Raw genomic sequence first — 57,671 nt, 5'->3', positions numbered from 1 at the left:
GGCCGGGTCCGACCTGGCCCTGGAGACCGCGGACGCGGTCATCGTGCGTGACGAACTGGCCGCCATCCCCACCGCGATCACCCTGTCGCGCCACGCCCGCCGCCTGGTCGTGCAGAACCTCGCCATCGCCGCCACCTTCATCTCCGTTCTCGTCGTGTGGGACCTGGTCGGGCACCTGCCGCTGCCGTTGGGCGTCGCCGGGCACGAAGGCTCCACCGTCATCGTCGGCCTCAACGGCCTGCGCCTGCTGCGCGAGGCGGCCTGGCGCCGCGCCGGCGCGGACGCCGTCCGGTGAGCCGGGGTGGTGCCGGGGCACCGTCCGGTGAGCCGGCGCGTGCTGGGCCGCCGTCCGGTGAGCCGGGGTGGTGCCGGGCCGCCGTCCGATGAGTCGGCGCGCCGGGCGCGCCGACACGGCACACAGGCGATCGTTTGCCGTCCCTTGACGACCGCTCCAGCCGATCACTAAGGTCCGAAATGGTAATGATTATCAATTCATGGGGGTTGAGGGAGTGGCCGACCCGTACGAGCGGTCAGCGGAGTTCGTCGACGTGATGATCGCGCCACACTGGGCCGCTCTGGGCCCCCCGCTCGCGGACGCACTGAGCGGGAACCCCGGTCCGATCGTGGACGTGGGAGCCGGGGGCGGGCTCGGCACCCGCGTCATCGCCCGGTCGACGGCTGATGCGCGGATCGTGGCCGTCGAACCGTCGCCCGCGCTGCGGTCCGTGCTGCTCGCCAGGGTGAACGACGATCCGGGACTCCGTGACCGGGTGACCGTGCTCCCTGAGGGCATCCTCGACGCGGCCCTGCCAGAACGGCTGGGCGCGGTCGTCGCGATGAACGTCATCGGCCACTTCGGGCCGGACGAGCGGCACAGCATCTGGGCGCTCCTGGCGGACCGGCTGCTACCCGGCGGCCGGGCGGTGCTGAACCTGCAACCGCCCGGCGAGCCGGTGGCGGTGCCGGAGTCCCGGTTCGCCGATGTGCGGGTGGGACGGCGCAGATACGAGGGGTGGGGCCGGGCCGAACCGGCCGGTCGTGACCGGATCGCCTGGCACATGACCTACCGCACGTATCACGACGGGCGGCTCGTCGGCGAGCTGGAGGTCGGCTACGCCTGGTGGGTCCTCAGCGAGCAGCGGCTCAGGGAGGAGCTCGGCGCGCACGGTCTCGGCCTGGACCGCACCGGCCCCGCGGAGCTCGGCATGTATCTCATCGGCAGGGAGGACGTGTGATGTACGAGGTGATCGTGGTCGGTGGTGGGCCCGCCGGGCTCAGCGCCGCGCTGGTGCTGGGACGGCAGCGTCGCCGCGTCCTGGTGGTGGACGCGGGCCGGCCCCGCAACGCGCCGGCCGCCGAGATGCACATGTACCTCGGCCGGGACGGCGGCTCGCCCGCGCGCCTGCTGGCCGACGGCCGTGCCGAGCTGGCCGCCTACCCGACGGTCGAGTTCAGAAAGGGGCGCGTGGTCTCCGCGGAGGGCGCGTCCGGCGGCTTCGCGCTGACGCTGGACGGGGGCGATCGGGTGGAGGCGTCCCGGTTGCTGCTGGCGAGCGGGGTGGTGGACGTGCCCGCCGACGTTCCGGGGCTGGCGGAGCGTTGGGGCCGGAGCGTGTACCACTGCCCGTTCTGCCATGGTTACGAGACCAACGGGAAGGTGCTGGCCGTCATCGGCAACGGGACCGACGCGATGCTCGCCGCCTACGTCGCCGACCGCTACAGCGACGACGTGGTGCTGTGCTCGAACGGCCCCAGCACCATGCCGGAACCGGTGGCCGCCGTCTTGAAGGCCCGCGACATCCGGGTGATCGAGACGCCACTGGCCCGCGTCGAGGGTGAGCTGGACGCGCTGACCCTGCACTTCGCGGACGGCACCTCGCTGGCACGGGAGGCCGTCTACCACCGGGCGCCCACGCGGCCGAACACGGAGCCGGCCGTCCTGCTGGGCTGTGCGTTGCTGCCGGACGGCTGTGTCGAGGTCGACGAGTACGGCCGGACCAGCGTGGCCGGTGTGTACGCGGCAGGGGACGCGGCCCACCTGAAGGCGGTGCCGGAGCCGGTGACGCTGGTGGGGCCGAGCGCGGCCGACGGGGTGCGGGCCGCGGTCTGGCTGGAGCAGGAGCTGTTCCGCGCCGGACTGCCGGTGACGCTGGGCTGAACGACGCCTCGCCGACCGGCGTCCCCGTCGCGGGGGCCGCCGGTGGGCGAGGAGCGGTGACCGTGCGGCCCGGTCAGAGCCTGGCCGCGACCAACAGGTGCTGAGCCGGCGCGGCCAGCGGGGAGTCGCCCCGGGGCAGTTCCAGGATCGGCCGCAGGCCCGCCTCGCCGAGTTCAGCGGGGAGCTCCCTGCCGGTGAGGAACACTCGGCCTGTGCCGCCGCGGCGGTCGCCGGCGCCCAGATCCGGCTCACCGTCCCTGGGGGACATCAGGAACTGCATGGTGGCGAGCACCAGATAGTGCTCGCGGACGGCCTCTGTCACGACGACGAGGCCGCCGGGGGCCAGCAGCTCGCGGATCCAGCGCAGGGACCGTCCCGCGTGCCGCGCGCAGTGCAGCACGTTGGCGGCGATCACGAGATCCGCGCCGCCACGGACGGCTCCCTGCGCCACGAGGTCGGCGTTGATGTCGAGCAAGGCGTAGCGGAGCCGGTCCCCGAACCGCTCCTTGGCGGCCATCGTGAAGAACCTGGACACGTCGGTGAACAGGTAGTCCACTTCGGCGTCGCCGAGCCCTTCCAGGGCGGCGGCCGTGCTGCCCCCCGCGCCCCCGCCGAGCTCGACGACCCGCAGCGGCGCCGCGCGGGTGGCCGCCCCGCGGGCCAGGACGTGGCCCAGGGCGGCGTTCAGGTAGGTGTTGCTCACGTTGTTCTGGTCCTTGCTCAGCGAGGTGAGCAGATCTCCGTCGGGGAACAGGAGCGCCTGCGCCATGATCTCGTCCCGCAGCAGTTCGGGCAGGCGTGCGAGGGCCGTACGGAAGAAGACCGCCATGTCGTCCGGGTAGCCGAGTGCGGCACAGGCGTGGTCCAGTTCGGGTCCGGCGGCGAGGGCGTTCTCCGGCACCGCCTCGACGGCGGGCTCGAACCGTCCGCCGGGGTCCCGGCGGAGAAGACCTTCGCTGCGGAGCACCTCCAGCCAGCGCCGGACGATCCATCCGTGCCGCGGTGCCGCGCCGAGCACCTCGATGACCTGCTCGGCGGTCCGCGGCGTGCCTGGCGGTATCGCGCCGCCGACCAGTCCGGCCAGCGCCCGCAGGGCGATCTCGTCGAACCGCCGGATCGCGTCCGGCAGATGAGCGAGCGCCGAGTCGGGCACCACCGGCTCGCCGCCGCCACCACCGGACGCCTGCCTCCCGGCGTTCCCGCCGGACGGCTGCCTCCCGGTGTTCCCGCCGGGTGACGGCTGCCCGGTTCTGCCGGTGCGGGCGAGGGCGAGACGTCCGGCGCGGTCGGCGTCCGCGGCGTCCCGCGCCAGGCTGACGGCGTCACGGCCGGCTCCGTTCGGGACCTGAGCCGTCAGCCTCTCAGGTACGGGGAGCCCCGCACGTCTGAGCTCCCGGCGCGCCACCTCGACGAGCCGGGCCCGGGCGAACGCGCCCAGCGGCTCGTGCGGGCGGCCCGTCCCGGCGAGGGCGTCGGCGGGCCTGGCCGCGGCCGCGGCCGGAACCGCGACCTGCAGGCACATGGGGTCGTCGGGATCGAGGAGCACCACGCCTTCGGTCCCCTCCAGAGCCGCGTGGAGGCTCGCGCCCGACTGGCCCCCGGCGGCGGGCCGGAGGAGGACGTTCGGAATGCCGGCCACCCGGAAGGGACCACCCTGACGCGCCAGCCGGGTCAGGGCGGCCAGCGGGTCGGGGCCCAGCGTGTCCCACGCGCGCATGGCGGCGACCGCGCCGGCCGGAGGATCGACGTGCAACACGGCGTCGAACCGGTAGCGGGTCAGCTCCGTGTCGGCCGTGAGCGTCTTGGCGAACAGGCTGAGGGCGACCGGCCTTCCCGCGCTCGCGGCCACGGCGGCCAACGTCGCCGGGTCGAACAGCAGCTCGGTGTCGGCGGCGGCGCGCTGCTCGGCCCGGCGCACGAGCTCGGCGTCGATCGCGCGGTCGTCGCCGCCCCCGCCTCCGGGCTCGGTGAGGCCGGGATCGGCTGCGCGTTCGAGCCGGCGGCAGTGCTCGTCGTGGAGTCCCGAGTGGCGTACGTCACCGACGATCACCGTACCGCCGGCGGCGACCGCGTGGACGGCGTCGCGTACCACGGCCGCGAGGTACTCCACGCTGGGGAAGCACTGGGTGACGGAGTTGAGCAGCACGCAGTCGGGCCGTTCGCCGAGGCCGGCCAGCGCCTCCCGCACCGCGGCGCCGTTGATCTCGTGGGCGGCGGCCCGCACCACCCTGACACCGGGCAGCCCGAGCCCGTCCAGCCGGGCCACGACGTGCTCGGCGATGTCGGTTCCCACGTAGCCCTTGAGGTGGGGGCGCAGGCGGTGCAGCAGCATCCCGGTCCCGCAGCCCAGTTCGAGGACCCGGGTGGGACCGCAGCGCAGCACCAGTTCGGCGGTGCGGTCGGCCCACTCGGCCATGTGCTCGGGGGGCAGCGGCTGTCCGGTGTCGGTGGCGCGCCAGCCGGACAGGTCGAGGTCGGGCGGGTGCGCGCCCTGGCCGGAACGGTAGGTCCAGTCGTAGACCTCTCCCCAGTGCTCCAGGTGCTCCGCCACCAGATCGCCGAGTACGGGCGGGCGTCCCGGCTCGTGTCGTACGGCCAGCGCCGCCGGGTCGGCCGTGATGACGATCCCGCCGGTGTCGGCGGGATCGACGCGGGCGATCCATGGATGGGCGAGCAGAGCCTGGCGTACGGGTTCATGGGGCATCAACGGAACGCCTCCGTTCGTCGTCGCGGAAAGAGGTGGGGTGCGGCCGGCGGCCGGCGATGTGCAGCACGCGGTCGGCGCGAGCGGCCACGGCGGTGTCGTGGGTCACCATCAGGACGGCCAGACCGGTGTCCCGGCGCAGGCCGTCGATGAGGTCGAGGATCAGGTCGGCGGTCCGGGGGTCGAGGGCGGCGGTGATCTCGTCGGCCAGCAGCAGCGCCGGACCGCCCGCGAGAGCCCTGGCGAGCGCGACCCGCCGGCGCTGCCCGCCGGACAGCGCGCCCGGGTAGCGGCGCCCGAGGCCGGGCTCCAGCCCCACCGCGGCCAGCAGCCGGAGCGCCTCCGCGCGGGCCGCCGACCGGGTGAGCCCCCGCAACGTCCGCAGCGGGCGGGCCACTGCCGTCGCCACCCTGCGGGCCGGGTTCAGCGCGTCGAGCGGGTCCTGCCCGACCAGCGCGAGCGCCCGGAGCGCCGCCGGGTCCCGCTCGGCCACCGCCCAGGGCAGCGCCTCACCCAGCACGGTGACGTTCCCGGACTCGACGGGGTGCAGCCCGGCGAGGGCCCGCAGCAGGGTGCTCTTCCCGCAGCCGGACGGTCCGAGCACGGCGACGGACCCGCCCGGCGCCAGGTGCAGATCAACGCCCGCCAGCAGCGGCGCGCCACCGGGCGGCTGGGCGACGGCGAGCCCGCGCACCGCCAGCGCCGCCCCGCTCGGCCGGACGACGCCCGGCTCTTCCGGCGGTGGAGCGGAGTCGATGTTCGGGGGACGCCCGGCGTCTCGCGCTCGGGCCACCGGAACGGGCGCGCCCCCCGGCCTCCGGCCTGTCGCACCGTTGCGTCCGCGGTCCTGCCTGTCCCGGGGGCGGACGCCGAGCCGGACGACATGGTCGGCCAGTTCCGACACCACCCCCATGTCGTGCGAGACGAGGAGCGTCAGCGAGCGACCGTCACCGCGACGGCGGCGTACCAGCTCCAGCGCGAGATCGAGCGCGGCGCCGTCCAGGGCGCTGGTGGGCTCGTCCAGGACGAGCAGTTCCGGGTTCGCGGCCAGGGCGCGGGCCAGCGCGACACGTTGCGCCTGCCCGCCCGAAAGCTGGTGCGGCCGGCGCCGGCCGATGTCGGCCGGATCGAGGCCGACGCCGGCCAGTGCCCGCTCCGCGGCGCCGGCCCGGCGCGCGGCTCCGGGCAGCGCCTCCTCCACCGCGGCCCGCGCGTCCAGCAGGGGATGCAGTGCGGACGCCGGGTCCTGCCCGAGGAAGCCCACGTTCCGCCGCCGCCAGCGACGCGGTGCGCGCACCGGGCTGCCGTGCCACTCGACCCGGCCCGCGGTGCGGGAGAGCCCTTCCTGCAGGGCGCCGAGTACGGCTCGCAGCACCGTCGTCTTGCCGGCCCCGGAGGGACCCACCAGGGCCACCACCTCACCGGGGGCGATCCGCAGGTCCAGCCCGTCCACGATCGCCGTCCCCGTGCTGTCGGCCACGGTCAGCCCGCGAACCGTCAACCCGCGCTCTCCCGGGCTCACGAGCCGCCGCCCCGGGACGAGAGCGCGTGGGAGAGGGCGGCGACGGCGCCCGACAGGACCGTCAGGGCGAGGGCGGGAGCGATCGCCGCGGCGGGGTTGAGCCCGAGACCTTGCAGGTTCTCGCGGAGCATGGCCGCCCAGTCGGGAGCGGGGGGCGGCGGTCCGAAGCCGAGGACGTTGAGCGCGGCGGTGAGCTGCACGGCCAGCACGAGGCGCTGCCCGAAGTCCGCGCCGACGAGCGCGGCGTGCGCGGGCAGCACCTCGCGCAGCAGTACGGCAGGTGCGCGCTCGCCACGGGACAGCGCCGCCTCGACGTATCCCGTGCGCCCGGCCCCCGCCGTCGCGTCGGCCACCACGCGCAGCGTCAGCGGCGTCCCGCCGAGCACGGTGCCGACGATCACCGCAGCGGGGCCGGGCACCGCCACCACCGCCAGCAGTGCCACCAGCAGCAGGGGAAGGGCCAGCAGCAGGTCGGCCGACGCGGCGACGGCACGGGCTGACCGGCCGCGGCTCCACCCCGTCCACAGCCCGCCCGCCACGCCGAGAAGCGTGGCCGTCCCCGCGGCGGCCAGCGAGATCAGCGTCAGGTCGCGACCGCCGGCCAGGACCCTGGCGAGCACGTCCCGGCCCAGCCCGTCGGCCCCGAGCGGCAGCCCGGGCGCGGGTCCCGCCCATGAGGTGGTGGCGGTCCTGACCGGGTCGCCGCCGGTCAGCGCCTCACCGCCGAGGGCGGCCAGGAGGACGGCACCGGTCGCGGCGGCCAGGATCAGCACGCCGGAGCGCCTCACGACCGTCATGAACCGGCCGCCTTCAGGCCGGTACGCGGATCGGCCGACGGCGCCACCAGGTCGGCGGCGAGCATCCCGGCCACCACCACGGCCGCAGCGAGCAGCGCGACGGCCTGAACCACGGGGACGTCCCGCGTCGCGACGGCCGTGACGAGCAGTTCGCCCAGCCCCGCCACGCCGAACATGGTCTCGGCCACAGCCGTACCCGCGACCAGCCCGCCCAGGACCACGGCGAGCAGGCGCGTGGCGGGCGCCGCCACCACCGGCAGCACGTACCTCAGCAGGACCGTGACCGGTCGCAGTCCACGGAGCTCGGCGTCGCGCACGTACGGCCGGGCCACCACGTCCGCGACCGCCCCGCGCAGCAGGACGGTGCCGTAGGCGGCGGTCGGCAGCGCGAGCGAGAGCACGGGCAGCGCCAGCAGGTCCGGCCGCTGCCACGGGGGCACTCCGGCCGGCAGCATCGACACCGGCGGGAACAGCCGCCATGCGGCCGACAGCGAGGCGACCAGCGCCGCCACCACGACCGCCTGGGGCAGCGCCGCGCCGGCCACCACCACGGCGTTCACCACGGGCCGCAACCGCCGGGGACCGCGCACGGCCGCCCAGGCCAGGGCCGCCATGAGCGGAACGCTGACCGCCAGCGCGGCCATGGCCAGAAAGAGCGTCACCGGGGCGCGCTGCGCGATCAGCTCCGCGACCGGCCGCCCGGTGATGAGGGAGACGCCCGGCTCGCCGGTCAGCATCCCGGACAGCCAGTCGAGGTATCGGACGTGCGGGGCGCGGTCCAGCCCGTGCTCCGCACGTAGCCGCGCGACGTCCTCGGGCGCGGCCCGCCCGCCGAGGACGTCGGCGGCGTCCCCGGGCAACGCCGCCGTGCACAGGAAGATCACTGCGGAGGCTGCGGCCAGCAGCAGCCCGCTCCTCACCAGGGCACGGGCCGGACGAGGCACCGCCGTGGCGCGGCCGCGCGGGAGCCGGCGCACCTCAGCCGTCCAGCCTCACCTGGTCGATGAAGGCAGCGGCGAAGCCGATCCCCTCGGGGATGCCGCTGAGCCCGGCCCTGGCCAGGTCGAGCCGGTCGCTGAGGGCCCAGACCGCGTACCCGCCATGGTCGCGGAGCCGCGCCTGCAGCTCGCCGAGACGAGAGCGCCGCTCGGCCTCGTCCGGCTCCGCCAGGGCCCGGTCCAGGTCGGCGGACCAGGCCCGGTCCCGCCACGCGGTCTCGTTCGTGGGGGAACCGGCCGTGAGCGTCACCCTGACCACGTCCAGGAACGGGATGCCGCCCAGATAGCCGAGGTAGAAGGGCTTGCGCGCGTAGACGGCGGAGAAGTAGGTGTCCGGCGGCTCCAGCCGCACCTCGGCCCGGATCCCGATGTCGGCGAGCTGCTGCGAGATCAGCGTCGCGGCGGTGTCCATGCCCGGGTAGGCGGTGGTGCTGTGCAACGTGAGGTCGATGCCGCCCGCGAGCCCGGCCTCGGCCATCAGGGCCTTGGCGCGGGTGACGTCGCGCACCCGCTGGGGCAGGTCCGCCGGGCTCGACGGGTCCTTGGGGGTGATGAGGTCGTTGCCGAGCTCGCCGTAGCCGAGGAAGACGGTGTCGAGGAGTTGCTTGCGGTCCAGGGCCAGCCGTACGGCCTCCCGCACCCTCCGGTCGTCGAAGGGTTCGGCGTCCATCCGCATGACCAGCGGATACAGCGTCGCTCCCGGCCTGCGGACGACCCGGACCGCGCTGTTGTCCTCGTGCTGCCTCACCAGCGTGGCCGGGACCCCGCCGGCCAGGTCCACCTGGCCGGAGAGCAGCGCCTGGGCGCGGGCCTGCGGGTCGGGCACGGCGCGCACCTCGATGGCCTTGGCCGGCGGCTTGGGCCCCCACCAGTCGTCGTTCCGCTCGAACAGCACCGCTTGTGCACCGCCCTTGCCGGTCGGGCGGAACGGGCCCGACCCGGCGACCGGCTTGCCGAAGTCGTCGCTGCCCTCGGGGACGACGAAGGTGGCGCCTTCCAGGGCCTTGCCGACCTCCGCGTACGGCTTCCTGGTCACCAGCTCGAAGCCGGTGTCGTCGATCACCTTGGACCTGTCGAGGTCGAACATCGCCATGCGGCCGAAGTTCTCCGCCGCCTTCCTCCCCATCCGGCGCAGGGAGAAGAGCGCGTCGGCCGCCTTGACGGGGCGGCCGTCGGAGAACGTCGCGTCGTCGCGGATGGTGATCCGCCACCTGGTCAGGGACGCGTCGGGCTGCCAGGCGGTCGCGAGCCGCGGCCGGGTCGAGCCGTCGGCGCCCGGGAGCGTGAGGACGTCGTAGGTCAGGGCCATCCGCACCACGTCGCTCTCGCCCGGCAGCATGCCGTGCGGGTCCGTCACGGCGTTCGACGGGGATCCCGGCGCGGCGTAGCGGACGGTGCCGGACGCCGGGTCCGCGCCGGACGCCCGCGAGCCGGTCGTCACCGGCGCGGTGCCGGAGCAGCCCGCGAGAAGGGTGACCGCGAGGGTGACCGCCGCCGAGGGGCGGAACAGGAAGTGCATGGCAGCCTTTCTCAATGTCGCGCCAGCGCCCTGTCGAGCGCGGCGTTGATCAGCCGGGCCACGGCGGGCAGCACCGGGTGGTGGAGCATGCCGTAGTGGTGGGCGTCGACCCCGACGGCGTGGACAGGACCGGCCAGGTAGCGCCCCCAGCCGAGGTCGTCCCGGCCGGGCGGGGTGTCGTCGACGCCCATCCCGATGCCGGAGTTGCGCGGCGAAGGCCGGTCGGCGCGGATCAGCAACGTGGCCAGGTCCGGATCGGCCAGGGGCCGCGGGGTGTGGGCCGCGAGCGCCCGCAGGTGCCTGGCGAACACGGCCAGCCGCCCCGCCAGGTCCTCGCCCCGGCCCAGCAGCCGGTGCTCGCGCAGGCGGTCGGCGACCGCGGCCAGCCGCCGCTCCCCGGGGACGGCGGCCAGCGTGTCGCCGCTGTCCAGGTCGATGCCGAGATAGGCCTCCAGAGCGTGCAGGTGCCGTACCGCCACCTGCCACTCGACCTCGGCCGGGTCGTGGCCGGGCACCTCGCGGATCAGCGCCGGATCGTTGGAGTCGAGCATCACCAGCAGCTCGGCGGGCCGCCCCCCGGCGCGCAGCTGCCTGGCCATCTCCTGGGCCACGGCGCCGCCCATCGACCAGCCGCCGATCAGCCAGGGGCCCGGGCCGGGGCCGCCGGACGCGTCGATCGCCTTCAGGTACTGCTCGGCGATCCCCTCGACGGTCTCGGGGCCCGGCCCGGCCGCGCCCGACAGTTCCGGGTCGGCGAGTGCCACGACGTCCACGCGGGGGTCGATCAGCCTCGACAGCTCCGCGTAGCAGAGCACGTCGCCGCCTGACGGGTGGGCGAGGTACAGGGTGGGGCGGGTGGACGTGCCCGGCTCGGCGCGCAACGGCAGCACGATGTCGCGTGCCGGACCGTCCGGCGCGACTCCTCGGGAGGCCGGTACGGCCGGCGCCGCCCGGCCGGTGGAGCGGGCCGTGGAGCCGCGGGGGTCGGGCCGGGTCCAGGTGTCCGGTTCGGCGGCCAGCTGCCGGACCCGGGCCGCGTGCTCGGCGATCACGGCCTCCAGTTCGCCGGCCGGCAGGACGCCGTCCAGCGCGTCCCACTGCAGCCGCAGCTCGCCGTCATGTTCGAGGACCTGGTGGTCGAGCCAGGTCTGCGGCGTCTGCGACACCGCGTACACCTGCTCGCCGGCCCACTCCAGGTGGCCTCCCCCCTCCACCAGGTCGGCCAGCCCGAGCGCGCTGGTGAACACCACCGGTACCGGCCGCACCCGGCCCGTCCGGGCGGCCTGCTCGGCGAGCACGTCCAGGGCGGAGAACCCGCGGTGGTCCAGGTCGGCGAACATCCGAGCCTGGGTGGCGGCGGCCCGCCCGGCGAAGGTGGCCGCCTGCTCGGCGGGGACCTCGTGCAGCAGCAGGGAGGTGAAGTCGCCGACGACGCGGTTCACGTGCGGGTGGATGGGCGGGCGGTCGAAGAGGGTCAGCGTCACGCTGAACCCGGCCGACCCGGCCCAGCGGGCCAGCACGTCGGTGTAGACGGTGAGCAGCACCGCCGCCGGCGTGACCCGGTGTCGCGCGGCCGCCGCCCGCAGCGCGGCCCACTCGTCGCGGCCCAGCCGCACGGCCCGCCGGACGAACCGGGGCGGGGCTCCGGCGGGGTCGCCGACGGGCAGGTCGGGCGGGCCGGGGAGGGTGTCGAGCCGCTCCCGCCAGTAGTGCGCGGCGCGGTCGTCCTGCCGCCGCTCCAGCGCCGCCACGCAGCTCGCCGGGTGCAGGTCGAGCGGCGGCAGCACGGCGTCCGGGTCCCGGTAGAGGGCGCGCAGCTCCGACTCGATGATCCACCAGCTGGCCGCGTCGCAGATGAGCACGTCGACCCCGATGAACAGCCGCACCCCGCCTCCCGGCAGCCGGGCCGCCTGGATCTGCACCAGCGGCCACCGGTCGGGCGGCCCCGGCCTGGTCGACAGCCGCTCCCTCAGCAGCGCGAGCCGCTCCGCCCGGCGTTCCTCCGTCGTGGAGGTCAGGTCGTGCACCCGGACCCGGTAGCGCGGCAGGTTCGCCAGCACGCGGAACCGACCCTCGGGCGTGGCCACGGCGCGCAGCATGGAGTGCCGGGCGAGGACCTGGTTCCAGGCCCGCTCGTAGCGGTCGAGGTCGAGATCCGGGCAGTCGTACTCGAGGAAGAAGTGGCAGGGCAGGTCGCCCCAGCGATAGCCGCCGTCGCGCCCGATCCAGTAGGCGTGCTGCACCCGGGTCATCGCGAAGGTGCCGTCGGGGGCGACGGCGTCCTCGGGCGACGTGTTCTCGCCTGGTGTGTGCTCGCCCGGTGTGTTCTCGGACGGTTTGTTCTGGTCCGGTATGGATGCCCGGAGCCGCGCCGACTCGACCAGCTCGGCGACTCCCGCCACCGTGGGGGAACCCAGCAGGTCACGCATCCCCGGCTGGACACCGAACCGTTCGCGCAGCGCGGCCAGCATCCGCACGCCCAGCAGGGAATGGCCACCCAGTGCGAAGAAGTCGGCGCCGGGGTCGGTCACGGGGACGCCGAACAGGTCCGACCACAACCCGGCCACCGTCCGCTCGACAGGGTTCAGCCGTGCGGCCTCGCCGGCGGCCGTGACCTGCCGGGGCCGTCCGGCCGCGGCGATCCGCGGGTTGACGTCGGTCGCGGCGACCACGACAGCGGGAGGCAGGCCGCCTGAGGCGCGGGCGGCCAGCAGCCGGTCCAGCGCCCTGGTGCCGGTGGCGGCGTCCAGCGCGTCGGCGAGCACCACCGTCGCCTCGGTGTCGCCGGCGGCCACCCGCCATCCGTCCCAGATGGCACTGACCCAGCGGGTCGGGGAGGGGGCGGCGAGCGCCAGAGCGTCCATCGCGGCGTTGGCCGCCGCGTAGGGCCCCATGCCCACCCCGCCCAGGAGAGTCGTCACGGAGGACATGAGCAGCACCGTCGCGGGGCGGCGCTCCTCGGGCAGTCCTGCGATCGCCTCGCGGAGCGCCGTCGCGCCCGCGACCTTGGCGCGGGCGTGTTCGGCGACCTGTTCGGCGTCGAGCGCGCGCAGCGGGTCCAGCCGCGCGCCCGCGACCACGCCCGCCGCGTGCACGACGAGCTCGATCGGGCCGTCCGCGGCGAGCTCCTCAAGGAGAGCCGAGGTCGCTACGGCGTCGCCCGCGTCGCAGAGGCGGATCTCCACACCCGCCTCGGCGAGCGAGGTCACGCTGCGCGCCGCCGTGCGCGAGGTGACCACGACGCGGTGCCCGCGCCCCGCCAGGTGCCGCGCGAACAGCTGCCCCACCGCCCCCAGCCCACCGGTGATCAGTACCGTGCCGGTCCCCGGCGCCTGCGCTCCGCGGCCGGTCGGTGCCGTGCCGGGCGGCGCGGCGTGTCCGCCGGTGTCGCCCGGTTGCCACGGCGTCATCCGGCGCCGCCATCTGGTGGCGCCGCGCAGCGCCGTCTCGCTCCCGGCCTCCTCACCGGTGGCCAGCGCGCCGAGCTCGCGCAGCACGTCGCGCGCCTCGGCACGGGGGTCGCCCCGCGACCCCAGGTCCACCGTCGCCCAGCGCAGGCCCGGCTGTTCCTGACCGAGCACGCGGGGAAGCACCCGGACCGCCGCCATGACCGGGTCGGGCGGCGGGTCACCGCCCACCTGCTCGCCGTGTCGCGTCACCAGCATCAGGGCCGGCTGTCCTACCTGCCCGGCCGCCACGGCCGCGGCCTCGCCGAACCCGGTCACCGCGGCCGTGACGGCGTCGGCGACGCCCGCCGGGTCGCCGTCGCCCGTGACGTCGCGTGCCGATACGGCGTTCGCGTCCACCACGACGACCAACCCGGACAGGGGCTCCCCTGCCGGCGCGAGGTCATCCGCTCCCAGCGCGGCGCGGAGCGCGTCGGCCAAGCCGCCCGTCCCGATCACGGCCCAGCGGCCGTCCGGTGCGGCAACCGGCTCGGCGGGCAGGACCTGGTGCCAGCCGGGAAGCTGCAGGGGCTCGTCCGCGTCGACGTCCGCGCTCGCGCTCGGCTCGGACGACGCCGGAGGGTCGATCCACAGGCGTCGCCGCCGGAACGCGTACCCGGGCGCGTGCACCCGGCGCCTGCCTGCCGCCGACAGCGCGGCCAGGTCCACAGGCACGCCGTGCGCCCACAGCGCCCCGGCCGCCTCGAGGACGCCGGTGCGGCCGGGCTCGTCCGGTCCGAGCGTGGCCACGACGGACCGCAGGCCCGGCACGGCGTTCCTGCGGGCCAGGGCGGACAGGGTCGTCCCGGGGCCCACCTCGACGAGAACGGTCTCCCGCACGCCGGTGTCCTCCGGGGCGAGGGCTGTACGCAGGGCCTGGGCGAAGCGCACCGGGTCGCGAAGCTGGCGCCTCCAGTGCGCCGGTTGCGCCAGCTCCGCGCCGATCGAGGCTCCGGTGACCGTGCTGAACACCGGTACGGCGGGCGCGCCGCCGGTCAGGCCGGCCAGTGCCGCCTCCAGGCCGGGCAGCTCCGGCTCCATCAGAGGCGAATGCATCGCCGCGTCCACGCGCAAGGCCGTGCCCGCCACACGACGTTCGCGCAGCTCGTGCGCCAGGCGGTCGACGGCCGGCGCGGGGCCGGACACCACGCACGCGTCCGGCGCGTTCACCGCGGCGAGAGCGAGCTCCGGATGGCGCGACAGCAGCTCCCGCACCCGGTCCTCGCCGAGGGGCACGGCGAGCATCCCGCCGCCGCCGGCGGCGCGCGAGGCCGCCGCGCACCGGGCGGCGACCACCCTGGCGGCCTCCGGCAGGGGCAGCGCGCCGCTCACCACCGCGGCCGTGCACTCCCCAAGGCTGTGCCCGACCAGGGCGTCGGGCCGGACGCCCCATGACAGGAGCAGCCGCGCGACCCCGAGCGACACGGCGAAGAGCGCGGGCAGCCCGAACGCGACGTCGCGAAGCCGAGCCTCGGGGGTCGCCGGGTCCATGGCGTCGCGGATGTCCGCGCCGAGCAGCAGGCGCAGCAGGCCGGCGCACTCGTCGACGGCCGCGGCGAAGACCCGCTCGTCGCGGTAGAGGCCCGCCCCCATCCCCGGGTACGGGCTGCCCGCGCCCGGGAAGGCGAACACCACGCGTGGAGGTGCCGCGGCCGCTCTGACCGGTGTCGCCGAAGCCAGCCGCGCCGTGCCCACGCCCGCCATCCGAAAGGCCAGCTCGGAGCGCCCCACCGCCAGCGTGTAGGCCAGATCGGCCTCGTCCGGCGCCGGACCGTCCGGGTCGTCCGCCGCGTGGGGCCGTCCCGTGCCCGACGCGAGAGCGCGGGCCGTGGCGGTCGCCGCCTCCGGGGTGGCGGCCGAGACGACCAGCAGCTGGGGTCGCGGGTCGGGGAGGCTCGGCGACCGCCGGGGGGCCGGCCCGAGCACGGCGTGGCAGTTGGTCCCGCCGATGCCGAACGAGCTGACGCCGGCGAGCGGAGGCGTGTCCCAGTCCCGGGTCTTCGCGATCACCTCGAACGGTGAGCCGTCGAGGCCGAGCAGCGGGTTGAGCGGATGCGCGTGCAGCGTCGCAGGCAGCACCTGGTGGTGCAGGGCCAGCACGGCCTTGATGAACGAGGCGATCCCGGCGGCTGAGTTCGCGTGCCCGATGTTGCCCTTCACCGACCCCAGCCCGCACCACGCCGGGCCGGTGTCTCCGAACACGCGGCGCAGCGCGGACACCTCGATGGGGTCTCCCAGCGGCGTGGCCGTGCCGTGCGCCTCGACGAGGCCGATCTCGCGCGGCGACACACCGGCCACCGCCAGCGCCTCGGCCACCGCCCGGGCCTGGCCGCGGACGGACGGCGCGGTGAACCCCGCCTTGTCGGCGCCGTCGTTGTTCACCGCCGACCCGTGCAGGACGGCCAGCACGGGATCGCCGTCGGCCAGGGCGTCGGCCAGGCGGCGCAGCACGACCACGCCCACTCCCTGCGTGTAGACGATGCCGGTGCCGTCGGCACTGAACGGCCTCACCGTCCCGTCCGCGGAGTACACGCCGTCGGCGACGTGGACGTATCCCTGGCCCTGCGGGACGATCAGTGACACCCCGCCCGCCAGCGCGGTGTCGCACTCGCCGGACAGCAGCGACTGCGCGGCCAGGTGCACCGCGACCAGCGACGTCGAGCAGCTGGTCGCCACCGCGACGGCCGGGCCGTCGAGGTCGAGCCGGTAGGCGGTCTGCAGCGGAAGGTAGTCGGCCTGGGTGGCGATCGCGGTCTGCAGGCTGCCGAGCGGGTCCGGTCCGGCGCCTGTCGGATCCCATCGACCGGCGAGATTACCGGCCAGGTACGCGCTCTGCATCGCCCCGGCGAACACGCCCACCGAGCCCGCGCCCCGCCCGCCGCCGTGCCCGGCGTGCTCAAGCGCGTGCCAGGCGCATTCGAGGAACAACCGCTGCTGCGGGTCCAGGAGGGCGGCTTCCGCGTCGCCGAGCCCGAACGGTTCGGGGTCGAAGTCCGCCTGACCCTCGATGAGGCCGCCTGCCGGGACGAAACGCGGGTGCGCGCGCAGCCGCCTGGGCACCCCACGGGCGGCCAGTTCCCGGTCGGTGAACCTGGTCAGCCCTTCGCGGCCGTCACGAAGCAGCTCCCAGTAGGCGCCGGCGTCCGGCGCGCCGGGATACCGGCAGGCCAGGCCGACGACGGCGATCGTTCCCGGCTCGTCCGCCGGGACGGCCGGGAGCAAGGCGGCGGTGGCATCGGGCACGGCGCTCATCCGGCCAGCTCCGCGGCGCGCGCCCGGGCCGCTCGGCGCGCGGCGACGCGCCCGGCGGCGGGATCGGGTTCCGGTGCCTGGTGCCTGCCGGGCTCCGGTGGCGGACCGGACGGCGGCGAGGTCGCGGTGCCGGTCCCGTGGGCGGGGATGCCGGTGGACGCCTCCCTGCGGGAGGTGATGAAGGTCGCCAGTTCCCTGACGGTGGGCCGGGCGAACATGTCGACCACTGTCAGCCCTTCGTCGAGTTCGGCGCGCAGGGCGCGGTGCGCCAGCACGACGGTCAGCGACGACGCGCCCAGCTTGAAGAACGGCGTCGTGACGTCGACCGGTGTCTTGAGCAGTTCGCTGAACACCCTCGCCACGGCCCGCTCCACCTGCGGATCGGGTCCGGCCGCCGGCACGGCTCCCGCTGCGGGCACCGGGACGGCCGCCGGCACGGCTCCCGCTGCCGGGACCGGGGCGGCCGCCGTGCCGCGCACCGGTTCCTGGGCCGTGGGAGGGGACGACACGGGGGCATCGGTCACGAGCGACCCTGCGGCCGGCGGCGTCGGCGAGGGTGACGGTGTCTCCGTAGCGTCCGTTCCGCCCTCCACCACCAGCCGCATCACCCCGTCGGCTGACACGGTGAGGCTGAGACGCAGCCCGCGCGTCACCGCGGTGGTGAAGGTCTGCCCGCCCGGCGCGGCCTGGACGGTGCTGCGCTGCTCCGCCCCGGAGCCGTCGGTCACGGCCTCGGGCCTGTGGACGGCGCCCGTCACCCCCGCGGCGGGCGTGCCAGGAGCGACCGCCTGCGCGGGCCCGTCCGCCCGCTGGTACGGGTTGGCGAGCCGCCGATAGTCGATCTTGCCGTTGTCCGTGATCGGCAGGCTGTCCATGAGGACGAAGCGGTTGGGCACCATGAACGCCGGCAGGTGCGCCCGGAGCGCGTCGGCCAGCTCGTCGTCGGCCGGCGGGTCCGACGGCTCGGCGGGCACCACGTAGCAGACCAGCCTGGGCCGCTCATCGGGGCCGCGCACCGCGCGCGCCACCGCCTGCCGCACCGAGGGAAGCCGGTCCAGTGTGGCCTCGATCTCACCGAGCTCGATCCGGTGTCCACGGATCTTGACCTGCCGGTCCAGCCGGCCGAGGAACTCGATCGTCCCGTCGTACCGCCAGCGGCCCAGGTCACCGGTGCGGTAGAGGCGGCGGCGCAGGATCGGATGCGTGACGAAGCGCTCGGCCGTCTGCGCCGGGTCCCCGACGTAGCAGGTGGCCAGCCCGTCGCCGCCGATGTGCAGCTCGCCGGGCTCCCCGACCAGGCACGGCCTGCCGTCCTCGTCGAGGATGTGGAACGACTGGCCGCGCAGCGCCCTGCCGTACGGGATGCTCGCCCAGGAGGGGTCCACCTCGCCGACGGGGTGGCAGACGGACCAGATGGACGCCTCAGTCGCCCCGCCCAGGCTCACCACCTCGGCCTGCGGGGCCAGGGAGCGCAGCCGGTCGGGCAGGGTCACGGGGATCCAGTCCGCCGACAGGAACACCAGCCGCAGCGACGACAGCGCGCGGCGCACCGTGCCGGGCTCCAGCTCGGCGTACTCGACCAGCATCTCCAGCAGGGCGGGAGCGGTGTTCCACACGGTGACGCGGTGGCGGGCCATCAGCTCCAGCCAGTGACCCGGGTCGCGCTGGCGGCGGGCCTCGGGCAGCACCACCGCGCCGCCGGAACCGAGCACCGAGAAGATGTCGTAGACCGACAGGTCGAAGCTGAACGCCGACAGGGCGAGCACGCGGTCGTCGGAGCTGAGCGGGAACCGTTCGGCCAGGTCGTCCAAGGTGGTGCGGGCCGCGCGGTGCTCGATGGCCACGCCCTTGGGCTTCCCGGTCGAACCCGATGTGAAGATCACGTACGCGAGGTCGTCGGGGGCGGGACGCCGGAGCGCGGCTTCAGGCGGTGCGGGAAGGTCCGGCACCCCCGCGGCATCCAGCCGGTGGACGGTCACCTGCTCGGGCCACGGCCCGGCGTCCGCCTCCGCGGCCAGCAGCGCGTGGCGGATGGACGCCTGCGCGCACAGTGAGGCCACCCTGCTCGCGGGCCAGGACGGCTCGACGGGCACGTAGCCGGCGCCGCTCGCGAGCACTCCGAGCAGCGCCGTGACCTGCGCCGTGCCCTTGTCGGCGGCCACCGCCACCAGGTCGCCCGGCCCGAGGCCGAGCGCGGCGAGCGCCCGCCCGGTGCGCGCCACCCGATCGGCCAGCTCCGCCGCGGACACCTCGGAGGCCGGATCGAGCAGGGCGGGCGCGGCCGGATCGCGCTCGGCGGCGGCGCGCAACGGGTCGTCCAGCAGCGGCCCGGCCCCGTCGAACGCGCCGCCGGGCACGTCCTCGTCCCGTTGGAAGGACGGGTCCCAGCCGAGCGCGGGGTCGGTCCACAGCTCGGGTTCGGTGGCCAGCCGCCGGAGCAGGCGGACGTGCGCGGCCAGCATGCCGTCGACGAATCCGTCGGGGAGCGCGCCGTCCACCGCGTCCCAGGCGATGCGGAGCCTGCCGTCCTCGTCCCGGACGATGTGGTCGAGCAGCACCTGCGGCGTCTGGGAGACACCGAACACCTCGGTGCCGAGCCAGGCGGCGGGCGCCTCACCCGGACCGGCGAGCCCCACCCCGCTGGTGAACACCACGGTGTGGGTGGGCACGGGCAGCCCGGTGGCCTGGTCGGTCACCCGGGGGCGCTCTCCCGACTCGATCGCCGAGCGCAGCGCCTCCATGCCCGAGACCGCGCGGTGGTCGAGGTCGGCCCAGAACTGCCGGTTGACGGCCGCGGCGTACCCCGCGAAGCCGTACCAGCGTCCGGGGTCGGCGGCGGGAATCTCCACCAGGACGGTGCTCGTGAAGTCGCCGACGACGCTGTCCAACCCCGGGGTGTCGTCGCCGAGTGCGAGGTCATCGCGGTCGAACAGGGTGGTGTTCAGGCAGAAGGAGTCGCGGGCGCCCCACCGCTGGAGCACCAGGCCGAAGGCGGCCAGCAGCAGACCGGTCGGGCTCAATCCGTGCGCCGCGCCCTGCTTGCGGAGCCGGGTCCACTCCTCAGCGGACAGCTCGGCCGCGTGCCGGGTGAAGCGCGGTGTCCCCAGCTCGGCCGGGCCGCGGGTCCACGGCAGCGCGGGCCCGTCGGGCAGTCCGGGTGCGCGGCGCGCCCAGTAGGCGGCGTCCACCTCGCGCCGCCGCCGCTCGCCGGGGTCCTCCAGGCGGCGCCGTACGAGATCGGCGAAGCCCAGCGGCGGCGCCGGCAGCTGCAGTCCGGGGTCGGCCACGTACAGGCCCCACTCCCTCATCAGCCGCATCCAGCTCATGAGGTCGAGTGCCAGGACGTCCACGCCGACGAACAGCCGGATGCGGCCGTCGGGCAGCAACGCGGCACGCAGGTCGAACAGCGGCCAGCGGTCCGCCGGGCGCACCTGGTGCGAGCATGCGGCCCGCAGCGCGCGCAGGGCCTCCTCGACGGCTTCGGGCGTCAGGTCGCGCAGGTCGACGCGGGCGATGGCGTAGTCGGGCACGTCGTCCAGAACGCGCTGCCGGGCATCGGAGTCGACGATCATACGCATCATGGGGTGCCGCCGCACCAGCCGGTTCCAGGCACTCTCCAGCCGGTCGAGGTCGGCCTCGGCGGAGTCCTCGGGCACGCGGTCGTACTCGACGTAGTAGAAGGTGGCCACCCCGCCCAGGGGGAAGACCGGATCCCGGCCGACCAGGTAGGCGGCCTGGATGGGAGTGAGCGGGAAGGGCTCCTCCCCGGCGCCGCCCGGCTCCTCCGGCACGGCCCCGGCCGCGACCGTGCGCGCGGTGGCCGTTCCGAGGAAGGCGGTCAGCGGGAGGTCGAGGTCGGTCTCCTCGCGCAGCCGCCGCCGCAGGCGGACGGCGGTGAACGACTCCAGGCCGAGAGCGGTGAGCGGAACGTCGGGGTCCAGGTCCTGCGGCCGGAGTTCCAGCACGTCGGCCAGGCATGCGAGCACTTCTTCGACGGTGGCGGAACCCAAGGGAGACCCCTTCCACGGAACAGCTTCTTGGAAACGGTTTTCATTCCTACACGGCGCCGCAACCCTTGTCCAGATCTTGAAAATGATTACCGTTGTTTCGTAGCATCTCGCCTCATGTCGTCCCTGAACGAGCGAGCGGACCGCGCCGGGCACGCAGCGATCGCCGGAACCGGCGGCGCGGCCGAGGCCGTCGCCGACCTCGACCGCCTGGTCCTGCTCGGCATCGCGGACGACCTGCGCCGCCGTACCCGGTTGAACGGGGCCGGGGCGCACGAGCCGGGCGCGGTCGCGGACGACCTGGAAGCGGCGCGCCGGCACCGCTGGATCGCCGGGCACTGGCTCGCCGCCCTCCACGAGGCCGGCCTCGTGAGCCGGGACCCCGCAGGCCGCTACCACGACCTGCGCGCCCCGCGCCGGGCCGAGCTGGCCGCCGCCCGCGCCCGCATGGAGGCGGCCCGGACGGCGCTCGGCTACCCCCCGGAGCTGGCCGAGATGATGCTGCGCTCGCTGCGGCTCCTGCCCGGCCTGCTGCGCGACGAGATCGGCGTGCAGGCGCTGCTGTACCCCGACGGCGAGCCCGCCACCGCCGACGCCGTCTACCGCGACAACGTGATCAGCCGCTACCTCAACGCCGCCGCCGCGGAGGTGGTCAGGGAGGCGGCCGGGCGCGCGACCGCGCCGCTGCGCATCCTGGAACTGGGGGCGGGCATCGGCGCCACCACGGCGGACCTGCTGCCGGTGCTCGCCGCGCGGCCCGTCGCGTTCTACCTGTTCACCGATCTCTCGCCGTTCTTCCTCGACACCGCCCGGCGCCGGTTCGAGGCGGGCTTCCTCCGTTACGCGCTCCTCGACATCGCGCGCGACCTGCCGGACCAGCCAGGAGAGCTGGACCTGGTCGTCGCGGCGACCATGGCGCACAACGCCCCGCACGTCGGCCGCATGCTCGACCAGGTCGCGGCGCTGCTGGCCCCGGGCGGGCGGGTGCTCCTCGTCGAGACGGTCCGCGAACACCCCCAGTCGCTCACCTCGATGCCGTTCGCCCTGTCACCGCGCGAGGGCGACGGCCCGCCGGAGCGGCACGACGGCCGCGCGGGCACCACCCGCACCTACCTCCGTCGCGAGGAGTGGCTCGGCGCGCTCGAACGCAGCGGGCTGCGCGTCGAGGTGGACCTGCCCCGCCGCGAGGACCCGCTGACCGCGCTGTCGCAGCGCCTGTTCGTCGCCACCCGCTGATCACCTGACGATGGGAGTCCCATGAAAGAGCTGGCCGGCATCTGGTCGGAGCTGCTCGACCTGCCGCCCGACGAGATCCCGCATGATGTCGGTTTCCTGCGCCTGGGCGGCGACTCGGTTCTCGCGGTCCGCATGTCAGCGCTGGTGCGCAAGCGGCTCGGCGTCGCGCTCGCCCTGTCGGACGTGCGGGTGGAGACCACGCTGGGCGAGCTGGCGGAGCTCGTACGGCGGCGCGCGTCCGGCGAGCCGACGGCCCGGGCGCTGCCGATCAAGGTGACCCCGCGCCCCGACCCTCACGCGGAGTTCCCCCTGCTTCCCCTGCAGCAGGGCTATTTCGTCGGCCAGCAGGACGGCTGGGAGCTGTCGTACGACTCCGCCCACTACTACCTCGACTACGCGCTGACCGGCGTCGACGGCGACGAAGCCGCCGACGCCCTGGCGGACGCCGTCGAACGGCTGGCCGTCCACCAGCCCACCCTGCGCGCCCGCGTCACCTCCGACGGGCGCCAGCACGTGCTGCCCGTGGCCGCCCCCGGCGCGGTGCCCCAGGTGCGGGTGCACGACCTGCGCGAGGCGAGCGCCGAGGAGATCGCCGCCGCGCTGCGCGACGTGCGGCATGAGATGAGCACCAGGGGTCCCGACCCCACTCGCGGCCCCGGCCTGGACCTCCGCCTCACCCTGCTTCCCGGCGGCGAAGGGCGGCTCCACCTGGGCCTGAGCCTGCTGATCTTCGACGGTTGGTCGTCCAGCGTGCTCAGCCGCGACCTGCTCACCCACGTCGCCGACTGGAACGCCGCCCTGCCCCCGCTTGAGATCCACTTCGGCGACTACGTCACGTCGCTCGCCGAACTGCCCGCCACCGAGACGTGGCAGGCCGACCGGGACTGGTGGTGGTCCCGCCTCGACGCGCTGCCCGGGCCGCCCGCGCTCCCGCTCGCCGCCGACCCCCAGGAGGTTCGGCCGATCACGATGGGCAACCGCGAGCACCGCTGGAGCGCGGACCGCTGGGCGGCGCTCCGGCAGCAGTGCACCAGCAGGGGCGTCACGCCGTCGACCGCCATGCTGACCGCGTTCGGCGTGGTGCTGGCCCGCTGGGCCGGCCACCGCCGGATGTTGCTGAACTCGCTGCAGCTGAACCGCCTGCCCCTGCACCCTGACGTGCAGCGCGTCGTGGGCGCCTTCGCCGCCACCATGCTGCTTCCCCTGGACCTCGACCCCGCGGCCACGTTCGCCGAGCTCGCCACCGCCGTGCAGGCCACCTCGGGCGAGCACGCCGCCCACAACCTGGTCACGGGCGTGGAGGTCGGGCGCGAGCTGGCCCGCCGCCGCGGCAGCCGGCGGCCGGTCGGGCCCGTGGTGTTCCAGAGCGTGCTCGGCGTCGACGCCGCCATGGGCGGCCGGCCGCCCGAGGACGCCGGACCGCTCGGCCGGGTGGTCGCCACCGACTACTTCCACCAGCTCCGCACCCCGCAGGTCGCGATCGAGGTCCGCTGCTTCGAGCTGGGTCCGGAGATGGGCGCCGTCTTCTCGCTGGTCGACGAGCTCTTCGAAGCGGATCAGGTGACGGCGGCGTTCGCCGAGTTCACGGCGCTGGTCGACACCCTCGCCGACGGCTCCGGTTGGGACCGGGTGCCGGGGCTGGCCGAAGCCGCGGACCCCGGCCAGGAGGACGGCGGGTTGCGGCTCGGCCTGCTGCCCGAGCCGGCGGTCCGCCACCAGGAAGGGCCACCCGCCGACGAACTGGAGCAGGCCGTCGCCGACGTCTTCGAGGAGCTCCTGGAGGTGCCCGTGCTCGACCGCGGCGCCGACTTCTTCGGCCTCGGAGGGGACTCCCTGCTCGCGGTGCGGGCGGTCGTGCGGCTCGCCAAGGAGGTGGGCACGCCGGTGCCGGTGCGCGAGTTCCTGGCCGATCCGACGGTGGCCGGAGTGGCGCTCGCCGTCCGCTCCCGCCTGGGCGACCAGCGATGATCGGGCTGCTCGGCGGCACGGGCGCCGTCGGCCGCACGGCCGCCCACCGCATCGCGGCCTACGGACTCGGACCGCTGCGCGTCGGCGGCAGGGACCTCTCGCGTGCGACCGCGGTCGCCGCCGCGCTGCCCGGCCCGGCCCACGCGGTACGCGTGGACCTGAACGACCCGGCCGAACTGGCCGCCTTCTGCAGCGGGTGCCGCGTCGTGGTCAACTGCGCGGGCCCCACCTACCAGGTGCTGGACACCGTGGCGCGCGCCGCCTTCGCCGCCGGCGCCGACTACGTCGACATAGGCGGGGAACTGGCCGCCAAGGACGCGCTCAGCAGCCGGGACACGGACCGTGGCAGCCGGATCGCGGTGTTCTCCGCCGGGGTCATGCCCGGCCTGTCGGGGCTGCTGCCAAGGCTCCTGGCCGACGGCCGCCGGCTGCGTCGCCTCGACGTCTACGTGGGCGGCGCGGCCGTGTTCACCCCGCTGTCCGCGGTCGACGCGCTGCTCACCAGAGGACCGAAGTTCGGGGTGCCGATGGCGGCCTGGCGGGAGGGCCGGATCGTGCCCAACACTCTCGGGCCGCTGCACGGGGTCCGGCTGCCCGGGTTCCCCGTACCGGTGCACGCCTGGCCGTACCTCACCACCGAAGCGCAGACGCTCGCCGTGGACACCGGCGCGGACGAGGTGCGCTCCTACAACGTCTTCGTCTCCAACCGCCTTCCGGACGCCCTCGCCTCCGTCTGGGCGGAGGTGGCGGACACCGACCCCGCCGCGCTGGCCCACCGCGCTGACGCCGTGACGCGCGCCTCCCGGCTCGACCGCGCCGACTTCGGAGCCTTCTACGTCATGCTGTTCACCGCCCGGCCCCATCCGGGCGCCCCGCCCGGCCCCACGCGCGTGCTGCTCACGGCCGTGGACTCCTACGCGCTGAGCGGAGTGGTGACGGCCCTCGCCACCCGCGCGGTCCTGACCGGCTCGGTGCCGGAGGGCGTCCATCTGGCGGCCGAGGCGTTGGACCCGGACGCCACCGCGGCCGCGCTCCACGACGACCCGCTGGTCGACCAGCTCACCGTCCTGTGAGCGCTGGTCCCGGTCCCGGAGAACGCGGCCGGCCCTGGTCCCGGCGTCTCTCAGAGCAGGTGCTGGGGCAGCCTGAGCCACATGTCGGCCTGGCGGCTGATCGATCGGGGGGCGGTCGGCCGCAGACCCGCCCCGGCGAAGCAGTAGGCCACCGCTTCGTCGTGGTAGAGGTAGGTGGTGAGGATGTCCTCGGTCGGTTCGTCGGCGGAGACGATGCCGCCGCCGGGGTGGGTGTCCCACTCCTCGATGGTGCCGCCCCGGGCGACGGCTCCCTGGTCGCCGCTCTTCGGGTTGGCGTACAGCGCGTAACAGACGGCGCCCACGGACAGGCGCTCGATGACGCCGTTACGGGCGGCGTCGTATCCCCACGATTGGACGACCACGCATCCGCCGGGCACCTCGGTGACGCCGACGACAGCCATGCTCACGTCATCGTCCGCCCAAGGGTCCTCGATGAGTTCTTCGATGTCCACGTCATGGGCCGGTACGGCCTCCAGCCGCCGGGCCGCCTCGGCCGCGGTGACGCCGGCCACGCAGGCGACGCTGAAGCCGTCGTCGTCGAAGCGCTCCAGCGTGGCGATCAGGTGTCTGGCCTCCGCCACGGCCGCGGCCTCGGCAGGGGACAGGCCCGCCTCGCCGTCGGGAACGGCGAAGAGGTCAGGGTGGGGGTGGCCAGGCCGAGCCGTCCGGGCGACCACCCGTTCATCATCGGCCGCCACGGGTCCGCTCCGGCGGAGACCAGGGCGCGGGCATTGTCGGGGCGGTTGTTGTAGACGGCCTCCCAGAGGGCGGTGCGGCCTTCGTGCTCGGCGTCGACGTCGTCGACGCGCCGCACGAGTTCGGCGACCACCTCGGGCGAACCGATCGCGGCCGCCGCGTGGAGCGGCCGTCCGTGGACGAACAGTCCTGCGTTCGGATCGGCTCCCGCGTCGAGCCGGGCGCGGACCAGGCTGAGGTCCGTCCAGTCGTTCCAGCCGAAGCCGGCCCATCCGGATCCGTCGTTGACGACCATGGCGCTCCTTCGCGACACACGAACAGGGGAACGCCGATCATGGCGGACGAGTCCGACAGATCGGACCGCAGCCGATGCCGGAGAGGATGGCGCCCTCCGAAACGCCTGCAACCTTTCCCGCCGGGGTCCGCATCGAAGCAGCGGTGGACAATGACGGCATGCTTCGGTGGCGTTATCTGCGGTGGTGGCTGGCCGCACTGACGGTGTGCGTGCTGAGTTTCCTGTCCTTATGGCTGCCGACGTTCGTTGCCGGTGATGGGAGCGTGGCGTGTGGCGGCCCGCTGTCGCTCAGTCCGGACGAGCTGCGGTCCGATGTGGAGGAGACGTGGGAGCGGCTGCGCGCACCCGTGACGTCCACGTTCGAGCAGGCCCTGGTTCTCAACGCTCTGCCCTCCATGAGCGCTCTGTTGTCAGGCGCGTTCGCCGCCTGGGCCGGGCGGCGACTCGGTACGGCGGTGGGGACGCTGGCTGTTTCGATCATGCTGGTTGTCGCGCTCGACTGGGTGTTTCTCGCGCTCTCGTACGTCAGGCTGCTCGACTGCGCGGGCTGGGCCGGGCGGCTTCCATGGCTGCTGTGGCATCTTCTCCCCGTACTCGGCTACAGCAGTGCGGCCGTTCTGCTGGCCGTGGGAGTCGTGGCCCGCTGGAGGCCGTCGGGGAGCGGAGAGCCCGATCCAGAGGAAACGGCCGATCGTTCCTAGGCATCCTCCTTGATCGCGCGGCGGCACGCGCCTACGAGGGTCCACGCGATCCTGTCAGACGACTCTCGGCGCACTGGCCGGGTCGTGCGGCGTTCCGTCTGCCGGCCCTGCTCCTCGGTACCGGTGGTGCCGGTCATGCGGGGGAACGTCTGCCCGGCAGGGGCCGGTCGGCGTTCCCGGCCGTGGTCGGGTCACCCGCGCTCGCCAGGGGCCGCCTCGGGTGCTACTCGGCGTAGGGCTGGTCCGTTCCCTGGGCGCTGTAGCCGAGGCTCCAGATGTAGCCGTCCGGGTCCGCGAAGCTGCCGCCGTACCCGCCCCACGGCAGAGGCCCGCCGGGCTTGAGGATCGTGGCGCCGGCCTTCTCGGCCTCCGCGAGGATCTCGTCGACCCGCGCCTCGCTCCGCACGACGTAGGTGAGGACCAGCCCGCTGAAGCCGCTGCCTTCCGGGCTCGTGCCCACCTGGTCGGCCAGGCCGTCGCGGCCGTAGAAGCCGACGGGCGAGGCTCCGTCCGACTCGAAGAACACCGAGATGCCGAAGTCGTTCTGGATCTTCCAGCCGAGGCCCTCCGTGTAGAACTGCTTGGCCCGGTCGAGGTCGCGGACGCCGAGGAGGATCGAGCTCACGTGCGCTTTCATGCCTTTTTCTCCTTGTGTTCGAGGGGCGATGCCCATGTGCCTCACCCTACGAACGGCCCCGTGGCCGGCGCTTCTTCATTCGTGACCGGTTGGGACGGCTGCGCCGTGCCCCGGGCGGCATTCCCGGCGCCTGCCGAGACGCGAAGGCCCCACGCGTTGGTCGCGTGGGGCCTTCGCCGGCAGGTGTCATCGGTGGTTCCTGCGGCGCGCCGTGTGGCGTGCCGGGGTGTCCGCTGGGCGGATGATGCCGGGGCGCTGCTCGCGCCCGATGGCCTCGGTCAGGCGCCGACGTACGCCGCGAGGTGCTCGCCGGTGAGGGTGGAGCGGGCGGCGACGAGGTCGGCGGGTGTGCCCTCGAAGACGATCCGGCCGCCGTCGTGGCCGGCGCCGGGACCGAGGTCGATGATCCAGTCGGCGTGCGCCATGACCGCCTGGTGGTGCTCGATGACGATGACCGACTTGCCGGACTCGACGAGCCGGTCGAGCAGGCCGAGCAGTTGCTCGACGTCGGCGAGGTGCAGGCCGGTCGTCGGCTCGTCGAGGACGTAGACGCCGCCCTTCTCGGCCATGTGGGTGGCCAGCTTGAGCCGCTGCCGCTCGCCGCCGGACAGCGTGGTGAGCGGCTGGCCGAGGCTGAGGTAGCCGAGCCCGACGTCGGCGAGCCGGCCGAGGATGGCATGGGCGGCCGGCGTGCGCGCCGGCCCGGAGCCGAAGAACTCCTCGGCCTCGGTCACCGACATGGCGAGCACCTCGCTGATGTCGCGGCCGCCGAGGTGGTAGTCCAGCACGGACGCCTGGAACCGCTTGCCCTCGCACTCCTCGCACGTGGTGGCGACACCGGCCATCATCGCCAGGTCGGTGTAGATGACGCCGGCGCCGTTGCAGCCGGGGCAGGCGCCTTCGGAGTTGGCGCTGAACAGCGCCGGCTTCACCCCGTTGGCCTTCGCGAACGCCTTGCGGATCGGGTCGAGCAGTCCGGTGTAGGTCGCCGGGTTGCTCCGTCGCGAGCCGCGGATCGCGCCCTGGTCGATCGCCACCACCCCGTCGCGGCCCGACACCGAGCCGTGGATCAGAGAGCTCTTGCCGGAGCCGGCGACACCGGTGACGACGACGAGCACGCCGAGGGGGATGTCGACGTCGACGTCGCGAAGGTTGTTCGCCGTCGCGCCGCGGACCTCCAGTGTCCCGGTGGGCTTGCGCACCGTGTCCTTGACGGCGGCCCGGTCGTCGAGGTGGCGGCCGGTGATGGTGCCGCTGGACCGCAGCCCCTCGACGGTGCCCTCGTAGCAGATGCTGCCGCCCGCCGTGCCGGCGCCGGGACCGAGGTCGACGATGTGGTCGGCGATGGCGATCAGCTCCGGCTTGTGCTCCACGACGAGCACCGTGTTGCCCTTGTCGCGCAGCCGCAGCAGCAGGTTGTTCATCCGCTGGATGTCGTGGGGGTGCAGGCCCACGGTGGGCTCGTCGAAGACGTAGGTGACGTCGGTGAGCGAGGAGCCGAGGTGGCGGATCATCTTGACCCGCTGCGCCTCGCCGCCCGACAGCGTGCCCGACGGCCGCTCCAGGCTGAGATAGCCCAGGCCGATCTCCACGAAGGACTCCAGGGTGTGCCGCAGCTTGGCGAGCAGCGGCGCCACCGACGGCTCGTCCAGGCCGCCGACCCAGTCGGCCAGGTCGCTGATCTGCATCGCGCAGGCGTCGGCGATGCTGATCCCCCTGATCTTCGACGACCGGGTCACCTCGTTGAGCCGGGTGCCGCCGCACTCGGGGCAGGCGGTGAAGGTCACCGCCCGCTCCACGAAGGCACGGATGTGCGGCTGCAGCGCCTCCTTGTCCTTCGACAGCATCGACTTCTGGAGCTTCGGGATCAGTCCCTCGTACGTCAGGTTGATGCCCTCGACCTTGATCTTGGTCGGCTCCTTGTGCAGCAGGTCGTGGAGTTCGGCCTCGGTGAAGTCGCGGATCGGCTTGTCCGGGTCGAAGAGCCCGCAGCCGCTGAAGATCCGGCCGTACCAGCCGTCCATGCTGTAGCCGGGGATCGTGAGCGCGCCCTCGTTCAGCGACTTGGAGTCGTCGTAGAGCTGGGTCAGATCGATGTCGGAGACCCGGCCCATGCCCTCGCAGCGCGCGCACATGCCGCCGGTGATGGCGAAGTCGCGCCGTTCCTTCACGGTCTTGCCGGCGCGCTCGATCGCGACCGCGCCCGTCCCGCTGATCGAGGCGACGTTGAAGGAGAACGCCTGGGGCGAGCCGATGTGCGGCTGCCCGAGCCGGCTGAACAGGATGCGCAGCATCGCGTTGGCGTCGGTGACGGTGCCGACCGTGGATCGGGGGTTGGCGCCCATCCGCTCCTGGTCGATGATGATCGCCGTCGTCAGCCCTTCGAGCACGTCGACCTCGGGCCGGGACAGCGTCGGCATGAAGCCCTGTACGAAGGCGCTGTAGGTCTCGTTGATCATCCGCTGCGACTCCGCGGCGATCGTGCCGAACACCAGCGAGCTCTTGCCCGAGCCGGAGACGCCGGTGAACACCGTCAGCCGGCGCTTCGGCAGCTCGACGCTGACGTCCTTGAGGTTGTTCTCGCGCGCGCCCTGCACGCGGATCAGGTCATGGCTGTCGGCGACGTGCGGCGCGGACGGCTGCGTCTCCGTCGTGGTGGCAATGCTCATCGTGTCTCCATCGAAAGAGGCGGGTCATGGCTGGACGACCGGCTTCGAGCAGTACGTGGGTCATGGCATGGGGATCGCCCGGCGGGAACGGCCGAAGGCGACGTGGGGCAGGGCGTTGAGGGGATTTATCCCAGTTTGGGGGTCATGTCGGTGCGGGCCTGCATGCCAGTGGCACCGAGGGCCCTGGGCAGCGAGACCGGCCCTCGACGCCAGGCGGCCCGTGGATCGGGGCGGCCATGGGGAGTCGAAGTCATCGCCTCAACCGTATCGTAGAACGCCTGTTTGAGACTTCGACCTCGTACGCGCACGAAAGACGGCGCTGAGCTTCAACCGCTGAGGAACGGACCGGCTGCCGGCAGGCCGGGCATCGCGGTGTCTCCTCCTGACTCCCGGAATCCCCATCCCCGGACGCGCCGTCCGATTCCCGCCGGTGGAGCGGCCCGCCGGGGCAGCAGACTACGCAGTCGTGCTGCTTCGTACCGACACCGTTCGTCGCGACTTCGCCCTGTTGTGGGCGGGGCAGTCGCTGTCCCTGTTCGGCGACCAGTTCATGAAACTGGCGTTGCCGCTGCTCGCCGTGACCGCGCTGGACGCCTCGCCCGCGCAGGCGGCGCTGCTGCCCTTCGCGCTGTTCTTCCCCTTCCTGCCCCTCGGCCTGCCCGCGGGGGCGATCGTCGACCGGCTGCCGCGCCGCACGGTGATGCTGGTCTGCGACGGCGTGCAGGTGGTCGCGTTCGGCGCGGTGTGGGTGCTGCTCGCCGCGGGGTGGCTGACGTTCCCGATGCTGCTCGGGCTGGTGCTGCTGAGCGGATGCGCGGTGGTGTTCTTCCAGGTCGCCTACACCTCCTACCTGCCCAGCCTGATCCACGAGCCCGAGCGGCTGCACACCGGCAACGCCCGTCTGTCCCTGTCGGAGTCGACGGCGCAGGCGGTGGGGCCGATGGTCGCGGGGCCCGTGATCCACGCGCTCGGCGTGATCGGCGCGGTCGCCGCCAACGTCGTCAGCTTCGCCGCGTCGGTGCTGTCCCTGGTGATGATCAAACACAGGGAGCCGGCGCGGCAGGTCACCGCGCGCGAACCCGGCTGGCTGCGCAGGGACATCGCGGAAGGGCTGCGCTTCGTGGCCCGCCATCCCGTGCTCGAACCGATCATCACCTGCGGCACCACCTACGTGCTGTTCCTGTCGATGGTCGAGACGAGCCTGGTGCTCTACTGCCGTGACGTGCTCCATCTGTCACCGCAGTGGATCGGCGTGGTCCTCGGCGCGGCCGCGGCGGGATACCCGATCGGCAACCTGGTCTCGGCCCGGCTGGTGAAGAGGTGGGGCGCGCCGCGCGCGCTGGTGGTGGCGGCGACGGTGTCGGTGGCGGGCATCCTGTCCATGCCGGTGCTCGGCGCGCACGTCGGCGCGGTCGGGCTGGTCGCGGGGAGCATCGCCCACTGCGTGGGAGAGGGCGCCTTCAACCCGACCTCGCTGACCATACGCCACACGGCCACCCCGGCGGAGCTGCTCGGGCGGGTCAGCTCGGTGCACCGCTTCCTCATCTGGGGCGCCATCTCGGTCGGCGCGCTGCTCGCGGCGGGGGTCACCGCGCTCGCAGGACTGTCGGCCGCAGTGTGGATCGGGGCCTTCGGCACGGCGCTGTGCCTGCCCGTCCTCGTGCGGCGCGGCATCCGCGCCGCCGCCCGCGACCGGTAGCGCCTGTCTAGTCGGCGACCAGCACCTTGACCGTGAGTACCTCCTCGGCGGCGGGGCCGGTCAGGCGGATGGACAGCTCCCAAGCTCCGGCCATGGTGAAGACCTCGCCGTCCGCGTGGAAGTGGCCGGGTTCCCGTTCGCGGGTGGTGGCCTCGGGCATGGCGTGGCCCATGTGGGGCATCACGGCCGACAGCGCGACGGTGTCCGCGTCGCCCCTGTCGAGGCGCACCCGCGCCGTCCGGCCGTCGACGACGACCGTGACGGCGTAGTGGGCGCCCGCCGAGCGGACGCTGACCGGCTCGGCGGTCGAGGCGCGCCCTACGACGAAGAACGTCACGGCGGCCGCCACCAGGGCGCACAGGGCCAGGACCCGCTTCATCGGACGGTCTCCGGCGCCGTGACGTCCACGGTGAACGGCATCGTCACGATGCGGTCGGCCGTGGCGTACTGCGCCCAGGCGAGGTATCGGCCCGGCCGGGGGAAGCTGAAGGTGAAGCGGAGCCGGGACCCCGGCGACCCCATCTCGTGGACGTGGCCGAAGAAGGCGCCGTCCTGGCTGCGGACGACCAGGTGGCCGGTCATGCCCAGCCAGGGGCGAGGTGGTTCCGTGGTGCCGAGTTCGATCGTCGTCGGGCGGCCGGCCACGGGTGCCGCGGGCCGCAGGCGCGGCACCGCGGCCGGGTGGGCGGTGTCCGGCTCGGCGGGTGGACCGGCGGTGTCCGGCTCGGCGGGTGGACCGGCGGTGTCCGGCTCGGCGGGTGAGCCGACGGTGTCCGGCTCGACGGGGGCTTGGGTGGTGTCCGGCTCGGTGGTGGACGGCTCGGTGGGTCGCCCGCCGACGGTGAAGCTTCCGGTGACGAGCTGGCCGCCGGAGTCCTCCCGTTCCAGCTCGGCGTGGGCCAGGTAGCGGCCCGGCCGGTCGGTGCGCATCCGCACCTCCAGCCGCCCGGGCGCCGTCCGCAGCGGGTGCAGGTGCCGGAACCGGCGGCCGTCCTCGCTGGTGACGACCAGATGGGCGAGCGCCTCGTGGTGGACGGTGAGATCGTCCACGGGCCGGCCGGTGGCCCCGTCGACCAGCGCGACGCGCAGGGTGAACTCCTCTCCGGCGACCGGGCTCGCGGGCACGGTCTCCAGCAGGCTCTGGACGAACGGGCGCCCGCCCGCCTGCGGTCCGGCCGTGGGCGCGGCGCCGTCGGGCGGGCCGGTGGGCAGCTGCGGTTCGAGGACGACGACCATGGCGGCGACGGTCAGCCCCGCCGCCGCGCCACCGGCCAGCAGCATGGCGGGGCCACGCCGGGACAGCGCGCCGGTGAGCAGGCCGCCGACCAGGAGCAGCCCCGCGACGAAGAAGCCCCCGTAGATCAGGAAGTCCCAGCCGGAGCCGCGGTCCACCAGGACCCGGAACGGCACCACGGCGACCTCGCCCCCCGCGCTCAGTCGGAGCTCGTGGGGTCCGGTCTGACCGACCTGGAGCCGCACGAACTGCGGGTCCCGGGCCGCCCGCGCGACCCCGGAGACCGTGCGGCCGTCCGTGACGGAGCGGACCTCGAGGTTCACCGGCAGGTCGGCGACCGGCTGGTAGGCCACGACGCCGATCCGCAACGGCCCCGGCACCCGCGCCGTCCCCTTGATGACCACGGTGAGCTCGGTGCCCGCGATGGTCTGGGCGATCCGCAGGTCCGCCCCGGCCGTCACGTTGTGCGCGGCGGCCGGAGCCGCGCCCGGGAGCAGCAGAAGGACGGCCGAGGCGGCGCCCGCCGACACCAGGAGCGCGGCCAGGCGGAGAACCCGGATCATGCCCGGCCGGTGTCCGCGGCGTTGGGCAGGAGCAGCACCCCGAGCACGAGCCCGACGAGCCCGGCCACGATCGGCGCCCCGGTCAGCAGTTCGGGCACGGCGGGCGTCCTGCCGGCCGCCACCGACGCGACCGCGAGGTACAGCGACCAGGTGGTGAAGGCGGACAGCCCGGCGAAGCCCCAGAACGCGCCCCGCCGCACCGCGGACGGGCGCAGCCACCTGATCAGCAGGTCATTCACGACACCGGCGGCGACGAAGCCCAGCAGGACCGGCAGGTTCTCGAACGCCGTCTGCGCTCCCGGCATCAGGACGCCCACGGCGTACATCAGCGTCACGCTGCCGAACGGCAGACGCCAGCGGCGGAGCAGGAACAGCACGGGGGCCAGGAGGACGACATTGGTGATGATCATCGAGGAGGCGAGGCGGTCGGCTCCCCGCTCGTCCACGGAGGAGAACGCCTCGACGACGCCGCCGGCGCTCCACTGCATGGCGTCGCCGTACGAGAGGAACAGCGACACCAGTGTGGCCGCGAAGGCGAGCCCGACGAGGGCGGGCAGCAGGCGGCCGAACGACGGCCGGTCGCCGAGGTCGGGGGCGTTCCAGGCGGAGCGGAGCGGGGTGGTGATGATGAGCGTCATCGTCGCGATGAGGCCGAGGTGGGAGGGGCTGAACAGGATGTCGACGCTCTGCTCGATGCCGAGGAAGGTGTGCCACATCATGTCGGCGAAGCCGAAGGCCGCGAACCCCGGCACCGCGACCAGCCCGGCCAGGTAGCCCATGGGGACCGCCGCGAGCCCCTGCCGGCCCTTCCTGACGTTGCGCCACGCCTGCCAGATGATCCAGCCGGAGACCGCGGCGAACCCCGAGTAGAACACCGCGTGCCAGGGGGTGAAGAACGTCTCCAGCTCCGCGAGGTTGCTGTGCGCCCACGCGTCGATCATCAACCCGATGCCGAACCAGACACCCAGCAGCGCGGTGACCAGGTCGGTCCGGGGCGACACCCACTCGCGCGCCTCGCCGGAGTCGGCCAGTAATCGCTGAACACCCGCGTTGGTCAAAGCCATCTCAACACTTCCTTTCCCGTCATGTCGAATGCTCCCATCGCGCTCGGGGATCACGGAAGCCCGATGCGGGCGTCCGGGTGTCAGACGGGCGGTTACGGGGCAGGTCATGATGTCCACCTGCCAGGCGCGGCGGGGGAGGGAAGTCGGCGACCGGCCTCTACGCTCTGCGCAGGACGCGTCTCGGTGGAGAGGGGCTTTTCGTGAGGGACGACACGACCCGGCTCGCGGGCTTGCTGTACGAGATGGGGCTGCTCAAGCGGTACCGGCGCACGGGGTGGCTGGTGGCGGGGGTGCGCGATCCGGAGAGCATCGCCGACCACTCCTTCCGCGCCGCCGTGATCGCGAGCGTGATCACCGTGCTGGAGGGCGGTGATCCGCAGCGGGCGGCGTTCATGAGCCTGTTCCACGACACGCAGGAGACGCGGATCACCGACATCCCGTACCTCGGCAAGCGCTACCTGCGGGCCGCCCCGAACGAGCAGGTCACCGCCGACCAGATGCGCGGCCTGCCGGACGCGGTCGCGCGGATGGTGGGCGGGGCGGTCGCGGAGTACGAGGAGAAGGCCAGTCTGGAGGCCGTCTGCGCCCGTGACGCGGACAAGCTGGAGTGCCTGATCCAGGCCGTCGAGTACCGCGAGCAGGGGCACCAGAACGTGCAGCCGTGGATCGACAGCTCGCTGGCCGCGCTCAAGACGACCACGGCCAAGCGGATCGCCGAGGCGGTGCTCGGCAGCGGCTCGCTCGACTGGGTGCTGCGGGTGCTCAACGGCGCGGGCGGCGGCGACGAGGACTCGGGTCCCGGTGAGGACGCGGGGCCGGGCTACGAGCCGCCGGCCGCCTGATCGGGGAGCGGCTGGTTGACGTACGGGTCACGGCCGGCCTCGGCGAACGCCTCCACCACGCCCGGCCCTTCGAGCCGGAAGTCGCAGCCGTTGGGCGACTCGGGTTCGAGGACGGCGTTCCACTGCAGCACCGCCTTGATCTTCGGCATGGTCCTCAGCGCCTGCGGGACGCCGCGGAACCAGTCGGCCTTGGCCGAGGGGTTCTTCGGGTCCACCTCGGTGCTGTACTCGCCGATGATGATCGGCTTGTCGGCGAACCCGTTGGCCTGGAACCAGTCGTAGGTCGGCTTGACGGTCTGCGCGAAGTCCTGCCATTTAGCGCCCCGGCAGCCGGCGAAGTTGTAGGGGTCGTAGCTGATCCAGTCGACGTAGTCGTGGCCCGGGTACAGGCCCTTCCACGTGTCCTTGTACTCCATGAAGCCGGTCACGGCCCAGACCCACACCACGTTGGTCACGCCCAGCTTCTCGAACCGGTCGTGGATGTGCTTGTACGCGGCGACGTACTCGGCCGCGGTGCCGCTGGTCTCGCGCCGGTCCATCTCGCCGTCGAACCCCAGTATGACGCGCCTGCCGTAGCTCTTGATCCGCTCCGCCTGCTTGTCGATCAGGGCGTCCATGGAGCCGCCGGCGATGTCGCGCCAGAGCAGGGTGCGCTCGGGGGAGCCCCAGATCTTGGCCTCCCAGCTGAGCAGGAGGATGCGGTCGCGGCCGAGCTCCACCTCGTCCTCGCGGATGAACGTGCCGTTGGGGCCGTCGGACATGTCGTGATAACTGAAGATCACGTCGAGCTTGCGGCCGAGCCGGGACTCCATGGAGCCGACGGCCTCCACCACCGGCACCCTCGGGTCGCCGGGAGCGATGTACATGCCCCAGTACGCCCCGCAGGGCGGCACGAGCTTGTCCGTCGGCCTGCAGCCGTCGGCCGTCGGCTGGGCGGTCGCGACCGGGACGCCGTCGCCGTCGCCGGAGCAACCGGTGGCCACCGAAAGGAGCAGCACCCCGGCGGCGGCCAGCAGCCTGCCGCGCGGCAGGCCTCTCCGCGCTCGCGCGAACCCCGGCCGTCCGGCGTTTCCTGCTGACAAGGCCCGGTGCCTCCACTCCGCGTACGCACGTGCTCCCGGTGCCCACACCGGAGGATGCCGGAGGGGCCGCACGCCGATGACAGCGACGGCGCCGGCGACGACAGCCGTCGATCACGACTATAGGATCACGAGCCCGCCGGCTTGGACCGTGCCACCTCCGGGCTTCCTGTGAATCAGCGGGCGGCGCCCGGACCGTCTGGCCGCGCCGCGCGGTACCCGACCGGCGCGAACCGCCGCATGCCCCCACCAAACGGCGACCTCCCCGCGTCGCCGCCGCGAACGCGTTTTACTGGCCCACGGAACCAGCCCCCGGCGTTGATCGTTCAGCGGGTGGCTGACACATGCCGACAACAGAAGCGACAGGGAGAACAAGCCGTGGTCTTCAAACGGATGCTGGGTGCGTTCGGTGTGGGCGCCCCCTCGGTGGACACCGTCCTGGCCACTCCGCGAACCCGGCCGGGCGGCTCGCTGGCCGGCGAGGTGCGCCTCAAGGGCGGCGACTTCGACGCCGACATCGAGCACGTCACCCTCGGCCTGGTGGCCAGGGTGGAGGTCGAGTTCGGCGAGGGCGAGGGCGCGGGGGTCGGCGAGTTCTCGCGCGCCCAGGTGTCCGGCCCGTTCACCCTGCGCAAGGGCGAGGACCGCGTGATCGGCTTCGAGATCCCCGTGCCGTGGGAGGCGCCGATCAGCGAGATCGCCGGCCGGCGCCTGACCGGCATGGCGCTCGGCGTGCGCACCGAGCTGGCCATCGCCAAGGCCGTCGACAAGGGCGACCTCGACATGGTCGACATCGAGCCGCTGCCCTCCCAGCTGCGCATCCTGGACGCGTTTCCGCAGCTCGGGTTCCAGTTCAAGTCGGCCGATCTCGAAGCGGGCCGGATCCACGGATCGCGCCAGGAGCTGCCGTTCTACCAGGAGATCGAGTTCTATCCGCCGCCGCAGTACGCCGGGTCGGTCGGGGAGATCGAGGTGACCTTCGTGACGAACCCGGGCGGGCTGGAGGTGATCCTGGAGGCCGACAAGAGCTCGGGGCGCTACTCCGGTGACGCCATCGGCCGCTTCACGATCAGCCACGACGACGCGATGCGGACCGACTGGGCGGGCGAGATCGGCCGCTGGCTGTCCGGCCTCGCCCAGTACGGCGGCGGCTTCCACGGCGGGCACCACGGCGGGCACCACGGCGGGCACCACGGTCACCACGGCGGGTCCGGCCTGGGCGCGGTGGCCGCCGCCGGGGCCGCGGGCGTCGTCGGCGGCCTCGTGGCGGGCGAGATTCTCGAGGAGGCCTTCGAGGACGTCTTCGAGGGCGAGGAGGACTGACGTCCCCGTCCCCCCGCGCACACCGCCGGGCTCCAGCCGGTCGGTGTGCGCGGCGGACCCCGTCAGCGGGCCGCCAGCGGGCCGTCCACGAGGCGCTCACCGGCCGCCAGGGTCGCGAACAGCTCCTCCCAGAGCGGCATGACCACCTCCGGCGTGTAGTCGCGCGCCGTGCGGGCGGCGCCGGCCCCGAGCCGCAGCCGCAGCTCGCGGTCGGCCATCAGCCGCCGCAGCGCCCCCGCCAGCGCCTCCACGTCGCGCGGCGGCACCAGCAGGCCGTTCTCGCCGGAGGTCAGCACGTCGCCGGGTCCGGTCGGGCAGTCGAAGGCGGCCACGGCCAGGGCGTGCCCCATCGCCTCGATCATCGCCATCGGCAGCCCCTCGATCCGTGAGCTGAGCGCGTACACGGACGCCTCGGCGAGCTCTTCGTGGATGCGGTCGCTGCGCCCCATCAGCCGGGCCCGCCCGCCCAGCCGGTGCTCGTCGATGCGGTCCCGCAGCCGGTCCTTCGCCGGGCCGGTGCCGAAGATGCGCAGCCGCCAGTCGGGGAACTCCGGCGCGACCGCGGCGAAGGCCGCGAGCAGCATGTCGAAGCCCTTCTGCGGCACCAACCGGCCCGCGGCGATCACCACGGGACTGGTCTGGTCGGAGTGCCGGCGGCCGGCCAGATGGACCGCGTTGGGGATGCGGACGATCGGCGTGCCGTCGAGCAGCGCCCGGTACTCGGCCCGGCTGGTCTCCGTCAGCACCGCCACCGCGTCGAAGCACCCGTAGTGCCGGGCGATCTCGTCGCGCACGGTGTGCGGGTACGCGGCGAGGTTCATGTGCTCCTGCGCGACGCGCACCACGCCCTTGGCGGCGCGGCGGGCGGAGATCAGGTTCAGCGCCGGCCGGGTGGTGACGAGGATGCCACCGTCCAGCGAGGACACGTAGTCGATGACGGCCCGCTCGACCCGCTCGGTGAAGTAGCCAGCGGCGAACTCCCCGTAGGGGACGATCTTGCCGCGCGCCCGGCGCCACACCTTGCGGGCCAGCGAGTCGGACGCGATCCCGTCGCGCTGGTCCACCAGCGCGGACAGGCGGACCCGGCCGTCGATGCCGAACTGCGGCGTGTCACGGCGCCGGACCACGCTGACGATCTCGACGTCGTGCCCGGCCTCCGCCATCGCGTTGGCCTGGTTGACCACCGTCCGGATCGTGCCGCCCATGCCGTACGCGTGCAGCAGCATGTATCGGAGTTTCACGGCAGGTACTCCCACGTGCGGCACATCGCCCGCAGCGACTCGGGGACCTCCTCCTCGGCGGGAAGGTCGCGCCCCGGCTGGACGGTGCCGGAGCGGATCTTGTCCTTCCAGTCGCCGAGACCCTTGGTCACCACGTCGGGGGTGCCGTACCGCAGCATCTGGGGCGCCCAGTCGAGATCCAGGAACTCGCAGATGCGGCGGCAGGTCTTCTCCGGGTCGGCGGTCAGCTCCTCGTAGCGCACGGTGAGGCCGGGCAGCGCCCTGCGGGCCCGCTCGACCGCCTTCATGTACCGCAGGGCGTCGAGGGCCGCCTCCTCGGGGGTGCGCTTGTCCGGGCTCGCCTCGTGCCAGGACGCCGCGATGGAGGCGGGGTGGCGCAGCAGGAACACGTAGCGCGCGTCGGGCCAGCACGCGGCGATCCGTTCGTGGGCGAACGCGTTCGCCGGTGTCTTGTCCACGACGTGCTTCTTGCCGCTGCGTACGAGCTCCCGGTGCAACACCCTGTCCCACAGCAGGTGCTCCAGGTCGGCCCGGTTGTGCCCGAGCGCCTCCATCGCCTTCTCGGCCAGCGAGGTACCGAATTCCACGGTGAGGCGGCGAACGTGCAGCTCGTGCGGGGCGTGCAGGTCGGGATGGGCGTTCAGCATCGACCGCAGCAACGTCGAGCCCGACCTGACCGGTGACATCACGAACACCGGAGCCGTCAGCAGGCGGTCGGTCGCCGGGTCGGCCGGAGGCCGGAACGGCGTCTCCGCCCGCTTGCGCGGCTGCGGCGCCCGTTGCTCCGCTTTCCCTACTCGTTCAATGTGGAATCCTGTGTACCTGGCCAGCGCTCCGTTGATCCTGCGCTGCCATGCCATGTCGTGGGAGGCTACACAGCTTTTCTTGGAGTTCTCTGAGAGCCGGTCGTCGGCGGAGATCCAGAGGCTCGTGCCCGGCGGGTCGGCGATGGTGACGCCCCGTAGCGCGTGGTGATGCGCCCGTTCGTCACCGGAGAATCGTCTCGCCGCGGGTGGTCCCGTCATTCCTCGGGGCGCATGAATCAGGGACCTTGGCTGTCCGGAGTTTCCGTCTTTACCAAAGAGAACTGACGTGATTGTGTGGGCCATAACGGTCTCGAGGGGAGGTAGATGTCAATGACCGATGCGATTATGCGATTCGGCGACAAACTGCTGACGCGAATGGTCCCCAAGGTGACGGCCCTGGCGAGCAGCCCCTGCCAGTGCAGGCGGCGCTGCTGCAGGATACAGGGAGCCCGCGCCGTGGAAGGCTATTACATCGAGCACTGTTTCAGCGGTTCCGCGTGCACGGGGTGTAATCTCACGGGCCGCGACTGTTAGCCGGTGAACCGCGAGGCCGCCGTGCTCCCGTGGCTCGGCGGCTTTCCGGAACCCCGTTGACGAACAAGCCGTTTCTCCTTTTCCGCGGCGGGAGCGTGCGTGCAATACCTTTCTTTCGGCGTGACCTTTCTCGTCGGTGTCGTCTTCGCCGTTTCCACGGTGAGCAGGCTGCGGCCGGGACAGTGGCGGGACTTCGTGGAATCGACACGCAGGCTGCTGGGCGCCTTCCTGCCGTCGGGCGCGGCCCCGGGGGCCGTCGCCCGGCTGGTGGCGCCCGCCGTGACCGCCGCCGAGGCGGCCGTGGTCGTGCTGCTGGTCCCCGCGCGCGCCGTGGCGCTCACGCTGGCGGCGCTGCTGCTGACCGCCTTCGGCGTGGCCATCGCCCTGGCGCTGCGGCGCGGCGTCGCGACGGCCTGCCGGTGCTTCGGCGGCTCGGCGGAGCTGAGTCCCTGGCACCTGGCGCGCAACGCGCTGCTCCTCGCCGCGACCGGCACGGGCCTGCTGGCGGCGCCCGCCGCGCCGGGCTCGGCCGACCTGGGCGCGTTGCTGGTGGCCGCGGCCGCCGCGCTGGTGGCGGGCATGGTGCTCGTCCGGCTCGATGACGTGGGAGAGCTGTTCGGTCCGGGACTGTCGCGGCACACCCCGGTCGGGGGCCGGTCCGGGAGCCACGTGGAAGGGAGCATGTGATGGCCGTGTTGTGGGCCGCCGTCATCCTGGTGGGCGTCATCGGCACGCTCAACCTGATCCTCACCCTGGGGGTGGTCCGCCGCCTCCGTGAGCACGCCACGCATCTGGAGACGCTGCTGCGCTCCGGCGCCGGAGCGCTGGCCCCGCCGGGGCTGCCGCACGTGGGAGGCGCGGTCGGCGAGTTCGCCGCGCGGACCCTGGACGGCGAGGACGTCTCCAGGAGCTCCCTGTCGGGTGAGACGCTGGTCGCGTTCTTCAGCCCCGGCTGCAAACCGTGCCTGGAGAAGCTGCCGGGCTTCGTCGAGCACGCGCGCCGCCGCATCGGCGGCCGCCGCCTGATCCTGGCGATCGTGGCGGGCGGCGACCAGGCCGCCCGGGAGATGGTGCGGGAGCTGAGCCCGGTGGCGCGGGTCGTGGTGGAGGACGGCTACGAGGGACCCGTCGCGCGGGCCTTCCAGGTCGCCGAGTATCCGGCGTTCTGCCTGGTCGACAGCGACGGTCTGATCGTCGCGGCCGAGGGTGACGTGACCAGGCTCGGCCTGCCCGCCGACAGGTGACCCGGCTCCGGCCCGGGGCGGTGGCGCTCGGGATCTGGCTGGTCGTGGCGGTGGGCGTGGGCGGCCTGTCGTGGCTGCGCCGCAGGTACGTGCTGGTCTCCGTGTCGGGGGCCAGCATGGAGCCCGCGTACCGGTCGGGTGACCGGGTGTGGGTACGCCGGACCACGGCGGACGGGGTGCGGGCCGGTCAGGTCGTGGTGGTGCGGCTGCCGCATCCCGAGACAGGGGAGGCCGGCCCCGCGCGGCCGTGGAGCATCAAGCGGGTCGCGGCCGCCCCCGGCGAGCCGGTGCCCGAGCACGGGGTGCCGGGCTGGGAGCCGGGCGCGCGGGTGCCGCCCGGCTGCCTGGTGGTGCACGGTGACAACGCCGGGGACTCCTACGACTCGCGGCACTGCGGCCACGTGCCCGGTGACCGGCTGCTCGGCCTGGTGGTGCGGCGCGTCGGGCCGGTGTCGTAGAGTCTCCCGTCGCCCGCCCTCCGCGCCCTCGGCGGAGGGCCGTCACCTGTCACAGGAGGCTGACCCGTCATGCCCAAGCGCGTCGTCAACACCCCCGAGGCCGCCCCGCCCGGCGGCCCGTACTCGCAGGCCGTGGTCGCCGGCGATCACGTCTACCTGGCCGGCGCCTGCCCGGTGCTGCCCGACGGCACGTGGGTGCGCGGCTCGTTCGCCGAGCAGGCCCGCCAGGCGTTCACGAACCTCGCCAAGGTCGCCGAGGCGGCGGGCGCCGACCTGTCGCAGGCCGTCCGGGTGGGGATCTACCTGAGCGACTTCGCGTACTTCCCGGAGCTGAACGAGATCTACGTGGAGTTCTTCGGCACCGAGAACCTCCCGGCGCGCACCACGATCCCGGTGGCGCTGAGCGGGTTCGACATCGAGATCGACGCCGTCCTCTACACCGGCTGAGCGGCCGAGAGGCACCGGACCGCAGGCGCGGGCGTCCGTCTCCGGCAGGGGGCGCCCGCGGGGCCGCCGCGATGGCGGCGCGGGGTTGTGGGAAGCGTTCTGACCGGAATCGCTTGCGCGGCTGTCCGGGATGATTAACTCTTAGGAAGGTTTCCTTTTTATTCCCGTACACCCCCCAGGGAGTAACAGGTGCGCAAGACGACGATCGCCGCGGCCGTGGCCGCCGCCGGAGTGCTGGCCCTGCTTCCCGCCTCGGCGGCGAACGCCCACGGCACGATGTCCGACCCGCCGAGCCGCGTCTACGTCTGCAAGAACGAGGGCCCCGAGACGCCCAGCTCGGCCGCCTGCAAGGCCGCCGTCGCGGCCAGCGGCCCGCAGGCCTTCTACGACTGGAACGAGGTCTCGCTCCTCGAAGCGGGCGGGCGGCACCGCGAACTGATCCCCGACGGCAAGCTGTGCAGCGCCGGCCGGGAGAAGTATCGGGGCCTGGACCTGCAGCGGGCCGACTGGCCGGCGACCCGGGTGCGGCCAGGCGGCTTCACGCTGACCTACCACGCCTCCGCCCCGCACTCCAACAGCAACTTCGAGTTCTACATCACCCGCGAGGGCTGGAACCCGACCATGCCGCTCAGGTGGTCGGACCTGGTCCACATCAGGACCTTCACGAACCAGAACCCCACCACGTTCACCAAGTGGACGGTCGACCTGCCGGAGCGCAGCGGCCGGCATGTCCTCTACTCGATCTGGCAGCGCGTCGTCGGCAGCAACGAGGCGTTCTACACCTGCTCCGACGTGGACTTCGGCGGCGGAGGCGGCACCCCCACGCCGACCCCCACGCCCACGCCGACCCCCACCGCCACGCCGACTCCCACACCCACCCCCACGCCGACCCCGACGTCGCAGCCGGGCGGCGCCTGGACGGCCGGCACGGCCTACCGGCCCGGCGACCAGGTGACGTACGGCGGGGCGAGCTACACCTGCCTCCAGGCGCACACCGCCCTGGCCGGCTGGGAGCCGCCGAACGTGCCCGCCCTGTGGAAGCGCGCCTGACGCTGTGCGGCGCGTCGCGGTGCTGCTCGGCCTCGTCGCGGCTGCCCTGCTGGCCGCCTGCGGGCCCGCCGAGCCCTCGGGCGGCGACCCGGTCAACGCCCAGGACGTGATGTTCGTGCAGATGATGGTGCAGCACCACCGGCAGGGCATCGAGATCGCCAAGGTGGGCGCCGACCGGGGCTCGACTCCCGAACTGCGGACGCTGGCCTCGGCCGTGGCGACCACCCAGCAGAGTGAGGTGGAGATGATGCTGCGCTGGTTGCACGCCTGGGACCAGCCGTTGACGCCCGCCGAGGACGCGCACGACCACCACGGCGGCATGCCGGAGACCGACAGGGAGCGCATCGCCGCGCTGCGGAGGTCGGACGACGTGGAGCGCGACTTCCTCAACCTGCTCATCGCCCATCAGGACGACGCCGTCCAGATGGCCGGGTCCGAGGTGGCCGGCGGGGTCAACCCGGAGGCGACGCGCTGGGCGGCCCAGGTTCAGGCGTCGCGCCGGGCGCAGATCCAGCAGATGCTCGGCCTGCTGGAGAGGGACGGCCGCTGACCCGGCCGGCCGGCACGCACCCATCCCGCTCCTGACGCGGCGGGGCCACGACCTCATGTGGCCCCGCCGTGTCGGTTCTGCCGTACCTCGTTCTCGTCATAGACGGCTCTGCCGTTAAGTGATTAGATGACTTGATATGTCCGAGGTAACGCGGCCGACCCTTTCCGACGCCCTGACCGAGCGCATGCTGGAGCTCATCCGCACGGGCGGGCACCGGCCGGGCGACCGGCTGCCCTCGACCAGAGAGCTGTCCCAGCGCTTCGCCGTCACCACCCCGACGCTGCGCGAGGCGCTGCGCAGGCTGGAGGCGACCGGCGCCATCGAGATGCGGCACGGGTCGGGCATCTATGTCGGCCCCGCCATCGAGCGCCTCGTGCTGCCCAACCCCAACATGCGCGAGATGCGCGGCGGTCAGCTCCTGGAACTGCTGGACGCCCGCATCGTCATCGAGCCGCCGCTGGCCGCCATGGCCGCCCGGCGGGCGCGGGGCGACGACCTCGCGGCGCTGGAACGGGTGCTCGGCGAGGCCGCCACCCACCTGCGCGGCGAGGACGCCGAGCTGCACGAGGCGAACATGACCTTCCACCGGGCCACCGCCCGGCTGGCCGGCAACAGCGTCCTGCACGAGGTCGTCGACTCGCTGCTCACCGTGCACGGGGCCGAGCAGCGGGAGATCCTGCAGATCTTCGACGACCGGCGCCGCGACCACGAGGAGCACCGCGCGATCCTGCAGGCCATCGTGGCGGGCGACGCCACGGCGGCCGAGGACCGCATGCGGGCTCACCTGGCGGACGTCAAGTCGGTCATCGAACAGAGGTTGCACCAACCCCCCAAGTGAAACAAGGAGGCCGGGGCATGATCCGGTCACGCATGGCCACGTTCGGCGTGCTCGCCCTGTTGCTCGCCGCCTGCGGCGGCAACGGCGCCGCCACCCAGCAGAAGAAGACCGAGCTGACGCTCTACAACGACAAGGGCGCCTGGACCAAGTTCTTCGACGAGATGGGCGCGCTGTCCAAGCAGAGGATCGGCCTCGGCATGAAGCCGACGGGCTACACCGACTCGGCCCAGTACCAGGCGTTCATCAAGGCGTCGTTCCGGACGGACGTCAAGCCGGACCTGTTCACCTGGCAGACCGGGGGCATGCTGGAGGAGATCGTCAAGCAGAGGCAGGTGGCCGAGACCACGGCCGTCTGGCAGGAGGCGATCAAGGCCGGTGACCTGTCGCCGGACCTGATGCCCTACTACACGATCGGCGGCAAGCAGTACTGCGTGCCGATGAACGTCGCCTACTGGGGCATGTTCTACAACAAGAAGATCTTCGACGAGCACGGCCTGCGGCCGCCCGCCACCTGGGAGGACCTCGTCAAGGCCGCCGCGACGCTGAAGAAGGCCGGCGTCACGCCCTTCTACCACACCAGCGTGCTGTTCTCCTTCGTCTGGTTCGAGCAGCTCATGGCCGGCATGGACCCCGACCTGTACGACCGGCTGGCCACCGGCAAGGCGAAGTACACCGATCCGGGTGTGGTCCAGGTCATGGAGAAGTGGAAGGAGCTCATCGACGCCGGATATTTCATGAACCCGGGTGACAAGACGGACCCCGGTGACGTGATGAAGACCGGCAAGGCCGCCATGGTCTCGTTCGGCACCTGGTTCAACACCAGCATGACCCAGCGCGACCTCAAGGCCGGCTCCGACTACGGCTTCTTCGTCATCCCCAACGTCAACCCCGCCCTGCCCAAGACCTCGGTCATCTTCGAGAGCGGCCCGCTCTGCTCGCTGGCCAAGGCGGCCGACCCCGAGGCCTCCGCGAAGTACCTCAAGTGGTGGACCACCGCCGAGGCCCAGGAGAAGTGGGCCACCACCCGCGGCGACGTCAGCGCCAACCCCAAGGTGACCATCGCCGACGAGGCCCTCGGCCAGATCACCAAGGACGCGGGCAGCGGCAGGTACCGCCTGGTCAACCGCTACTTCGAGGCCACCCCGCCGCCCATCCTGACGGCCGCGCTCGACGGCTTCGGCACGTTCGTCACCGAGCCCGGCACCTACAAGGAGGTCCTGGAGACGATCCAGAAGGAGGCCGACGAGTACTGGAGCACGCACCAGTGACCCGTGCCCCGATGCTGGGCCGGTTCCGGTACGGGTACGTGGCTCCCGCCGCGCTGCTGGTCGCGGTGCTGCTGTACGCGCCGTTCCTGTGGACGGCCTACCTGAGCCTGACCCGCTACGACGGGCTGTCGGAGCCCGAATGGACCGGCCTGGCCAACTTCGCCCACCTGCTCGACGACCCGGCGCTGCTCACCTCCACCCGCAACACCCTGCTCTGGGTGGCCGGCACGATGCTCCTGCCGGTCGGGCTGGGCCTGCTGGTGGCGGTGCTGTCCTACGACCTCAGGGGCGGCGGGTGGTACCGGGTGCCGTTCATGCTCCCGTACGCGCTCAGCGGCGCCGGGCTCGCCATGGTGTGGAGCCCCGTCCTGTCGCACGACGGCGTCGCCAACACGCTGCTCGGCGTGGACACCGCGTTCCTGCAGGAGGCACCGGTCAACACGCTGGCCATGCTGCTGGTGTGGACCTGGCAGCAGCTCGGCGTCAACACGCTGCTGTTCGTGGTCGGCCTCCAGTCGATCCCCAAGGAACCCATCGAGGCGGCCCGGCTCGACGGCGCGTCCGGGTGGCGGCTGTTCCGGCACGTCATCTGGCCGCTGATGAGACCGCTGACCGCCGTCGTGGTGGGGCTGGCGCTGGTGGCGAGCCTGAAGACGTTCGACATCGTCTGGGTGATGACGCAGGGCGGGCCGGGCCGCAACTCCGAGACGCTCGCGGTGACCATGTACAAGGAGACGTTCGTGGCCAGCGACTACGGCTACGGCTCGGCGGTCGCGGTGCTGCTGACGGTGGTCACCGGGCTGGCCTCCTACCTCTACCTCAGGAGGCAGGTGCGATGATCCGCCGTGCCGTGCTCGTCGTGCTCGGGCTCGTCTGGCTCGGGCCCACCTACCTGCTGATCGTCAACGCCTCCCGGCCGGCGGCCTCCTACGACCCGTCCCGGGCCTGGGCGCCGTCGGGGGACTTCGCGCTGTTCGCCAACTTCGCCACCGCCCTGGAGAGCGCCGACCTGGGGCGCAGCCTGGCCAGCACCGCCCTGTACAGCGTGGTCTCGCCCCTGCTCGGCGTCGTGATCGGGGCGCTGGCCGGGTACACCATCGTGGTGCTGCGGCTGCGTCACGGCTTCTGGTGGTTCCTGCTCATCTTCGGCGGCACCGTGTTCCCGTCGCAGATGCTCCTCGTGCCGCTGTTCGTCGGCTACAGCGACGCCGGCCTCTACGACACGCGCCTCGGCATGATCCTCGTCTACACGGCGGTCAACGTGCCGCTGGCCGCGTTCGTGCTGCGCAACTTCTACGGCGGCGTGGCGTTCTCGATCTTCGAGGCGGCGCGGATGGACGGCGCCTCGACCTGGCGGATCTTCTGGCGCGTCTACCTGCCCCTGTCGACCAGCGCCCTCGCCGCCGTGTTCATCCTCGAGTTCACCTTCATCTGGAACGACCTGATCTTCGGCCTGACGCTGACCACGACCGCCGACGTGCGGCCGGTGATGACGGCGCTGGCCGGCCTGATGACCGACGTGTACGCGGGCACCCCCGTGCCCGTCGGGCTGGCCGCCGGGCTCGTCTGCTCGCTGCCCACGGTCGTGCTGTTCCTCGCCACCCAGCGCCTCTTCGCCCGAGGCCTGTCCCTAGGGAGTGTCTGAATTGACCAGCCGGTTGCTGCAGCGGAGCCTGGGCTCCCCCGACTACGACGGGATCAGGCAGGCGCTGCGCGACGACACCTCGACGCCCGTGATCCGGTTGCGCGGGCTGGAGGTGCGCGTCGCGGTGCTGCCGCTGTTCACCCACGACGGCCGCCAGGCGGTCCGGGTGACCAGCACGCGGCCGCTGACCCACGTGCTGGTCGGCGTGGACAGCGCCACCGGGAGCGACGTCACGCTGCTCGTGCCCGAGGTGACGGCGCCGCGCGCCTTCACGCTGGAGTCGCGCGACGACGAGGGGCTGGTCGGCACCGCCCAGGTCACGGTGACGCCACAGCGCAAGTGGAGCGTGTTCGTCGTCCACCACTCCCACCTCGACATCGGCTACACCGACCCGCAGGGCACGGTGCTGCGCCACCACCTCGACTACCTCGACGCCGCCGTCCGGCTGGCCGGCGAGACCGCCTCCTGGCCGGACGACGCGAGATTCCGCTGGACCGTCGAGTCGTCCATGCCCGCGCTGCGCTGGCTCGCCGCCCGGCCGGCCGAGCAGGTGGAGGCGTTCGCCGCGCTGGCCCGCGAGGGGGTCATCGAGGTGACCGCGCTGCCGTTCCAGCTGCACACCGAGGCGTGCTCGACCGAGGAGCTCTACCGCCAGCTCCGCTTCACCACCGAGCTGCGCGACCGGTTCGGCTTCGCCACGACGTCGGCCATGCACACCGACGTGCCGGGCGCCGTGGTCGGCCTGGTGGACGCGCTCGACGCGGCCGGGGTCCGCTACCTCGCCGCCGCGCACAACTGGGCCGGCCGGTCGGTGCCCTACCTGCACGGGGGCGACAAGCTGACCCGGCCGTTCCGGTGGCGGGCGCCCAGCGGCAACGAGCTGCTGGTGTGGTTCACCGACACGCCGCACGGCATGGCGTACATGGAGGGCAACACGGTCGGGCTCACCGACTCCTACGAGCTGGCCGACGACCTGCTGCCGCGCTACCTGGCCGCCCTGGCGACGCGCGGCTACCCGTACGGGCCGGGCACGTTCGGCTGGCAGGGGCCGGACGCGCCGCGCGAGCCGTACGAGCTGGACGTGCTGCACCTGCGGGTGCAGGGCGCGCACGCCGACAACGCCGGGCCGTCGATCATGCCGGCCTCGATCGTCCGCACCTGGAACGAGCGGTGGGCCTACCCGCGGCTGCGCTCGGCCGTCAACAGCGACTTCTTCCGGCACGTCGAGGAGCGCCACCTCGACCGGCTGGCCGTGCACGAGGGCGACTGGACCGACTGGTGGGCCGACGGGCTGGGCTCGGGCGCCCGCCCGCTCGGCTACGTGCGGCGCGCGCAGTCGGCGCTGCGGGCCGCCGAGACCCTGCACACGCTGGCCGGGGCCGACGCGACCGAGCAGATCGACGCCGCCTACGACAAGGTGGCGCTGTTCAACGAGCACACCTGGGGCGCCGCGAACCCGTGGGAGGACGCCGAGGAGGCGGGCGACTCCGGCGGCCTGCAGTGGACCCGCAAGTCGTCGGGCGCCTACGACGCCAAGGACGACGCGACCGACCTGCTGCACGCAGCGACGCGCCGGTTCGGCGCCGCCGTGTCGGGCGAGCCGGTCGAGGGGACGCTGGCGTCGTTCGCCGTCTTCAACCCGGGCACGACGGGGCGGACCGACGTCGTGCGGGCGTTCCTGCCGCGCGACGTGGTGCCGGCCGACGTGCCGATCGCGCTGGTGGACGGGCGCACGGGCGAGCCGCTCGCCCACCACGAGGAGTATGTGCACCCCGACGACTGGCCGACCCGGCCGATCGGCCGGCATCTGCACGCGGTCGTGCCGGCCGTGCCCGGCCACGGCTACGTGCGGATCGACGTGGTCCGCGGCGAGAGCCGGGCGCCCGAGCCGGTCCGGCTGGACCTGAGCGGCGTGATCGAGAACGAGTTCTACCGGGTGAGCTACGACGTCGGCGCGGGCCACATCGGCTCGATCTTCGACAAGGCCGCCGGGCGGGAGCTGGTGAACCGCGACGCGGCGGCCGGGTTCGGCCAGTACGTCTACGACCGCTACGCCACGGCCCCCCACTTCAACCACCTGTCGGGCCACGTCGGGGCGCACGACAGGACCCTGCTCGGCGACCGGGCGGTCGGCACCCACGCCACGATCGTCAAGGCCGAGCGCACCGCCGTCGGCGAGAAGCTCGTCGTCGAGCTGCGCGGCAAGGGCGTCGACTGGCTGCGCACCACGATCGAGCTGCACCGCGGCGTCGCCCGCCTGGACCTGACCTACCAGCTCGCCAAGCAGGGCACCCCGGCCAAGGAGGCGGTCTTCCTGGCCTTCCCGTTCGCCACCGGCCCGGCCACCGCGTGGGAGCTGACCGGCGGCGTCGGCGGGCCGGACGTGCCCCGGGTGCCGGGCTCGGCCGCGTACATGCTGCCGATCCGCCACTGGGTCGCCTTCGACGACCCCGAGCTGACCGTCGCCTGGGCCACGCTGGAGGCGCCGCTGGTGCAGCTCGGCACCATCCACATGCCGTACGCGCCGTTCCCGCCGACCCTCGACCACGAGGACGGCACGGTCTACTCGTGGGCGCTCAACAACATCTGGGACACCAACTTCCCGGCGCAGCAGCAGGGCGAGACGACCTTCCGGTACGCGGTCATGTCCGGGCCCGGCGAGACCGGGCGGCGGCTGGGCGCGCTGGCCGCCGCGGGGCTGACCGAGCCGTTCGCCGGCGTCCTGCTCCAGGGGCCGGCCGCCGACCCCACCCTGACGTACGCCGTGGTCGAGCACCCCGACGTGCTGATCACCTCGATCGGCCGGGCCGGTGCGGAGCACGTGGTCAGGCTGCAGTCGCTGGCCCCCGAACCGGTCGAGACGATGGTCACCCTGCCGGGCCTGGTCTCGGCCACGGTGAGCGCGGGGCTGCGGCACGGGCGCGAACCCGCCGAGCTGGTGGGCGAGTCGGTCACGGTACGGCTGCCCGCGTGCGGCGTGGCCGCGATCTGGGGGACGTGCCGGTGAAGATCGTCGACATCCGGGCCACCACGGTCGCCGTCCCGCTGGAGGCGCCGCTGCGGCACAGCAACGGGGCCCACTGGGGCCGGTTCATCCGCACGATCGTCGAGGTCGAGGCCGACAACGGGCTCGTCGGCCTGGGGGAGATGGGCGGCGGCGGCGAGAGCGCCGAGGCGGCCTTCCGGGCCCTCGTGCCGTACCTGAAGGACCACGACCCGTTCCAGCTCGAAACGCTCCGCTTCAAGATCGCCAACCCGACGGCGTCGCTGTACAACAACCGCACCCAGCTCCTGGCCGCCGTCGAGTTCGCCTGCATCGACCTCATGGGGCAGCAGCTCGGCGTGCCCGCCTGCGACCTGCTCGGCGGGCGGGTCCGCGACGCCGTGCCGTTCGCGTCCTACCTGTTCTTCCGCTACCCGTCGGAGCGGCACGCCGAGATCCGCACGCCCGGCCAGCTCGTCGAGCACGCGCGGGCGCTGAAGCGGCGGCACGGGTTCACCGTGCACAAGCTCAAGGGCGGCGTGTTCCCGCCGGACTACGAGCTGGAGTGCTACCGGGCGCTGGCCGACGCCTTCCCCGGCGACCGGCTGCGCTACGACCCCAACGCGGTGCTGTCGCTGGCCGAGGGGCTGCGGTTCGGCCGGGCCATCGAGGGGCTCGACAACGACTACCTGGAGGACCCCGTCTGGGGGCTGGAGGGGCTGCGCGCGGTGCGCGAGCAGGTGCGGGTGCCGCTCGCGACCAACACCGTCGTCGTCAACTTCGAGCAGCTCGCCTCCAACGTGCTGCGCCGCGCCGCCGACGTGGTGCTGCTGGACACCACCTTCTGGGGCGGCATCCGGCCGTGCGTGAAGGCGGCCGGGGTGTGCGAGACGTTCCAGCTCGGGGTGGCGGTGCACTCCTCCGGCGAGCTGGGCATCCAGCTCGCCACCATGCTGCATCTCGGCGCGGTGCTGCCCAACCTCACGTACGCGGCCGACGCCCACTACCACCAGCTCCGCGACGACGTGATCCAGGGCGGCAGGCTGGCCTACGCGGACGGCGCCATCCCGGTGCCCACCGGGCCGGGCCTCGGCGTGCGGCTCGACCCCGACCGGGTGGCCCGCTACGCCGAGCTGTACAGGGAACTGGGCGGCTACCCGTACGACCGGGACCCCGGCCGGCCCGGCTGGTACGCCCAGGTGCCCAACGAGCGCTTCGCCGACCCGGCGGTCAGCGCCGAGAGCTAGGCGGTCACTCCGGGAGGGCGGCCGGGTTGCGCGCCAGCAGCCCGCCGTCCACCCGGTGCTCCGCCCCGGTGATGAACGACGAGCGCGGCCCCGCCAGGAACGCCACCAGCTCGGCCACCTCCGCCGCCCTGGCCACCCGCCCCAGCGGATGGGCGGCGCCCCAGCGCGCCACCTGCTCCTCCTGCGACAGCGGGCCCCGCCACAGGTCGGCCGCCCAGCGCAGCATCGGCGTGTCCACCGAGCCGGGGCACACCACGTTGACCCGGATGCCGTCGGCGGCGTGGTCGAGGGCCATGGCGCGGGTCAGGCCGTTCAGCGCCGCCTTGCTCGCGGTGTAGGCCGCCACCCGCGCCTGCGAGGCGAACGCCTGCACCGACGACATCAGCACGATCGACCCGCCGCCGCGCGCCCGCAGGTGCGGGACGGCCGCCCTGCACGCGAGGTAGACGCCCTTGAGGTTGATGTCGAGCACCTCGTCCCAGACCTCCTCCGGGGTGTCCTCGACCGTGCCGTACCGCTGCACGCCGGCGCACGTCACCACGATGTCCAGCCCGCCGTACCTGGTAACGGCCAGGTCGGCCAGGTCGCGCATGTCGCCCGCCCGCCGTACGTCGGCGACGACGCCCGTCACCCGCCCGCCGTCGAACGCCGCCCCCGCGTCGGCGCCGCAGAACACCACGGACGCCCCGCCGTCCGCCAGCCGGTCCACCACCGCGCGCCCGATCCCCATCGAGCCGCCCGTGACCAGCGCCACCTTCCCGGCGAACTCCGTCATGCCAGCACCTCCGCCCTCAGCCACATCCGTCTCGTCCCGCGCGGGCCCAGGGTGAGCGCGGTGCCGTTGGCGACCGCCTCCGCCAGCCCGTTCGTCGGCATGCCGGCGAACGGCTCCAGCCCCACCGTGTAGGCGCGCCCCCACCAGGGATGGCCGGTCGAGGCGCCGAGCTCCTGCCACATCCACAGCCAGGGCATGACCGTCGCGTCCCACTCCACCCGCAGGCCGTGGCCCGCGCCGGTGACCTCGTACCAGCCCTCGGCGGCGAACCCCGTCAGGTAGACGATGTCACTCGGCGAGCCCGGCTCGGGCACCACGCTCAGGTCCACCTCACCCCCTCCGTGGGCGGGCACGACCGGCCACCGCCACGGCCCGCCTGCCAGGACCCTGCGCTCCGGCGGGGTTATCGCGCGGTCGTGGGGGACCACGGTGAGCCCCTCCGGCAGCCGGACGCGCGCGCCGGGCCGCAGGAACGGCCGGCCGTACACGAGGTGCTGCCCCCACATGGCGTGCAGCGGGACGTCCGACTCGTTCGTCGCACGCCCCTCCACCTCCAGCACGGCCGTGCCCGACCGCAGCCGGAACGTCTTCTCCAGCAGGTACGGCAGCCGCCGGGTGCGCACGCTCAGCCGGACCGCGACCTCCTCCTCGCGGTCGGCCACCACCTCGACCGCCCACGGCAGTCCCGCCACCTCGCCGTGCTGGGCCAGCCGCGCGCCGTGGTACTCGCTGGGCGCGCCGCCGTTGGGGAAGCACTCCTGCCAGCCGCCCTCGTAGTCGTCGGTGAACAGCGCCACGTCGTCACCGGCGCCGCGCAGGTGCCGGGCCGGGTCGCGCAGCCCCTGCGGGGAGAGCCAGATGAAGTCGGTGTCGGTCCGTTTGTCCAGGAACTCGACGACGTCGCCGCCCTTGTCCGGCAGGACGGTCACCCGCAGCCGCTCGTTCTCCAGCACGACCGCCCGCAGCCCGTCGAGCACGACGGGCCGCAGGCGGGCCGCCCAGTTGCGTCTCACCCGAACGTCACGTCGAGGAAGCGCGGCCGGTAGATGGACACGTCCCGGTAGTGGTCGGTGTTGACGAAGCTGTTGACGTTGTAGGACACGACCAGCCGGTCACCCGAGAGCTGCGGGTGGGCGTGGGCGTTGTAGGTGAAGATGTTCCCGCCCGTCTCGGGGGTGGTGTAGACGTGCTGCTTGCCGGTGAACGGCCCGGCCGGCGAGCACGAGAAGTAGGCCACGATCCTGGCGCTCAGCGCCTCGGTCGTGTCGTGGGTGATGAGCACGTAGCCGCCGCCCACCTTCGTCACGCTGTACTCGTTGGCCACGCCGCTCATGACGCGGGCCGAGTCGGCCTCGTCCGCCGACCAGGTGCCGTCGGCCTTCAGGTACTCCCACGAGCCGAGCAGGCTGCTCCCCTTGACCCGGGCGACGTGCATGTACTTGGGCGAGCCGTGGTCCTCGACGCCGTAGACGTAGGTGTGGCCGCTGTCCTCCAGGATGCCGGAGCCCCAGGCCACGCCGCGTCCCGACGGCAGGGGGTGCACGCTGATCGGCCGTTGCAGGCGGTCCGGCGCGAACCTCGCCACCACGTTGCGGTGCCAGCGCCAGTCCCACGCGCCGGTGCCGAAACGCTCGTACTCCTGGTAGGTCACCTCCACGACGCCGCGAGCCAGGGTGGCGTCGCCGGCCCAGTACCAGTGGTCGCGGTCACGCGGCGGCATGACCGCGGTGGGCTCGGCGGGTGTGCCGTCGTGGATGGTGGACAGCCGGCCGTTCCTCTCGACGGCGAAGGAGTTGTTGAGGAAGACGGTGTCGCCGCCTTCGCCGACCACCGGCGGCCGGGACCCGTCGGGGTTGACCCGGCCGAGGAAGGTGTCGGAGAAGATCCACAGCTCCCGGCCGCTCGGCAGCCGGAGCGAGTAGGTGCCGTCGGCTCCGGTCCAGTCGTCCACCCGGCTGTTGTCGTTGCCGTACGCGGTGAACAGGCTGGTCAGCCGGGGGTTGACGGCGGCGCCGCGGACGGGGCGGGCGCAGGAGGACGCGGGCCGCCCGTCGGGGGTGGCGGCCGCCACCGACGGCACCGGCCGGGGCGGGGCGGCGACGGCCTGCTGCGGTAAGGCGGTGAAGGCGGTGAGGGTGAGAGCCAGCGGGATGAGGGCGGACCGGAGGCGTGTCATCGCGTGTCCTTGGGCTGGGGAGTGTTGCGTACAGTTCTAGTCATCAGATGACTTGATGTCCAGCCCGCCCGATCAGTTCAGGAGCGCACCCTCCTCAGCGCCACGAGGTCGCTGCGGTGGTCGGCGCCCACCGGTTCCCAGGCGGCGGGCCGGATGCCCACGGCCATGAGCGCCGAGCCGTACCACTGCGATCCCTGGACGAGCCGGCCGGGCGCCGCGCCCGCGGGGTCGCCGCCGCGCACCACCTCGTACCTGGCCTCGGGATCGAGCCCGGCCAGCCGCAGCCGGCGGGGGCCCCGCTTGGCCTCGCCCGCCGGGTTGTAGACCAGAACCACGACGTCGTCGCCCAGCACGTACTGCACGGCCGAGCGCTCCCGCCCCGGCGTGCCGGCCAGCCGGTACAGCCGGCCGTGCTGGACGACCCGGCGCACGGACTTGTACTGCTCGACGAGCTCCGCCGCCTCGGCCAGCTCGGCCGCCGACCAGGTGGTGAGATCGCCGCCGATGCCGAGCACGCCGGCCATGGCCACGTGGAAGCGGTAGCGCAGCGGCATGAGGCGGTCGGTGCTGGGGTTGGGGGAGTCGGTGACCCAGGCCGACATCGTGTTCGGCGGGTAGAGCTGGGAGAATCCGTGCTGGATCGCCTGCCGGTCACGGGCGTCGGTGTTGTCCGAGGGCCAGAACTCGTCGGTGTGCCGCAGGATGCCGAGGTCCACCCGGCCGCCGCCGCCGGAGCACGACTCGATCCGCAGCCCGGGATGGGCCTGCCGCAGCCGGGCCATCACCTGGTAGACGTTGCGCGTGAAGTCGATCCACAGCCGGTCCTGCGCCGCTCCCAGCTCCGGCCAGCCCGCCTGGGTGAACGGCCGGTTCATGTCCCACTTGAGGTAGTCCAGGTCCAGCTCGGTGACCAGCGCGTCGAGCCAGCCGAACGCCCACTCGCGCACGTCGTCGCGGGCGAAGTTCAGCACGAGCTGCTGGCGCTTCTCGTCGCGGCGCCGCCGGTCCATGCGCAGGATCCAGTCGGGGTGGGCGCGGTAGAGCTCGCTGTCGGCGTTGACCATCTCCGGCTCGACCCAGAGGCCGGCCCGCATCCCGAGGCCGCGGATGCCGTCCATCAGGGAGCGGAGGCCGTGGGGGAACCGCTTGCGGTGCGGCCACCAGTCGCCCAGGGACCGCGTGTCGTCGTCGCGGTCGCCGAACCAGCCGTCGTCGACGACGAACAGCTCGACGCCGATCGCGGCCGCCTGCCGGGCGAGCGCGAGCTGGCCTCCCTCCGTGACGTCGAACCAGGTGGCCTCCCAGGAGTTGTAGAGCACCGGGCGTTCCTCACCGGTGACGGGCAGCACGTGCCGGCGCGTGTAGTCGTGCCAGGACCGGCTGGCCGCGCCGAACCCGCCGCCGGTGTAGAGCCCGAGCATCGGCGGGGTGCTCAGCTCGGTGCCCGGTTCAAGCGTCCAGCGCAGCCCGTCGTGCCCGAAACCGGCCGAGACCGCGACGCCGCCCTCCGGCCGGTGGGTGGTGGTCAGGCGCCAGCTCCCGCTCCAGGCGAGGGCCACGCCCCACACCTCGCCGTGCTCCTCGACCGCCTCACCCGCGTCGATCATGATCCACGGGTTGGCCTGGTGGCTGGTGATGCCCTGGCGGCTGGTGAAGACCAGCTCCCCGACCGGCAGCGGTCCCCGCTGGAGCTGGAACTCCTCGGCCCAGGCGCCGAAGACGCCGCTGTAGCGGTACGCGGACGCGTCCGGGACGAACCAGCTCCCGGAGTCCAGCCGGGTGATGCCGACGGCGACGGGCTCCCGCCCCGCGAGGTGCCGGACGGTGGTCCACCGTTCGATCACGTCGGTGTCCTCACGGGCGCGGACGGACAGCACCACCTCGAACGGGTGGCAGGCGTCGCGCAGGACGACGTCCAGCCGTTCGGCGCCCCCTCCCTCGTCGTGCACGCTCGACCCGGCGTGGTGGAGTTCGAGCGAGCGCACGTCGTCGAAGGAGACCTGCAGGGACGGGGAACCCCACCGCGTTCCGCCGTCGACCGGCAGCAGCTCCTCGATCTCCCCGGGCGTGGAGAAGCTGGAGACGTGCCGCCGCGCCCCCTCGGGGGTGGCAGGGCCGCCGCTCGCGGTCACGGCCTGGCGGGCCGCCTCGACCGGCAGCCGCGGTCCCCAGTACTTCTGCTGGGGCGCCGCCTCCCCGGTGACCGGGTCGATCTCCACGCTGATCAGGTAGGTCGAGGCGGGCGTCGTGACCGCCCAGCGGTGTCCGTGCTCGTCGAGCGGGGTTATGGGCATCGGGCAGTCTCCCGGCTTCCGAAAACGGTCAGGCGGCTGGAGGCTAGCTCCGGTGTATGCACTGAGTCAATAAATCTGCGCACGATCGTCCGATATCGTGCGCGATCTTGTGACTGGTACCACATCTTTACTTGACGTGATGAATGAATCTGTGAACGATGGGCCGCGTGTTCTCACAAGCCGGAACCTCCCCTGTGCGACTCACCGACGCGATGCGGTCGGTGTTCGTCGAGCTGCTGGTGCACGGCCCCCTGTCCCGAGCGGAGGCGGCGCGGCGGCTCGCCCTCTCGCCCTCCGCGCTGACCAAGGTCACCAAGCCCTTCATCGAGGCGGGCTACCTGCGCGAGCAGGCCGCCGGCGAAGGCACGGCGACGGTCGGCCGGCCCTCCCAGCCGCTGGAGGTCGACGCCTCGCGCATGTCGTTCGTCGGCATCAAGCTCACCGCGGACGAGCTGTTCGCCGTACGCACCGACCTCGCGGCCGCCGTCCACGCCGAGACCAGCCGGCCGCTGATCGACCACGAGATCGACAACGTGCTCGGCCAGATCGTCCAGGCGATCGCGGACCTGACCGGCGACCCGGCCGGCGGGGAGCGGCCGCCGCTGTCCGCCG

The 57,671-nt window shown here is 73.4% G+C and carries 44 protein-coding genes (2 of these 44 running past the window's edge); 23 read left to right on the top strand and 21 right to left on the bottom strand.

What is annotated here, in order from left to right; all coding sequences use genetic code 11:
• The 3 genes from CXR44_RS36210 to CXR44_RS36200 form a co-directional block, all read left to right on the top strand.
• Positions 1-295 carry the end of a heavy metal translocating P-type ATPase gene (locus tag CXR44_RS36210; protein WP_219602214.1) on the top strand. It extends 1,619 nt beyond the left edge of the window, so only the last 295 of its 1,914 coding nucleotides appear in the window; its start codon lies beyond the left edge, outside the window; its stop codon occupies positions 293-295.
• Positions 296-494: 199 nt separating this feature from the next.
• Positions 495-1,235 (top strand): class I SAM-dependent methyltransferase, encoded by a 741-nt coding sequence (locus CXR44_RS36205; protein ID WP_101790642.1) that lies wholly within the window; start codon positions 495-497, stop codon positions 1,233-1,235.
• A complete protein-coding gene (locus tag CXR44_RS36200) occupies positions 1,235-2,158 on the top strand; it encodes an NAD(P)/FAD-dependent oxidoreductase (RefSeq protein WP_101790641.1) in 924 nt (307 codons plus the stop codon). Before CXR44_RS36205 ends, CXR44_RS36200 begins: the two co-directional genes overlap by 1 nt.
• Before the next feature lie 73 nt (positions 2,159-2,231).
• On the opposite strand, the gene CXR44_RS36195 is transcribed toward CXR44_RS36200, so the two are convergent.
• The 7 genes from CXR44_RS36195 to CXR44_RS36165 are packed head-to-tail and all read right to left on the bottom strand — an operon-like array spanning position 2,232 to position 20,406.
• Positions 2,232-4,862 carry a class I SAM-dependent methyltransferase gene (locus tag CXR44_RS36195; RefSeq protein ID WP_101790640.1) on the bottom strand — a complete coding sequence of 877 codons (2,631 nt, stop codon included), beginning with the start codon at positions 4,860-4,862 and terminating at the stop codon, positions 2,232-2,234.
• Positions 4,852-6,363, bottom strand: a complete 1,512-nt coding sequence (locus tag CXR44_RS36190; protein ID WP_245899862.1) for an ABC transporter ATP-binding protein — start codon at positions 6,361-6,363, stop codon at positions 4,852-4,854. Before CXR44_RS36190 ends, CXR44_RS36195 begins: the two co-directional genes overlap by 11 nt.
• A gap of 17 nt (positions 6,364-6,380) precedes the next feature.
• Positions 6,381-7,181 (bottom strand): ABC transporter permease subunit, encoded by an 801-nt coding sequence (locus CXR44_RS36185; protein ID WP_101790638.1) that lies wholly within the window; start codon positions 7,179-7,181, stop codon positions 6,381-6,383.
• Positions 7,178-8,101 (bottom strand): ABC transporter permease, encoded by a 924-nt coding sequence (locus CXR44_RS36180; protein WP_245899860.1) that lies wholly within the window; start codon positions 8,099-8,101, stop codon positions 7,178-7,180. The genes CXR44_RS36185 and CXR44_RS36180 overlap by 4 nt, the downstream gene beginning before the upstream one ends.
• A 58-nt stretch (positions 8,102-8,159) precedes the next feature.
• Positions 8,160-9,698 carry an ABC transporter substrate-binding protein gene (locus tag CXR44_RS36175; protein ID WP_101790637.1) on the bottom strand — a complete coding sequence of 513 codons (1,539 nt, stop codon included), beginning with the start codon at positions 9,696-9,698 and terminating at the stop codon, positions 8,160-8,162.
• 11 nt (positions 9,699-9,709) lie between these two features.
• Positions 9,710-16,396, bottom strand: coding sequence for a type I polyketide synthase (locus CXR44_RS36170; RefSeq protein WP_101790636.1), 6,687 nt, complete (start codon positions 16,394-16,396; stop codon positions 9,710-9,712).
• On the bottom strand, positions 16,393-20,406 hold the full coding sequence (locus tag CXR44_RS36165) for a non-ribosomal peptide synthetase (RefSeq protein WP_101790635.1): 4,014 nt from the start codon (positions 20,404-20,406) through the stop codon (positions 16,393-16,395). Before CXR44_RS36165 ends, CXR44_RS36170 begins: the two co-directional genes overlap by 4 nt.
• A 114-nt stretch (positions 20,407-20,520) precedes the next feature.
• Here CXR44_RS36165 and CXR44_RS36160 point away from each other — a divergent pair, with 114 nt between their 5' ends.
• Genes CXR44_RS36160 through CXR44_RS36150 form a run of 3 tightly spaced genes read left to right on the top strand, consistent with a single transcriptional unit; the run spans position 20,521 to position 24,680 of the window.
• On the top strand, positions 20,521-21,639 hold the full coding sequence (locus CXR44_RS36160) for a class I SAM-dependent methyltransferase (RefSeq protein WP_101790634.1): 1,119 nt from the start codon (positions 20,521-20,523) through the stop codon (positions 21,637-21,639).
• A gap of 21 nt (positions 21,640-21,660) precedes the next feature.
• Positions 21,661-23,607 carry a condensation domain-containing protein gene (locus CXR44_RS36155; protein WP_101790633.1) on the top strand — a complete coding sequence of 649 codons (1,947 nt, stop codon included), beginning with the start codon at positions 21,661-21,663 and terminating at the stop codon, positions 23,605-23,607.
• The gene (locus tag CXR44_RS36150; RefSeq protein ID WP_101790632.1) at positions 23,604-24,680 is read left to right on the top strand and encodes a saccharopine dehydrogenase NADP-binding domain-containing protein; all 1,077 of its coding nucleotides are present in this window, start codon (positions 23,604-23,606) and stop codon (positions 24,678-24,680) included. The genes CXR44_RS36155 and CXR44_RS36150 overlap by 4 nt, the downstream gene beginning before the upstream one ends.
• A gap of 50 nt (positions 24,681-24,730) precedes the next feature.
• Here the strand turns inward: CXR44_RS36150 and CXR44_RS41445 are convergent, their stop codons facing one another.
• Positions 24,731-25,282, bottom strand: coding sequence for a DUF6461 domain-containing protein (locus tag CXR44_RS41445; protein ID WP_245899858.1), 552 nt, complete (start codon positions 25,280-25,282; stop codon positions 24,731-24,733).
• Complete coding sequence (locus tag CXR44_RS41440; protein ID WP_245899856.1) at positions 25,261-25,692, bottom strand: ankyrin repeat domain-containing protein; 432 nt, start codon at positions 25,690-25,692, stop codon at positions 25,261-25,263. Before CXR44_RS41440 ends, CXR44_RS41445 begins: the two co-directional genes overlap by 22 nt.
• An 86-nt stretch (positions 25,693-25,778) precedes the next feature.
• Here CXR44_RS41440 and CXR44_RS36140 point away from each other — a divergent pair, with 86 nt between their 5' ends.
• Positions 25,779-26,393 carry a hypothetical protein gene (locus CXR44_RS36140; protein WP_144070212.1) on the top strand — a complete coding sequence of 205 codons (615 nt, stop codon included), beginning with the start codon at positions 25,779-25,781 and terminating at the stop codon, positions 26,391-26,393.
• A 223-nt stretch (positions 26,394-26,616) separates the two neighbouring features.
• On the opposite strand, the gene CXR44_RS36135 is transcribed toward CXR44_RS36140, so the two are convergent.
• Positions 26,617-27,030: a VOC family protein gene (locus CXR44_RS36135; protein WP_101790630.1), complete on the bottom strand. Its 414-nt coding sequence runs from the start codon at positions 27,028-27,030 to the stop codon at positions 26,617-26,619.
• A gap of 278 nt (positions 27,031-27,308) precedes the next feature.
• Positions 27,309-29,699: an ATP-binding cassette domain-containing protein gene (locus CXR44_RS36130; RefSeq protein ID WP_101790629.1), complete on the bottom strand. Its 2,391-nt coding sequence runs from the start codon at positions 29,697-29,699 to the stop codon at positions 27,309-27,311.
• A 466-nt stretch (positions 29,700-30,165) separates the two neighbouring features.
• Here CXR44_RS36130 and CXR44_RS36125 point away from each other — a divergent pair, with 466 nt between their 5' ends.
• Entirely contained in the window at positions 30,166-31,398 is a 1,233-nt protein-coding gene (locus CXR44_RS36125) for an MFS transporter (RefSeq protein ID WP_101790628.1), read from the top strand.
• A gap of 7 nt (positions 31,399-31,405) precedes the next feature.
• Here the strand turns inward: CXR44_RS36125 and CXR44_RS36120 are convergent, their stop codons facing one another.
• The 3 genes from CXR44_RS36120 to CXR44_RS36110 are packed head-to-tail and all read right to left on the bottom strand — an operon-like array spanning position 31,406 to position 34,259.
• On the bottom strand, positions 31,406-31,777 hold the full coding sequence (locus CXR44_RS36120; protein ID WP_101790627.1) for a hypothetical protein: 372 nt from the start codon (positions 31,775-31,777) through the stop codon (positions 31,406-31,408).
• The gene (locus CXR44_RS36115) at positions 31,774-33,195 is read right to left on the bottom strand and encodes a hypothetical protein (protein WP_101790626.1); all 1,422 of its coding nucleotides are present in this window, start codon (positions 33,193-33,195) and stop codon (positions 31,774-31,776) included. Before CXR44_RS36115 ends, CXR44_RS36120 begins: the two co-directional genes overlap by 4 nt.
• Positions 33,192-34,259 (bottom strand): hypothetical protein, encoded by a 1,068-nt coding sequence (locus CXR44_RS36110; protein WP_101790625.1) that lies wholly within the window; start codon positions 34,257-34,259, stop codon positions 33,192-33,194. The genes CXR44_RS36115 and CXR44_RS36110 overlap by 4 nt, the downstream gene beginning before the upstream one ends.
• A 242-nt stretch (positions 34,260-34,501) precedes the next feature.
• Between CXR44_RS36110 and CXR44_RS36105 the strand changes: the two genes are divergently transcribed.
• On the top strand, positions 34,502-35,101 hold the full coding sequence (locus CXR44_RS36105) for an HD domain-containing protein (protein ID WP_101790695.1): 600 nt from the start codon (positions 34,502-34,504) through the stop codon (positions 35,099-35,101).
• Here the strand turns inward: CXR44_RS36105 and CXR44_RS36100 are convergent.
• The gene (locus CXR44_RS36100; RefSeq protein ID WP_101790624.1) at positions 35,080-36,183 is read right to left on the bottom strand and encodes a glycoside hydrolase family 26 protein; all 1,104 of its coding nucleotides are present in this window, start codon (positions 36,181-36,183) and stop codon (positions 35,080-35,082) included. The two genes, CXR44_RS36105 and CXR44_RS36100, sit on opposite strands and share 22 nt — an antisense overlap.
• A gap of 375 nt (positions 36,184-36,558) precedes the next feature.
• Between CXR44_RS36100 and CXR44_RS36095 the strand changes: the two genes are divergently transcribed.
• Entirely contained in the window at positions 36,559-37,503 is a 945-nt protein-coding gene (locus tag CXR44_RS36095) for a sporulation protein (RefSeq protein ID WP_101790623.1), read from the top strand.
• Between the two features lie 62 nt (positions 37,504-37,565).
• Here the strand turns inward: CXR44_RS36095 and CXR44_RS36090 are convergent, their stop codons facing one another.
• On the bottom strand, positions 37,566-38,744 hold the full coding sequence (locus CXR44_RS36090; RefSeq protein WP_101790622.1) for a glycosyltransferase family 4 protein: 1,179 nt from the start codon (positions 38,742-38,744) through the stop codon (positions 37,566-37,568).
• Positions 38,741-39,604, bottom strand: a complete 864-nt coding sequence (locus CXR44_RS36085; RefSeq protein WP_101790621.1) for a sulfotransferase family protein — start codon at positions 39,602-39,604, stop codon at positions 38,741-38,743. The genes CXR44_RS36090 and CXR44_RS36085 overlap by 4 nt, the downstream gene beginning before the upstream one ends.
• Positions 39,605-40,183: 579 nt before the next feature.
• On the opposite strand from CXR44_RS36085, the gene CXR44_RS36080 reads away from it, so the two are divergent.
• From CXR44_RS36080 to CXR44_RS36025, 12 genes are all read left to right on the top strand, one after another.
• Positions 40,184-40,771, top strand: a complete 588-nt coding sequence (locus tag CXR44_RS36080) for a MauE/DoxX family redox-associated membrane protein (RefSeq protein ID WP_144070211.1) — start codon at positions 40,184-40,186, stop codon at positions 40,769-40,771.
• Complete coding sequence (locus tag CXR44_RS36075; protein WP_101790619.1) at positions 40,771-41,328, top strand: TlpA disulfide reductase family protein; 558 nt, start codon at positions 40,771-40,773, stop codon at positions 41,326-41,328. Before CXR44_RS36080 ends, CXR44_RS36075 begins: the two co-directional genes overlap by 1 nt.
• Complete coding sequence (locus CXR44_RS36070) at positions 41,325-41,786, top strand: S26 family signal peptidase (RefSeq protein ID WP_219602212.1); 462 nt, start codon at positions 41,325-41,327, stop codon at positions 41,784-41,786. Before CXR44_RS36075 ends, CXR44_RS36070 begins: the two co-directional genes overlap by 4 nt.
• 69 nt (positions 41,787-41,855) lie before the next feature.
• Complete coding sequence (locus CXR44_RS36065) at positions 41,856-42,233, top strand: RidA family protein (protein WP_101790618.1); 378 nt, start codon at positions 41,856-41,858, stop codon at positions 42,231-42,233.
• Between the two features lie 189 nt (positions 42,234-42,422).
• A complete protein-coding gene (locus tag CXR44_RS36060) occupies positions 42,423-43,283 on the top strand; it encodes a lytic polysaccharide monooxygenase auxiliary activity family 9 protein (RefSeq protein ID WP_219602211.1) in 861 nt (286 codons plus the stop codon).
• A 4-nt stretch (positions 43,284-43,287) separates the two neighbouring features.
• Positions 43,288-43,833 carry a DUF305 domain-containing protein gene (locus CXR44_RS36055; protein WP_101790617.1) on the top strand — a complete coding sequence of 182 codons (546 nt, stop codon included), beginning with the start codon at positions 43,288-43,290 and terminating at the stop codon, positions 43,831-43,833.
• A 136-nt stretch (positions 43,834-43,969) separates the two neighbouring features.
• Positions 43,970-44,671, top strand: a complete 702-nt coding sequence (locus CXR44_RS36050) for a FadR/GntR family transcriptional regulator (RefSeq protein WP_101790616.1) — start codon at positions 43,970-43,972, stop codon at positions 44,669-44,671.
• A 17-nt stretch (positions 44,672-44,688) separates the two neighbouring features.
• Positions 44,689-45,939, top strand: coding sequence for an ABC transporter substrate-binding protein (locus CXR44_RS36045; RefSeq protein ID WP_101790615.1), 1,251 nt, complete (start codon positions 44,689-44,691; stop codon positions 45,937-45,939).
• A complete protein-coding gene (locus CXR44_RS36040; protein ID WP_245899852.1) occupies positions 45,936-46,778 on the top strand; it encodes a carbohydrate ABC transporter permease in 843 nt (280 codons plus the stop codon). Before CXR44_RS36045 ends, CXR44_RS36040 begins: the two co-directional genes overlap by 4 nt.
• On the top strand, positions 46,775-47,584 hold the full coding sequence (locus tag CXR44_RS36035) for a carbohydrate ABC transporter permease (protein ID WP_101790614.1): 810 nt from the start codon (positions 46,775-46,777) through the stop codon (positions 47,582-47,584). Before CXR44_RS36040 ends, CXR44_RS36035 begins: the two co-directional genes overlap by 4 nt.
• 1 nt (position 47,585) lies before the next feature.
• A complete protein-coding gene (locus CXR44_RS36030; protein ID WP_101790613.1) occupies positions 47,586-50,591 on the top strand; it encodes a glycoside hydrolase family 38 N-terminal domain-containing protein in 3,006 nt (1,001 codons plus the stop codon).
• Positions 50,588-51,814, top strand: coding sequence for an enolase C-terminal domain-like protein (locus CXR44_RS36025; RefSeq protein WP_101790691.1), 1,227 nt, complete (start codon positions 50,588-50,590; stop codon positions 51,812-51,814). Before CXR44_RS36030 ends, CXR44_RS36025 begins: the two co-directional genes overlap by 4 nt.
• A gap of 4 nt (positions 51,815-51,818) precedes the next feature.
• Here CXR44_RS36025 and CXR44_RS36020 read toward each other — a convergent pair whose 3' ends face one another.
• From CXR44_RS36020 to CXR44_RS36005, 4 genes are all read right to left on the bottom strand, one after another.
• A complete protein-coding gene (locus CXR44_RS36020) occupies positions 51,819-52,589 on the bottom strand; it encodes an SDR family NAD(P)-dependent oxidoreductase (RefSeq protein WP_101790612.1) in 771 nt (256 codons plus the stop codon).
• On the bottom strand, positions 52,586-53,602 hold the full coding sequence (locus tag CXR44_RS36015; RefSeq protein WP_101790611.1) for a DUF4432 family protein: 1,017 nt from the start codon (positions 53,600-53,602) through the stop codon (positions 52,586-52,588). The genes CXR44_RS36020 and CXR44_RS36015 overlap by 4 nt, the downstream gene beginning before the upstream one ends.
• Positions 53,599-54,765 (bottom strand): glycoside hydrolase family 183 protein, encoded by a 1,167-nt coding sequence (locus tag CXR44_RS36010; protein ID WP_101790610.1) that lies wholly within the window; start codon positions 54,763-54,765, stop codon positions 53,599-53,601. The genes CXR44_RS36015 and CXR44_RS36010 overlap by 4 nt, the downstream gene beginning before the upstream one ends.
• Positions 54,766-54,842: 77 nt before the next feature.
• Positions 54,843-57,059: an alpha-galactosidase gene (locus CXR44_RS36005; protein WP_101790609.1), complete on the bottom strand. Its 2,217-nt coding sequence runs from the start codon at positions 57,057-57,059 to the stop codon at positions 54,843-54,845.
• 194 nt (positions 57,060-57,253) lie between these two features.
• Here CXR44_RS36005 and CXR44_RS36000 point away from each other — a divergent pair, with 194 nt between their 5' ends.
• On the top strand, positions 57,254-57,671 hold the 5' portion of the coding sequence (locus CXR44_RS36000; RefSeq protein WP_180903874.1) for an ROK family transcriptional regulator. The gene runs 725 nt beyond the window's last position; the window shows 418 of its 1,143 coding nt (coding positions 1-418); its start codon is at positions 57,254-57,256; its stop codon lies beyond the right edge, outside the window.

Origin of the sequence: Nonomuraea indica, from assembly GCF_002850745.1 — a bacterium.
Classification (GTDB): Bacteria; Actinomycetota; Actinomycetes; order Streptosporangiales; family Streptosporangiaceae; genus Nonomuraea; species Nonomuraea indica.
This window is presented reverse-complemented; position numbering and strand designations above follow the sequence as displayed.

Excerpts from the sequence above, each read along its gene's own strand:
- CXR44_RS36205 (WP_101790642.1), top strand. The coding sequence starts at position 495 with ATGGGGGTTGAGGGAGTGGCCGACCCGTACGAGCGGTCAGCGGAGTTC.
- CXR44_RS36200 (WP_101790641.1), top strand. The coding sequence starts at position 1,235 with ATGTACGAGGTGATCGTGGTCGGTGGTGGGCCCGCCGGGCTCAGCGCC.
- CXR44_RS36195 (WP_101790640.1), bottom strand. The coding sequence starts at position 4,862 with ATGCCCCATGAACCCGTACGCCAGGCTCTGCTCGCCCATCCATGGATC.
- CXR44_RS36185 (WP_101790638.1), bottom strand. The coding sequence starts at position 7,181 with ATGACGGTCGTGAGGCGCTCCGGCGTGCTGATCCTGGCCGCCGCGACC.
- CXR44_RS36175 (WP_101790637.1), bottom strand. The coding sequence starts at position 9,698 with ATGCACTTCCTGTTCCGCCCCTCGGCGGCGGTCACCCTCGCGGTCACC.
- CXR44_RS36170 (WP_101790636.1), bottom strand. The coding sequence starts at position 16,396 with ATGAGCGCCGTGCCCGATGCCACCGCCGCCTTGCTCCCGGCCGTCCCG.
- CXR44_RS36160 (WP_101790634.1), top strand. The coding sequence starts at position 20,521 with ATGTCGTCCCTGAACGAGCGAGCGGACCGCGCCGGGCACGCAGCGATC.
- CXR44_RS36155 (WP_101790633.1), top strand. The coding sequence starts at position 21,661 with ATGAAAGAGCTGGCCGGCATCTGGTCGGAGCTGCTCGACCTGCCGCCC.
- CXR44_RS36150 (WP_101790632.1), top strand. The coding sequence starts at position 23,604 with ATGATCGGGCTGCTCGGCGGCACGGGCGCCGTCGGCCGCACGGCCGCC.
- CXR44_RS41440 (WP_245899856.1), bottom strand. The coding sequence starts at position 25,692 with ATGGTCGTCAACGACGGATCCGGATGGGCCGGCTTCGGCTGGAACGAC.
- CXR44_RS36140 (WP_144070212.1), top strand. The coding sequence starts at position 25,779 with ATGGCGCCCTCCGAAACGCCTGCAACCTTTCCCGCCGGGGTCCGCATC.
- CXR44_RS36135 (WP_101790630.1), bottom strand. The coding sequence starts at position 27,030 with ATGAAAGCGCACGTGAGCTCGATCCTCCTCGGCGTCCGCGACCTCGAC.
- CXR44_RS36130 (WP_101790629.1), bottom strand. The coding sequence starts at position 29,699 with ATGAGCATTGCCACCACGACGGAGACGCAGCCGTCCGCGCCGCACGTC.
- CXR44_RS36120 (WP_101790627.1), bottom strand. The coding sequence starts at position 31,777 with ATGAAGCGGGTCCTGGCCCTGTGCGCCCTGGTGGCGGCCGCCGTGACG.
- CXR44_RS36115 (WP_101790626.1), bottom strand. The coding sequence starts at position 33,195 with ATGATCCGGGTTCTCCGCCTGGCCGCGCTCCTGGTGTCGGCGGGCGCC.
- CXR44_RS36110 (WP_101790625.1), bottom strand. The coding sequence starts at position 34,259 with ATGGCTTTGACCAACGCGGGTGTTCAGCGATTACTGGCCGACTCCGGC.
- CXR44_RS36105 (WP_101790695.1), top strand. The coding sequence starts at position 34,502 with ATGGGGCTGCTCAAGCGGTACCGGCGCACGGGGTGGCTGGTGGCGGGG.
- CXR44_RS36085 (WP_101790621.1), bottom strand. The coding sequence starts at position 39,604 with ATGGCATGGCAGCGCAGGATCAACGGAGCGCTGGCCAGGTACACAGGA.
- CXR44_RS36075 (WP_101790619.1), top strand. The coding sequence starts at position 40,771 with ATGGCCGTGTTGTGGGCCGCCGTCATCCTGGTGGGCGTCATCGGCACG.
- CXR44_RS36065 (WP_101790618.1), top strand. The coding sequence starts at position 41,856 with ATGCCCAAGCGCGTCGTCAACACCCCCGAGGCCGCCCCGCCCGGCGGC.
- CXR44_RS36050 (WP_101790616.1), top strand. The coding sequence starts at position 43,970 with ATGTCCGAGGTAACGCGGCCGACCCTTTCCGACGCCCTGACCGAGCGC.
- CXR44_RS36045 (WP_101790615.1), top strand. The coding sequence starts at position 44,689 with ATGATCCGGTCACGCATGGCCACGTTCGGCGTGCTCGCCCTGTTGCTC.
- CXR44_RS36035 (WP_101790614.1), top strand. The coding sequence starts at position 46,775 with ATGATCCGCCGTGCCGTGCTCGTCGTGCTCGGGCTCGTCTGGCTCGGG.
- CXR44_RS36020 (WP_101790612.1), bottom strand. The coding sequence starts at position 52,589 with ATGACGGAGTTCGCCGGGAAGGTGGCGCTGGTCACGGGCGGCTCGATG.
- CXR44_RS36010 (WP_101790610.1), bottom strand. The coding sequence starts at position 54,765 with ATGACACGCCTCCGGTCCGCCCTCATCCCGCTGGCTCTCACCCTCACC.
- CXR44_RS36005 (WP_101790609.1), bottom strand. The coding sequence starts at position 57,059 with ATGCCCATAACCCCGCTCGACGAGCACGGACACCGCTGGGCGGTCACG.